Below are 54883 nucleotides of genomic sequence, written 5' to 3'. Positions count from 1 at the left end.
TGCTCGGCGACCTCAACGACGCCGGGCTCGTCGACGTCACCCGACCCGTCCAGCTCGCCCAACTCCCGGACGAGCGCCTGCTGCGAGACGTGATCAATGGCCTCCGTGCACTCTGAGCCGACCGCCCCCGCCCGCCCCGGCCCGTGGGGGAGCACCGCCCTGAAGATCCTGGTGGCCGGCGGCTTCGGGGTGGGCAAGACCACCCTGGTCGGCGCGGTCAGCGAGATCCGGCCGCTGCGCACCGAGGAGCAGCTCAGCGAGCTGGGCCGCCCGGTCGACGACACCGAGGGGGTGGAGGCCAAGCGCACCACCACGGTCGCCATGGACTTCGGCCGGATCGACCTGCGGCCGGGGCTGGCCCTGTACCTGTTCGGCACCCCCGGCCAGGACCGGTTCTGGTTCGTCTGGGACGAGTTGGCGGCCGGCGCGCTCGGCGCCCTGGTGCTGGCCGACACCCGCCGGCTGGCCGACTGCTTCCCCTCGGTCGACTTCTTCGAGCGGCGCCGGATCCCGTTCGTGGTCGCGGTGAACTGCTTCGAGGGCACCGAGACGTACGCGCCCGAGGACGTGCGGGCCGCGCTCGACCTCGACCCGGAGGTGCCGGTCCTGCTCTGCGACGCCCGCAGCCGCGAGGACGGCAAGGAGCTGCTGATCCGTCTGGTCGAGCACGCCGCCGACCGGGCGGCGCTGGCCCGGGCGGCCGCCGGCTGAGCCGCGGGTTCGCCCCCGGCGGGGCGCGGGACGGGGTTCGTCTGCTTCAATAGGCGCATGAATCCTGTCGAGGGCAGCGCCGAAGGTCGTTTCGACCTCGAGCCGTTCTGGCCGTCCCGACAGCCGCACCTCTTCGACCAGACGTGTCCGGGTTCGCCCCGCGCGTCCCGGCACACCGCGGCCTGACCCCCGTCAGCCCGGCCCGGTCCGGTTCGACGCGCAGACGCTTCCACCCCAGTCGTCACGCGCGAAAGAGCGGCACCATGTCTTCTTCCACGGCCGTCCTGCCCGTCCCCTCCGCGACCCCGCACCTGCGCGCGGTCCGCTCCGTCCCCTCGGGCGTCGAACGCCGCCCGGCCCACCCGCCCCGCCCCGCCGCGCCGCAGCCCGGCCCGGCACCACTGGGCCTGACCGGCCTGCCGGAGGGGGCGCTGGTCGCGGCCCTGCCGCAGTCCGCGCTCCCGCAGGGCCTGCTCGACCGGTACGGGGCCCAGCTGGGCGCCCTGCCCGGTCACCCGCTGATCGGCTACCTGGTGCTGGTCCCGGCCGGGCCGGAGCAGCCCGCACCGGCCCCGCCGGCGCCGGCGCCGCGACCGGCGGTCCCTGCCGACCACGGCATCAGCGTCGATCCCGACCGCCGGAACGCCTACGTGGACGGCGAGTTGCTCGACCTCACCTACCTGGAGTTCGAGCTGCTGGCACACCTCACCCAGCACCCGCACCGGGTGCACACCCGCGACCACCTGGTCTCCGCCGTCTGGGGCTACGGCCACGTCGGTGACGGCCGGACGGTCGACGTGCACGTGGCGCGGCTGCGGCGCAAGCTCGGGGCGCCCTACCGGGACGCCATCGTCACCGTCCGCCGGGTCGGCTACAAGTACTCCCCGGTGGTCTGAGCGGCGCCCGGGGGCGGGCCCGCCCGGGCCCGCCCCCGGAACAGCTCGGGTCCGGATCAGGCCCGGCTCAGCCGGTCGATCTCCGCCAGCTCCTCCTCGGTCAGCGGCGCGCCGTTCAGCGCGTCGATGTTCTGGTCGAGCTGGGCGACACTGCTGGCACCCACGATCACCGAGACCACCCGCGGGTCGCGCAGCACCCACGACAGCGCCAGCTGCGCCAGGCTCTGCCCGCGCTGCTCGGCCAGCTTGGCGAGCGAGCGCAGCTGCCGCAGCTTGGCGCCGGTCAGCGCCTGCTCCTTGAGGAAGTGGCCGACCGACATCCGGGAGCCGGCCGGCACCTCGCCGCTCAGGTAGCGGTCCGTCAGCAGGCCCTGGGCGAGCGGGGAGTAGGCGATCAGGCCGGTCCGGGTGTCGCCGACCGCGGTCAGCAGCCCCTCGTCCTCGGGCGCCCGGTTGAGGATCGAGTAACTCGCCTGGTTGAGCAGCACCGGTGTGCCCAGCTCGCGCAGGATCGCCACCGCCTCGCGGTGCTGCTCCGCCGGGTAGTTGGAGATCGCGGCGTAGAGCGCGCGGCCCGATCTCACCGCCGTGTCCAGCGCGCCCATGGTCTCTTCCAGCGGCGTGTCCGGGTCGTAGCGGTGCGAGTAGAACACGTCCACGTGGTCCAGGCCCATCCGGCCCAGCGACTGGTCCAGGCTGGCCAGCAGGTACTTGCGGGAACCGCCGTCGCCGTACGGCCCCGGCCACATGTCCCAGCCGGCCTTGGTGGCGATGAACAGCTCGTCCCGGTACGGGCGGAAGTCCTGCGCGTAGAGCGTGCCGAAGTTCGCCTCGGCGCTGCCGTACGGGGGGCCGTAGTTGTTGGCCAGGTCGAAGTGGGTGATGCCGCGGTCGAAGGCGCGGCGCAGCACCGCGCGCTGCACCTCCAGCGGCTGGGTGTCACCGAAGTTGTGCCAGAGTCCGAGCGAGACGGCGGGCAGCTGCACCCCGCTGCGTCCGGCGCGGCGGTAGGTCATCGAGCGGTAGCGCTCGTCGGCGGCGAGATAGCTCATGGGGTGCATCCTGCCAGGCAGCGGGGGGCGGACGGGACCAACGGCCCTCGTGCCGGTCGGCCGGCCGACGTACGCTGGCGGGGCGGGGCCGCCGGGCCGGTGGGGGTCCCGCTGCGCCGTCCGTCCGGCCTGCCCGATCTGTCCCCCGCCGGCCCGCCGGGCGCGGCCCGAGTCACCGAGGAGCAGCCGATGTGCGCCGTCGCCGTCGCCGACATCGCCGATCGGGAGGACCTGGACCGGCTGCTCCGCCGCTTCTACCGGGCGGCCTTCGCCGACCCGCTGATCGGCCCCTACTTCACCGAGATCGCCCGGCTCGACCTGGAGGCGCACCTCCCGCACATCACCGACTTCTGGGAGAGCGCGCTGCTGCGCACCACCGGGTACCGGCGCAACGCGTTCGCGCCGCACGCCGGACTGCACCGCGAACGGCCGCTGACCGCCGAGCACTTCGGCCGCTGGGTGCAGCTGTGGCGGGCGAGCGTGGACGGTCTGCACCGGGGGCCGGTGGCGGAGCGGGCCAAGGCGCAGGGCGAGCGGATCGCGGTCGGGATGCTCCGGCGCCTCACGGAGGGCGGCACCGGCGGTGGCGAGGGCGGGTTCGTCCCGCTGGCGGCCGTCCTGCTGCGGGGGCCGCAGCCCCGGTAGGCGCCCGGGGCCCGGGGTGGGCCCTGTCCGGCCCCGGGGTTGGCCTTGTCCGAGCCGTGGGTTGCCGCATAGGCTCACGGTGGATCGGTGGACCGGCCGGAGGGGGAGCAGTCGATGCGCAAGTGCCCTGCCCGCCACAGCTGTTGCCGCGCTCGCCGCACCGAGCGCTGACGCCGGCCCGGATCGCCGGCCGCTGACCTCTCCCCGGTGCCGCCCCCTGCGAGCGCGGCCGCACCAGGGCCGGGGAGCGCCGCACGGGCGCGGCCGACCGCCCCGCCCGAACAAGGAGACCGCCATGCGGTTCACCGTCTCGTCCCTCGTCTCCAACGGCCCCGACCCCGTCACCGGTCGGCAGCTCACCACCCGCGAGAAGCTGGCCAACGTGATCGAGCAGGCCGTACTGGCCGAGCGGCTCGGCTACGACGGCTTCGGGGTGGGGGAGCGTCACGGCGAGCCCTTCGTCTGCCCGGCGCCGCCGGTCCTGCTGACCGCCGTCGCGGCCCGCACCGAGCGGATCAGGCTGCTCACCACCGTCACCGTGCTGTCGATCCTGGACCCGGTCCGCGTCGCCGAGGACTACGCGATGCTCGACCAGCTCTCCGGCGGCCGGCTGGAGCTGATCATCGGCAAGGGCAACGACCCGCGCCACTTCGGCCTGTTCGGCCTGGACGAGGCCCACCAGTGGGAGCACCTGGCCGAGAACTACGGCCTGCTGCACCGGCTCTGGCGGGAGGAGAAGGTCAGCTGGCAGGGCACCACCCGCCCGCCGCTGGACGAGGTGACCACCTACCCGCGCCCGCTGCAGGACCCGATCCCGGTCTGGCACGGCAGCGCCACCAGCGAGCACTCCACCGACCTGGCCGCCCGCTTCGGCGACCCGCTGTTCTCCGCCAACAGCTTCCACCCGCTGGAGAAGTACGCGGCACTGGTCGACCACTACCGCGAGCGCTGGGAGCACTACGGCCGCGACCCGCGCGAGGCGCGGGTGGGGACCAGCTTCGGCGGGCTGTTCCTCGCCAGGCGCTCGCAGGACGCGGTGGCCGGCTTCCGGCCGTACTGGGACGCCATGTTCGGCTCGGCGGCCGGCCGGCACAACAACTCCCCGTTCACCTCCCTGGAGGACGCGCTGGAACGCGGCTCGGCGCTGGTCGGCAGCCCGCAGCAGGTGATCGAGAAGATCCACCGCTACCACGAGGCCTTCGGCAACGAGGTGGTCGGCATCGGCGTCGACTCGCTGACCGAGAGCGCCCAGCAGGAACAGCTCGAACTCTTCGCCACCGAGGTCGCCCCGGCGATCCGCCGCACCCTCCCGACCCCCGGCGCCTGACCGGCCGGACCGGATTCCGGGAGGGCACGCGGAGGGCGTACCCTTCCCATGATCCCGTGCTGGTCGACGAGTGGGCCCGCGTCCGTGGCGCGGGTCGGGAAGGTGGGCCCGTGCTCGGCGTACGGACCGAGGTGGCGGCATGACCGGACACCTCGCCCCCGGCGGCCACCCGGTCGAGGCGGAGCTGCAGATCGATAGCGTTACCGTGGTGCACCCGGCCGAGGCTGTCGCCACCGTGCGCTGCCTGCTCGGGCCGGTCCGTCTTGGCGCCCGGTTCGACCGCATCCGCGACTCGACGGAGACCATCGACCTGGAACTGACGCGGATCCTCTACTACCACCGACCCGTGGACGAGCTCTACCCGGTCCACACCGCCCTGGTGACCCTCCGAGGCGCGGGGGTCCGGCTCCTGGCGTCCGCCGACCTGAACTCCGGTTGGCAGGCGATCGCGGGGGCCAATCCGCCGCCATGACCGAGCTCGCCCGGCTCTCCGGTCTCCGCCGCACCCCGGGTCCGTGCGTCCCGCCGTCCGCCGGTCGGCCGGTCGGCCGGGCCGGGCGCCTCGGTGGGAGGCCCGGCGGCGGATCGCATAGGCTCGTGACGACCCGGAACGGCGGGCGCGAGGAGGGTTGGTGCGGTACGGCGGCGACGCCTCGGCGTCCGTGCACGGAGCGAGCGGCACCGGCACGGCCCCTGGCCCGGACCCGGTCCGGATCTCCCTGCTCGGACCGCTCGCGGCCTCGGTCGGCGGTCGCCCGGCCGCGCTCGGCGGCCCCCGCCAGCGCGCCGTGCTGGCCCGGCTGCTGGTGGCCCGCGGCCGGGTCGTCCCGGTGGACCGGCTGATCGAGGACCTGTGGAGCGGGCGCCCGCCCGCCAAGGCGGCCGCCTCGCTGCAGGCGTACGTGTCCAACCTGCGCCGCCTGCTGGAACCCGACCGGGGCCCGCGCGAGCCCGCCCGGCTGCTGGTCAGCCGGGCCCCCGGCTACGCACTGGAGGCCACCGCCACCGCCGTGGACGCCTGGGAGCTCGAGGGGCGACTGCGCGAGGCGCGCCGCCTGCTGCTGGCCGCCGAGCGGGCGGCGGCGCACCACGGCGAGCCGCTCTCGGCCACCGTCCAGGCGGCGCTGGCCCTGCGGCAGGGCCCGGTGCTGGCCGAGTTCGCGGACCAGCCCTGGGCCTCGGCCGAGATCACCAGGATCGACGAACTCCTCACCTCCGCAGCCGAGTTGGAGGTGGAGGCGCTGCTCGCCGAGGGCCGGCCCGGCGAAGCGGTGCCGCGCGCCCGGGAGCTGGTCGAGGAGCACCCGCTGCGCGAGCAGGGCCCGCGGCTGCTGGCCCTCGCGCTCTGGGGTGCGGGACGGCAGGCGGAGGCGCTGGAGTCGCTGCGCCGGGCCCGCACGCTGCTGACCACGGAACTCGGCCTCGACCCGCACCCCGCACTGGCCGAGCTGGAGACCGCGATCCTCCAGCAGCGCCCCGACCTGACGCCGGTCGCCCCGGCCGTGCCCGCCCCGGCCCGGCCCCGCTGCGAGGCCGCCGCGCCCGACCAGCTCTTCGTCGGCCGGGCCGAGGAGCTGCGCACGCTGCGCCGGGCCGCCACCGAGGTCCGCGCCGGCGGCGGTGCGGTGGTGCTGGTCACCGGCGAGGCGGGAGCGGGCAAGTCCACCCTGCTGGGCCGGCTGCGCTTCGAGCTGGAACGCGACGACTGGCTGGTGGCCGCCGGGCGCTGCCCGGAGACCGAGGGCGCACCGCCCGCCTGGGCGTGGACCGAGGCACTGCGCGAGCTGGCCGGCCGGGCCGGGCTGCCTGCGGGCCTGGCCGTCCGGCTGGCCCCGCTGCTCGGCGGCGAGCCGGACGGACCCACCCCCGCCGACCCGCTGGCCGGCCGCTTCCGGCTGCACCGGGCCGTCGAGGACTGGCTGCGGCAGGTCGCCGCCGGCCGGCCGGTCGCCCTGATCCTGGACGACCTGCACGAGGCCGACCGGGAGACCCGGGCCCTGCTCGCCGCGCTGGCCGGCGCCGGGCTGCCGGGCCTGCTCCTGGTCGTCACCCACCGGCCGGGCGAGGGCGAACTCACCGACACGCTGGCCGTGCTGGCCCGCCGCTCGCCGTACCGGCTGCCGCTGGCCGGGCTCGCCGAGGAGGAGGCCGGCCGGCTGATCGAATCGGTCTGCGAGCGGGCCGTCGACGCGCCCACCGTCCGGGCCCTGGCCGAACGCACCGGCGGCAACCCCTTCTACCTGCTGGAGAGCGCCCAACTGCTGGCCGGGGAAGGCGCGCTGGTCGCCGTCCAGGAAGTACCGCAGGGCGTCCGCGACGTGCTGCGCCGGCGCTTCTCCCGGCTCCCCAGGATGACCGTGGAGGCGCTGCGGCTGGCCGCCGTGGTCGGCCGCGAGGCCGAGGTCGACCTGCTCGTCGCCGCCTCCGGGCAGGGCGAGGAACGGCTGCTGGACGCCCTGGAGGCGGCCGTGCTCGGCGGACTGCTCACCGAACCCCGGCCCGGCGCCGTCCGGTTCATCCACGCACTGGTCCGCGACACCCTCTACGCCGACCTCAGCTCGCTGCGCCGCACCCGCCTGCACGGCCGGGTCGCCGACGCGCTGCGCGAGCGGCACCCCGACCGGCTGACCGCGCTGGCCCACCACTACTCGCGCGCCGCCTCCGGCGCCACCGCCGAACTCGCCGTCGACCACTGCGTGCGGGCCGCCGAGGCCGCCGAGCGCCGCTACGCCCACGAGAGCTGCGCCGCCCTGCTGCGGCAGGCCCTCGACGCGCTCGCTCTCGCCCCCGAGGGCGCCGACGACCGGCCGGCCCGCCGGATCGCCCTGCTCGGCGCCCTGCTCCGGGCACAGGTCCGGGCCGGCAGCCTCGCCGACGCCCTCGACACCCGGGCCGCGGCCCTCGCCCTGGCCCGGGAGAGCGGCCGGGAGGACCTGCTGATCGAGGCCTGGACCGCCTGGACCGAGCCCACGCCCTGGGTGGCGCACCCGTACGGCACGGTCGACCAGGGCGCGATCGACGCGCTCACCACGCTGCTGCGCCGCACCGACCTGCCCCCCGTCACCCGCTGCCGGCTGCTGGACGCGCTCAGCTACGAGCTGGACTGCACCGGCAGCCGGGAGGGCCGCGCGGTCGGCGCGGAGGCGGTCCGGATCGCCCGGGAGGTGGGGGACCCGCGGCTGCTCGCCCGGGCCCTGGCGGCCCAGGCCCGGGTCCACGACTACGAGGCCGGGCTCGAACTGCGGACCGGGATCGCGCTCGAACTCCGTTCGCTGGCGACCGAGTTCGACCTCCCGGCGTACCGCTGGCACGCCGAGCACCTGCAGGCCGCCACCGCCGCCGTCCGGGGTGACCTGCCGGCCCTGCGCGCCCACATCGCCGAGGGGCTGCGGATCGCCGAGACGTACGGCCTGCCCGAGCTGGTCGACGTCGGACTCTGCCAGCAGGGCATGATGGCGCTGGTCGCGGGCCGGCCCGCCGAGGCCGAGGCGCTGTACGCCCGCGCGGTCGCCGGGCTGCGGGCCCGGCGCTCGCTGCACAGCGACGGCTTCGAGGCGGTCTACCGGCTCACCCTGGCGATCCAGGCCGGCCGGCTGCACGAGGAACTGCCGCTGGTCCGCCAGGCCGCCGCGGTCTACGGGCCGCTGGTGGACGACGTGCTGGCGCTGGCCCTCGCCGCGGGCGGCCGCCCGGACGAGGCCCGGGCCGCCCGCACCCCGGGGCGGCCGATCGCGCCGGACTACTACCGCTCGTTCTTCCTGGTCCTGCGGGCCATGACGGTGATCGCGCTGGACGAGCGGGCCGAGGCCGCCGACCTGCTGGTGGAGCTCGGGGAGATCGACGACCTGGTGGCCGGCGCGGCCAGCACCTCGATCGCGCTGCGGCCGGTCGCCCTGGTCCGCGGCGAGCTGGCCCGCCACCTCGGGCGCACCGCCGACGCCGCCGCCCACTTCCGCCACGCCGCGGACGTCGCCCGCCGCTGGGAGTCCCCGCACTGGGAGGCCGAGGCCCACCACGCCCTCACCACCCTCGCCGACCGCCCCCCGGAGCCGGGCGCCTGACGGCGCCGCAATGCGGTCCGCATCTGCGGCCCGTGCGGAAGCACCCCGAGGGGCGCGAGGAACTGCGCGGACCCGGGAGCAACGGCGCCGTACCTGCCACACCCTTCGCTCCGGGCGGTATCGCAGCTCGGTGGCCCGCCGGCTTGGAGCCGCGGCAAGTGGGTGCCAAGTGGGTTCCAAGCCCGGCCGGGGATGCTGGTCCGGACCATCGCACCGGATCAGCCGAAAGGCCCGTCATGTCCTCCCTCCTCGGCCGCCTCGGCGGCGCCGCGGCCGCCAGACCGTGGCACACCGTCCTCGGCTGGGTGCTGTTGCTGGCCGCCCTGTTCGGGCTCGCCGCCGGCTTCGGCGGCACCCCGCGCGACGACTACCGGGTGCCCGGCACCCGCTCCACCGCCGGCCTCGACCTGCTCCACGAGCGGTTCCCGGAGATGTCCGGTGCCAGTGCCCGGGTGGTCGTGCACGACCGCCACGGCGGCAAGGTCCCGGCGCAGGTCCTGGAGGAGCTGCGGAGCCGGATCGGCGGGGTCCGCGGTGCCGCCTCGGTCGCACCGCCGGCGTTCTCCCCGCAGGGCGACACCGCCTTGCTGGCCGTCAACTACCTGATACCGGTGACCTCGTTCAAGGGCTCCGAGGGCCTGGACGCGCTGCGCGAGGCGGCCCGCCCGGCCCAGGACGCCGGCCTCCAGGTGGAGTTCGGCGGCCAGCTGCCGGAGAACTTCACCGCCCCGGACGGCACCGCCGAGATCATCGGCATCGTGGCCGCCCTGCTGATCCTGGTGCTCTCGCTCGGGTCGCTGGTCTCGGCCGGCCTGCCGCTGGTGGTCGCGCTGGCCGGCCTCGGCGCGGGCACCGCGCTGACCACGCTGCTCGCCGCGGTGACCGACATCAGCCCGACCGCCCCCACCGTGGCCAGCATGGTCGGCCTCGGGGTCGGCATCGACTACGCGCTGCTCCTGGTGAGCCGGCACGTCGAAGGCCTGCGCAAGGGCCTGGACCGGCAGCGGGCCGCGGCCGAGGCGACCGCCACGGCGGGCTCCTCGGTGGTGGTGGCCGGTTCGACGGTGCTGGTCTCGCTGTTCGGCCTGAAGCTGGCGGGGCTGCCCACCTACTCCTCGTTCGGCTACGCGACGTTCCTGGTGGTCGGGGCGGTGATGCTGGCCTCGCTGACGCTGGTGCCCGCGCTGTGCTCGCTCGCCGGTCCGCGGCTGCTGCGCCGCGCCGAGCGCCGCGGGGCGGGGGAGCCCGCCGCCCCCGCGGGCCCGACCCGGACCGAGCGCTGGGCCCGGCTGATCGGCCGCCGCCCGGCGGCGGCCGCGCTGGTCTCGCTGGTGGTGCTGCTGGCGCTGGCCGCCCCGATGCTGGCGATGCGCACCTGGCCGCAGGACGCCGGCAGCCAGGCGTCCGGGAACACCACCCGTAAGGCGTACGACCTGGTGGCCGAGGCCTACGGGCCGGGCGCCAACGGGCCGTTGCTGGTCGCGGTCGACCTGCGCAAGCTGCCGGCCGGTGAACTGCCCGGCCTCGCCGAGCGGTTGGCCGCCGATCCGGGGGTGGCCGCGGTCGCCCCCGCCCTGGTGAACCCGGCCGCCGACGCGGCCGTGCTCTCGGTGCAGCCGCGGACCGGCCCGCAGGACGAGCGCACCGAGCAGCTGCTCGACCGGATGCGCGAGCGGCTGCTGCCCGCCGGCGCCGAGGTGACGGGCGTGGTCGCGTCCTTCTCGGACATCTCCAAGCGGCTGTCGGACCGGCTCTGGGTGGTCGTCCCGTTCGTGGTGGCGCTCTCGCTGATCCTGCTCACCGTGCTGTTCCGGGCTCCGGTGATCGCGGTGAAGGCCGCGGCGATGAACCTGCTGTCGGTGGCCGCCGCGTACGGCGTGATGACGGCGGTCTTCCAGTCGGACTTCGGCGCCGGCCTGCTCGGCCTGCCGCATTCGGTGCCGGTCTCCAGCTGGGTGCCGATCCTGATGTTCACCGTGCTGTTCGGTCTCTCGATGGACTACGAGGTCTTCCTGCTGGCCCGGGTCCGGGAGGAGTGGCTGGCCACCGGTGACGCCCGGGGCAGCGTGCTGCGCGGCCTGTCGGCGACCGGACGGGTGATCAGCAGCGCGGCGGCGATCATGGTGGCGGTGTTCACCGGCTTCGCGATCGACCCCGACATCACGGTGAAGATGATGGGCGTGGGCATGGCGGTGGCGGTGCTGATCGACGCCACCCTGGTCCGGCTGGTGCTGGTGCCCGCCACGATGACGCTGCTCGGCCGCGCCAACTGGTGGCTGCCGGGCTGGCTGGACCGGCTGCTGCCGCAGCTGCGGATCGAGCACGGCGGCGAGCCGGTCGCCCCGGTCGCCGAACCGGAGCGGGTCCCCGCCTGACCGGCCCGCTCCGGCCCCGTCCGACCGCCCCGTCCGACCTCCCCGCCCGACCGCCCCGGTCCCGCCGCCCGTTCCGCACGGCCGGCGGCGCCGGGGCGGTCCGGCGTCCGAGGCCGGGCGCCGCAGTGCCTAGGCCGCCTCGCGCAGGGTGGCCTCGACGGCCTGCCGCACCGCGGCGAGGTCCAGCCCGTGGTCCGCGATCACCCGGGCGCCCAGCCCCTCGCCCTCCCGCAGCAGCCCCAGCACCAGGTGGCCGGTGGCGATCCGGCCGGACTCCAGCCGCACGGCCTCCCGCAGCGCCAGCTCCAGGGTCTTCTTCGCCCGGCCGGTGAACGGGCTGCGCCCGCCCTTGGCCTCCCCGGAGCGGAACCAGCCGCGCCGGCGGCCCGCCTCCTCCTGCGGCGGCGGGTCCAGCGCCCCTTCGCCGAACACCGCCTCGACGGCCTCGCGGACGGCGTCCAGGTCGACCCCGATGGTGGCCAGCGCCGGGCCGTCCATCCCGCGGCCGAGCAGCCGCTGCACGGCGGCGCGCGCGCTCGCGTGGTCGAGCCCGGCGCCGACCAGCACGGCGGCGGCCGGGTCGGTGGGCTCGGCGAGGACGGCGAGCAGCAGGTGCTCGGTGCCGATGTGCCCGTGCTCCAGCTCGGCGGCCTCCTCCCGGGCCCGCACCACCACTTGGCGCGCCGACGCGGTGAATCGTTCCAGCATCCTCAGCCTCCATCCTGATCCGTGGGGAACCCACGTCGGGCGTACTTCTTGTGGACGGCCTGCCGGCTGACGCCCAGGCACACCGCGATGTCCTGCCAGGACCAGCCCTGGCCGCGGGCGTTGGCCACCTGGAGGTCCTCCAGGCGGTCCGCCAGCTCGCGCAGCGCGCGGACGGCGCGCAGCCCGACGGCCGGGTCGCGACTGCTCGCGGCGGCCGCGAGCTCGTTGGTCTCGCTCATGCTGTCAACGTAGGTTGACGCCCTCGAAATGTCAACCTTGGTTGACGGCTGCGTCCGCAGGCCCCGGCGGACCGCGACCGGGAGGCGCATCCTGGTACCAGGGCCCTGCGTGGCGGCCCCTGATCGGGCCGGCCGGAGGGCGTGGAGCGTCATCTGGAGACGATCATGAACAGCAGAGCCCCCGCGGGCGTGGTGGCCGGGGTGGACGGTTCGGCGCCCGCCGAGGCGGCCGCCGAGTGGGCCGCCCAGGAGGCCGGGCGCCGGGGGTGCCCACTGCACCTGGTGCACGCGGTCGACACCGGGACCGTGACCCTGTCGCCGCGCACCGGTGCCGCCGTCACCGACCTGATCCTGCGGGACGCGCAGGACCTCCTCGCCGACTGCCTGGGCAAGCTCGCCGCCGCCCACCCGGACCTGCGCCTGACGGGGGACGTGGTGCCCAGGGACGCCGCCGAGGCGCTGCTGACGGCCGCCGAGCACGCGGAACTCGCGGTGGTCGGCACCCGGGGTCACGGTGGTTTCGCCGCGCTGCTGCTCGGTTCGGTCAGCCTGCGGGTGACGGCGCACTCGCGCTGCCCGGTCGTGGTGGTGCGGGGCGTGCCGGAGCCGGAGGCGGAGACCGGGAGTCGCGTGGTGGTGGCGGTCCGTGACGAGCACGACGCGGCGGCGCTGCGGTTCGCGCTGCGGTCGGCGGCCGACCGGCAGCTGCCGGTGGAGGCGCTGCACACCTGGTCACCGCTGGTCGCCGAGGCCGGTCGGGCCACCCCGATGCCGGACGAGGCGACCGAGGAGGCCAGGCTGCACGAGCAGTTGCTGCGGAGCACCGTCGATCCGGTGGCCGAGGACTATCCGGAGGTCCACCTGGACGCGCGCCGGCTCAGCGGTGCGACCGCCGCCACCCTGGTCGAGGCCTCCCGGCAGGCCGCGCTGCTGGTGGTCTCCCGGCGAGAGCCCGCCCCGCGGTTCGGCCTGCGGCTGGGCACCGAGGTGCACGCCGTGCTGCACCACGCGCACTGCCCGGTCGCCGTGGTGCCGGTCTGACCGGTCCGACGACCGGTCTGCGGACCGCCTCAAAACCGCTTCCGAACTGCTTCCGAACCGCTTCCGAACGGCCCGAGGGCCCGGTCCGGAGCGGGTTGCTCCGGGCCGGGCCCTCGGGGGCGCGCGTGGGTCAGACCGCGGCGGGCGTCGCGTCCGGGGCGGCGGTGGCCGGCGCCGGGCTGAGCAGCCGCTCGGCCAGGTGCCCGAACAGCAGGCCGAAGCCGCTCCACAGGGTCACCTGGATGGCCAGCGCGGCCAGCCGGAACTGCCACAGCAGCGAGGCCGGGAAGTCCTCCGGGACCTCGTCCACCGTGGGCAGCACCGCGTAGGCGATGCCGACGGCCGCCACGAAGGCGACCACCGCGACCGCGGTGGCGTTCCAGTTGCCGAGCGACGGCGCCAGCCGCCGGCCGAGGACGGTGGCGCCCAGCGCGAGCAGCACGCTGAGCAGGATCATCAGGAAGTACAGCGTGGTGCGCTTGCCGATGGTCTCCGGGTCGCCCACCGACGGCGGGTTGGCCGGGTACTTCAGGAACGGCACCAGGTAGACCGCCACCAGGCCGGCGGCGGAGAGCAGCGCCGCGGTGGCACGCGGGCCGAACCGGCCGATCCGGCCGAGCGCGAAGCAGAACGCGAGCCCGGCGATGCCGCCGAACGCGAGCCCGTACAGCAGGATGCCGGTGGCCAGGCCGAGCGTGGACTGCAGGCTGCGGCTGACCAGTTCGACCTCGCCGGCGTCGTGCGAGTGGGCGTGCGCCTCCTCGAAGCCGATCGCGGCGTCGACGTGCGGCTCACCGAGCAGGTAGGCCACGACCAGGGCGAGCACGCCGGCCGCGAGGCCGGCGAGCATGCCGCGGACGAGCAGGGATCTGACGGAGATGGAGTTCATGAGCGTCGGTTCCCCTCGGGATCAGTGGCAGGGGAAGCCGAGCAGGTGGCGGCCGTCGTGCACCCACTCGTGGACGTTCTCGCCGGAGATCAGGGCGGTGGCGCCCTGCTCGGCGCCGACGAAGTAGATGACGATCAGCATCAGGATGCCGAAGAAGACGGCCCACGGGGCGATCGCCTTCAGGGAGATGGGGGCTATCGCCGGAGCGGCGGTGGGGGCGATGGGGTGAGCCATGACCGGACCTCCTGGGGGAACTCGCGTCCCGTTCGTTGGAGCAGTGGACGACGGAGTCGGGTCTGACTTTCCGGATCCGACGGGGAGTCGGGGCCGGGTACACAGTGGCGCGACCGTGCCGGGTTCCCACCGGCTTCCGTCACACCGTCGTCGATTGTCGCAGTGACGGTACCGTGGTGCGGCTGCCGGGCCAAGGGTCGTCGCAGGTGCACGGGGTGCACGCGGTGGCGCGCGGGTCGCCCGGCGAACCGGTGCGTGTACGAGCGGTGCCTGCGGGGAGCTGAGGAGGAGTCACGGATGACGGTACGGGTGATGCTGATCTCACCGGCAACCTCGACCGACCTGCGGGCGGCCCGGTTCGGCTCGGACGCCCCGCTGTCGCCGGCCGGGCTGGCGGCGGCCGGTGCCGCGGCCGCCGGCTGCCCGGGGGCGGACCGGGCCTGGGCGGCGCCGACGCGGCGCTGCGGCGGGACCGCCGACGCGCTCGGGCTCGACGCGCCGGCCGACCCCGCCCTCGCCGACCTGGACACCGGCGCCTGGCGCGGCCGCACCCTCGACGAGGTCGCCGCCGAGGACCCGGCCGCCCTCGGGCTCTGGCTGGCCGACCCGGCGGCCGCCCCGCACGGCGGCGAGTCCGTCCTCGACCTGGTCGCCCGGGTGGGGGACTGGCTGACGGAGCGACAGGGCCGCGTCCTCGCGGTGGTCGAACCCGCGGTGGTCCGCGCCGCGGTCGTGCACGCCCTCGCCCTCCCGCCCCACCTGTTCTGGCGCCTGGACGTGGCCCCGCTCACCCTCACCCGCCTCACCGGCGCCGCCGGCCGCTGGAACCTCACCTGCGGAAGCCCCTTGACGCCGCAACGCCCCACGGGCTGACACCGGGTCGGAGCAGGCCCCGTGGTCCCGGCCGAGCTGCCCGCTCGGTGCGATCCAGGAGCGGCACCCGCCGCACCGGGCGCCGTACCACTCGTCCGGGTAGCCGCGCCGGGCGATCATTGCGCGCCGGGATCGCCGCTCCACAGGCGCAGGCCCCGGGTCAGTTCGCCGACGCAGCGGGCCGCGAGGTCGGGGACGAGGGTGGTCGGGTCGTCGGTGGCGGCCCAGGTCTCGACGGCGAGGCGCATGCCGGTGTTGGCGGCCGCCGCGGCGAGGCGGATCTCCAGCGGGTCGGCGTCCGGACCGGCCAGGTCGGCGAGGACCGGGGCGAGCGCGAGTTCGGACTCGTGGTGGACCCGGTGCCAGACCGCCTGGAGCCCCGGGTCGCCGGCCATCACCCGCAGCAGCCCGCGGGTCCACTCCAGCGCCTCCGCGGGCCGGTGCTCGGTCGGCGCGAAGGCCGCGCGGGCCGAGCGTTCCAGCGCCTCGGGCGTGGCCGGTCCGGCCGGTTCGGCGGACAGCACGTCGATCCACTGGCGGACGCCGTCCGCGAGCAGCGGGGCGACCGCGTCCTCCTTGGTGCGGAAGTACCGGTAGAAGGTCCGCAGCGAGACGCCGGCCTCCCGGGCGATGTCCTCGGCGGTGGTGGCCTCGGCCCCGTCGCGGGCGAACAGCCGGGCGGCGGCGAGCGCGATCTCCTGCTGGGTGGCCGCCTTGCGCCGCTCGGTGAGCGACGGGCGCGGATCGGTGCCGGACACGGGAGGCTCCCTGGTCGCCGGGGGGGCGCGGAACTGCGGACCGGGTCAGTTTACGGCAGCGGAGGCCGAGGTGGCTCGTCGTGCGTAGGTGGCACGACGTGCCATTCGGGCGTACCGTGCAGAGGAAAGCACTCGCACCACCCCGTAGGGAGACCACCATGAACCGCTTCGAAGGCCGCCGCGTCCTGATCACCGGCGCCGGCTCCGGCTCCGGCATCGGACAGGCCACCGCCCGCCGGATCCTGGCCGAGGGTGGCGCCGTCGTCGCCGCCGACGTGGTCGAGCAGGGCCTCGCCGCCACCCGCGCGCTGGCCGAGGCCGACGGCACCGCCGACCGGCTGGTCACCGCCGTGCTCGACATCGCGGACGAGGAGGCGGTACGCGCCGGGGTCGCCGACGCGGTCGCCACCCTCGGTGGCCTGGACGCGCTGGTCAACGCGGCCGGCATCCTGCGCTCCTCGCACACCGCGCAGACCACCCTGGAGTTCTGGAACCGCCTCCTGGCCGTCAACCTCACCGGCACCTTCCTGGTCACCCGCGAGGCGCTGCCCGCCCTGCTGGCCACCGGCCGGGGCGTGGTGGTCAACTTCAGCTCCACCTCCGCGACCTTCGCGCACCCGTACATGGCGGCGTACGCGGCCACCAAGGGCGGCATCCAGTCCTTCACCCACGCGATCGCGATCGAGTACGCGAAGCAGGGGCTGCGCGCGGTGTGCGTCGCCCCCGGGTCGATCGCCAGCGGGATGACCAGCAACCCCGGTCTGCCGGCCGACGCCGATCTGTCGCTGCTCGGCAAGCTCGCGCCCGCACTCGGCCAGGGCTTCGCCGGCCCGGAGACGGTGGCCGGCGTGATCGCGATGCTGGCCTCGGACGACGGCGCCTTCGTCACCGGCACCGAGCTCCGGATCGACGGCGGCACCCACGCCTGAGCGCCCGCAGCCCGGCCGGCCGGGAAGCCCGCCCCCGCCGGGAGCCCCCCGGGAAGCCCGCCCGGCCCCGGGGCGGGCGGCCCGAACGGGTGACCGCACCCGCACCGCCCGCTCGGCCTCCCGGGAGCCGCCCAGGGCCGGACCGATGATGGGACCGACTGATGATCGTTCAGCGGTACGGAGGTCGGGCCCATGCGGGTACGTGCAGTCCAGCTCGGGCGTATCGCCTTCGGCCTGCTGGCGGCGGTGGCGCTGGGCGTCCAGGGGTATCACGCGGTCGGTGAGGGGTCGCCGCTCACCGACTTCTTCAGCTACTTCACCGTCCTCAGCAACCTCCTCGCCCTGCTGGTGCTGATCACCGGCGGTGTGCTCGGCCTGCGCGGCCGCCCGGGCGTGCCGGACGAGATCCGCGGCGCCGTGGTGCTCTACCTGGCCATCACCGGACTGATCTACGGCCTGCTGCTGTCCGGCTACGGTCTCGGCCTGCTGCTGCCGTGGGTGAACGACATCGTCCACCGGGTGATGCCGGTGGTCCTGCTCGCCGACTGGCTGCTGGTGCCGCCGGCCGCCCGGCTCGGCCGCACCACGGTGCTGAAGTGGCTGGTGTTCCCGCTCGTGTACCTGGTGTACACGCTGATCCGCGGGTCGCTGGTGCGGTGGTACCCGTACCCGTTCGTCGACCCGGGGCTGCCGGGCGGCTACGGCCGGGTGGCCGGCGCCTGCACGCTGCTGCTGGCGCTGTTCGTGGCGGTGGCCGCCGCGCTGGTCTGGCTCGGCAACCGGTTCCGCGCCCGCCGCACCCCCCGGGGTCGGCACGCCAGGAGCACGCCCGAGCCGGCCGGCGACCCCGGCTGAGCCGGCCGACCGATCGCACCCCCCCGCACCCCCCCGTACCGGCGCGAACCGAGGGAGCACCACCGCATGGGGCTGACCAGCCACAAGGTGCTGGCGATCGCCGTCCTGGCGGCCCTGCTGGTGGCCGCCGCGACGGTGCGCGGCTGGCCCCGGCTGGCCGCCCCCGGCCCGCGCGCGGTGGCCGGGCGGATCGCGGCGCTGCTGGCCACCCAGCTGGCGCTGCTGCTCGCGCTCGGGCTGGCCGCGAACGACTGGTTCTCCTTCTACGGCAGCTGGGACGACCTGCTCGGCACCGCGCCGGGCGGACCGGTCACGGTGACCACCGGAGCCCCGGGCGACGGGCTGCGGGTGCTCGGCCGCGAGCCGGTGCGCGGCGGCGGCGCGGTCGGCCGGGAGCCCGCCGCCTCCGGCGAGATCCAGGCGGTACGGATCACCGGCCCGCGCTCGGGGCTGAGCACCGACGGGTACGTCTACCTGCCGCCGCAGTACTTCCGGCCCGAGTACGCCGGCCGCCGCTTCCCCGCCGTCCTGGTGATGACGGGCTTCCCCGGGGACGCCCGGAACCTGATCACCCGGCTGAACTACCCCGGCGCGGCGCTGCGGCTCAACCTGGCCGGGCGGATGCCGCCCACCGTGCTGGTGCTGCTGCGGCCGTCCCCCGCGATGCCCGCCGACACCGAGTGCGAGGACGCCCCGGGCGGGGCCCGGGCCGAGACCTACCTGGCCCGCGACGTGCCGGCCGCGGTCGCGGCCGGCTTCCGGATCTCGCCCGACCCGCGCTCCTGGGCGGTGATGGGCAACTCGACCGGCGGCTACTGCGCGCTGAAGCTCGCCATGCGCCACCCCGAGGTCTTCCCGAGCGCCGTCGCGCTCTCCGGCTACTACCGGGCCGCCGAGGACGCCACCACCGGCGACCTGTTCGGCGGCAGCCCGCGCCGCCGGGAGGAGGCCGACCTGCTGTGGCGGCTGGGGCACCTGCCGCCGCCCGGCATCGCGGTGCTGCTGGCCGGGGCCGAACGCGGTGACGGCGACTACCTCGCGGACACCCGGGCGTTCGCCGCCGCGGTGCGGGCCCCGATGTCGCTGGCCACCGCCACGGTGCCGGAGGGCGGCCACAACTTCCGGACCTGGGGACTGCTGCTGCCGGCCGCGCTGGAGTGGCTGGCCGGGCGCCTGCGGGTCAGCTGAGCGGCCGGAGCTTCCCGGTGTGCAGCTCGCCGAACCGGCCACCCTCGCCCTCGTACGTCCAGAAGACGCGGACGGTCAGCGCGTTCAGGTCCATCACGTGGCTCACGGTGATGCCGCTCTGCTCCGTCCAGCTGACGAAGTAGACCTGCGGGCCCACCTCGGCGACGTGCAGCCGCACGTCCTCCCACTGCCCGGCCGACTCGCCGAGGCCCTCCCAGCGCAGCCGCGTCCCGTCGGCGGAGTAGGAGTTGCGGAAGGAGGCGCCGTTGTCGACGTCGAACAGGTAGGTACGTCCGGCGAAGCCAGGCAGGGGCGCGGTCATCTCAGGGGTGATCCTCTGATCGGTCGGCGGCGGGTGCGGCCGGGCCCCGGCCGCACCCCAAACCTAGCGGACGCGCGGTCGCCGCAGACCGGTCCGCCGGTGAACCGCTGCCCTACGGAGAGTTCCCGGCGGGCGCCGGTGTGAGGGACGTCTCGTTGTCCGTGTGCGATCCGTCTGCCTAGCCTGCACGGGATGCCCGGCTGGGCAGACCCGCCGTCGGGACGCCTAGTCCTGTCCACCCGAGGGCGGTCACTCGAGCACCGTCATGGACAGGAGCGGGGGAACCAGGTACGTGCCGTGCCCCGCTCCGCCCAGGAGCGGTCCGCGCGGCTTGGGGTGAAGCCGCACCACAGGCGGCCGGGCAGCCTCGTGCCCGAACCCGACAGCTCACCTCGCAGGCGTCGCAGAGGAAATCCCCCATGCGACTTTCCCCCACCCCCGCCCGCCTCGGCCTGCTCGCGGGCGCCACCGTGCTGGCCGGCATCCCGCTGGTCGGCCAGGCCCAGGCGGCCGGCCCCACGGTCACCCAGGACCGCCTCGGCCCGACGGCGATGGCCGCCGGCACCGCCGCCAAGGCCGGCCTCACGCTGCACTCCTCCGGCTGCTTCACCGCCAAGACCGTCGGCGTCGGCGTCCGCGACGCGGCCGGCCACAACCTCGACTTCCCGGGCAACGCGGCCAACGTGCAGATCTGCCCGGGCGGCACCACCTTCACCAGCGCCGCCCGCACCCTGCCGGCCGGCACCTACACCGAGTTCGGCTTCTGGCAGGACTCCGCGAACGCCTGGCACAACCTGCCCGCGCAGACCCTGACGGTGGCCGCGGCCGGCACCGGCACGCCGACCCCGGCTCCCACCCCGACGCCCACGCCGACGCCCACGCCGACCCCGACGCCGACCCCCACCCCCGGCACCGGCGCGCCGGTCGCGGGCAAGGCGCTGACCTGGTCGGACGAGTTCGACAGCCTGTCCAAGACCCGCTGGACCACCGACCGCAGCAGCTCCTACCGCTACGGCACCCACAACCCGGACGACAACAAGCTGGACTGGCTGAGCCCGAGCGGCGTCAGCGTCTCCGGCGGGCAGGCCACCTTCACCGCCAAGCCGGGCGCCAACAAGCTGGAGAACGGCAAGCAGGCCTGGGACACCGGCCTGCTCACCACCGAGTACTCCGCCGAGGGCTTCCAGGTGAAGACCGGCGACTACGCCGAGACCCGGGTCAAGCTGCCCGCCGGCACCGGCGCCTGGCCGGCGCTGTGGACCTGGAAGAACGGCAACGGGGAGATCGACTCCTTCGAGTACCACCCCGACAACCCGAACCTGCTGGAGCTGACCAACCACGTCAAGTCCGGCTCCAAGTACGTCACCGACGCGAACGCGATCGGCAAGGACAAGTGGGTCACCATCGGCACCTACTACGGCGCCGACTCGGTCGACTGGTACGTCAACGGCACCAAGGTCTTCTCCGACAACACCGGGGTCGGCACCAACTGGTCCGCGTACCTGATCCTCAACCTGTCGCTGAGCGCCGGCCAGTACCACCCCGCGCCCACCGGCACCGCGCCGATCACCTTCGCCGCGGACTACGTCCGGGTCTACCGCTGACCCTCACGCCGGCACGCTCAGCGTGAACGGCGTGCCGTCGTCCGCCGGGTGGCGGTCGTCGGCGCCGGACACCAGCAGGTGCCCCTCGGCCCGTGTGCCGGGGGGCACCTCGCGTGCCACCCGGACCGGCGCCAGGACGGTCGCGCTGCGCCCGGCGCCCAGGCCTGCGGGGAAGGTGCACCGCAGCAGGTGCCCGGCGCCGGAGGTGGTGCAGGAGTCGGGGAAGAACGGCCCCTCGAAGGTGAACCCGGCCGGCAGCTCGGCCAGCACGGTGAAGCCCGCGGCGGTCCGGTCCGGCCCGCCGTTGGCGACGAAGCCGTGCAGGGTGGTGGTGCCGCCCGGCGCGGCCGGGTCCGGGTCCAGCCGGACCACCCGCAGGTCCGAGCCGCCGGGGGCGGCCCCGACCGCCGGGCCGGCCGCTCCGCCGACCGCCAGCAGCGCCGCCGCCACCGCACCCGCCGTCCGCGCCGCCGCGCGCGCCGTCACCCGCCTGGCCACCTCGGACCTCCCACCGCTCGCCGTACGGACCGATACTCACGGTAGCGAGCCGAGTGGGACGAGCCGAGGAGGCACGGGTGTCGGAGCGGGTGCTGAGCGAGGTCAGCGGACGGATCGCCGCGGACCGGGAGGGCGGGTTCGTGGCGTCGTACCGGGCCCTGGTCACCGGGGAGCTGCCGGAGGGGCTGCTGCGCACCGAACTGCTGCGCGGGCCGGACCGGCACTGGCGGGTGCAGAGCCTGTGGCGGGACATGGCCGCGCTGGAGGCGGTGCGGGCGGACCCGCGGATGGCCGCCGCCCCCCGGCTGTTCCGCGAGGCCGGCACCGAACCCGACCTGGCCGTCTTCCTGCTCACGGCGGACGCTTCCGGCACCGGCTGAGCCAGGCCCGCGGCAGGCCGAGCCCGGTCACGCACCGGGTGGGCTCAGGGGGCGAGCACCTGGCCCAGCCGGAGGGCGATCTGGCGCATCACCGGGACCAGCGCGGCACTGCCCGCCGCCGCCTCCAGCGCCCGGATCCGGGCCTCCGGGCCGGACACCGAGAGCGCGGTCGGGGTCGGTGCGCCGGGCACCGCGACCGCGATGCAGCGCACGCCGATCTCCTGCTCCTGGTCGTCCACCACGTAGCCGACCTCGCGGGCGTGCGCCAGCTGCGCGAGCAGCTCCTGAGGGTCCGTCACGGTGTACGGGGTGTGCGCCTGGAGCGGCTGCGGGCCGAGCAGCGCCCGGGTCTCCTCCTCGGGCAGCTGGGCCAGCAGCGCCTTGCCCACGCCGGTGCAGTGCGGCTGCACCCGGCGGCCGACCTCGGTGAACATCCGCATCGAGCGGCGGGACTGCACCTGGCCGACGTAGACCACCTCGCCGCCCTCCAGCACCGCCAGGTTGGCGGTCTCGCCGGTGGCCTCCATCAGCTCGGCCAGGTAGGGGCGGGCCCAGCTGCCGAGCAGCCGGCCGGAGGTCTCGCCGAGCCGGATCAGCCGCGGGCCGAGGGTGTAGCGGCGGGCGGTGTCCTGGCGGACATATCCCTGCTGGACGAGGGTACGGATCAGCCGGTGGATGGTGGGCATCGGCAGGCCGGAGGTGGTCGACAGCTCGCTCAGGGTCGCGATGCCGCCGGAGTCGGCAAGCGCTTCCAGCAGTTGGAAGGCGCGCTCGACCGACTGCACGCCACCGGCGGCGCGTTCGGTGCCTGTCGGTGCTGCGGCGGGGGTGCTGGCCACCGGCGTTCCCTTCACTGTGGGAGGAGGAGTAGAGTCCCAGCGATCTAGCTCAACAAACCGTTGAAATTCTGTATCGCGGAAACTACTCTCCACCCTACAGAACGAAACCCGCCGGTAGGCGGGTTCGGATCTGGGAAGTTCCCATTGGAGCTCCCCACGCTTTCACAACCGTCCAAGGAGTGTCCTGCCCATGGGTGCAGATCAGGGACCCGCCCCCAGTCTTCGACCGGAGGAGCCCGCAGGCGTCGTCGCCGCGGCCCCGGTCGTCACGGTCGCCGGTCCGCGGGTGTCCCGCGCCGAGGAGGTGCTCACCCCGGAGGCGGTCGCCTTCGTGGTCGGCCTCCACCGCGCCTTCGAAGGTCGCCGGCAGGAGCTCCTGGCCCGACGAAAGACCCGACGGGCGGAGATCGCCCGGGCCGGGACGCTGGATTTCCTGCCGGAGACCGCCGAGGTCCGGGCCGGGGACTGGCAGGTGGCTCCCGCCCCCCGCGCGCTCCAGGACCGCCGGGTGGAGATCACCGGGCCGACCGACCGCAAGATGGTCATCAACGCGCTCAACTCCGGCGCCCGGGTCTGGCTCGCCGACTTCGAGGACGCCACCGCTCCCACTTGGGAGAACGTCGTCTCCGGCCAGATCAACCTGATCGACGCCTTCGAGGGCCGGATCGACTTCACCTCCGAGGCCGGCAAGGCCTACACCCTCCGGCCCGCCGCCGAACTCGCCACCGTCGTGGTCCGCCCCCGCGGCTGGCACCTCGACGAGAACCACCTGCTGGTCGACGGCACCCCGGTGGCCGGCGCCTTCGTCGACTTCGGCCTGTACTTCTTCCACAACGCCGCCAGGCTCCTCGCCAAGGGCGAGCAGGACCCGAACTCGGGCCCGTACTTCTACCTGCCGAAGACCGAGAGCCACCTGGAGACCCGGCTCTGGAACGACGTCTTCACCCACGCGCAGGCCGCCCTCGGCATCCCGCACGGCACCATCCGGGCCACCGTCCTGATCGAGACCATCACCGCGGCCTTCGAGATGGACGAGATCCTGTACGAGCTGCGCGAGCACGCGGCCGGGCTGAACGCGGGCCGCTGGGACTACCTGTTCTCGATCGTCAAGAACTTCCGCGACGCCGGCGAGCACTACATCCTGCCGGACCGCAACAGCGTCACCATGGCGTCCCCGTTCATGGCCGCCTACACCCGCCTGCTGGTGCAGACCTGCCACCGGCGCGGCGCGCACGCCATCGGCGGCATGGCCGCCTTCATCCCCTCCCGCAAGGACCCCGAGGTCAACGCGGCGGCGCTGGAGAAGGTCAAGGCCGACAAGGACCGGGAGGCCGGCAACGGCTTCGACGGCTCCTGGGTCGCCCACCCGGACCTGGTCAAGGTCGCCCGGGCCTCCTTCGACGCCGTGCTCGGCGACCGGCCGAACCAGAAGGACGACCCGGGTCCGGCCGAACCGGTCACCCCCGCCCAGCTGCTGGACATCGCCGGGGCCGGCGGCCACTGCACCCACGCCGGCCTGCACAACGCGGTCCAGGTCGGGGTCCGCTACATCGAGGCCTGGCTGCGCGGCCTCGGCGCGGTGGGCATCTTCAACATGATGGAGGACGCCGCCACCGCCGAGATCTCCCGCTCGCAGATCTGGCAGTGGATCAACAACGGCGTGGTGCTGGCCGACACCGGCGAGAAGGCCACCGCCGAGCTGGTCCGCCGGCTCGTGGCCGAGGAACTCGCCGCCCTGCGCACCGAACTGGGCGACCAGGCCTACGCCGGTGGGCGCTGGACGGAGGCCGCCAGGCTCTTCGAACAGGTCGCGCTGGCCGAGGAGTTCGTCGACTTCCTCACCCTGCCCGCGCTGCGCCTGCTCGGCTGAGCTGCGCCCAATCTATCCACCCGCGCACCGGCTGCGGCCTGCCGAGCTGGAGCACTGCGCGTACCGTCTGCGCCGTTCCGTACAGCGCCTGCTGATCCGGCCCGGCCGAGGGCACCGGGGAAGTCCCGCCCTCGGCCGGGCCGCGCCGTTCCCACCCGGAGGTACCACCCGATGGCACGCATCTTCTTCAACGGCCAGGCCATGGTCGGCGGCCCGTTCCACCACTCGGTCGCCGACATGCTGCTCGGCCCGGTCCGCACCGCGCCCGGCTACCGCTTCTTCTCGCTCGACGACGTCTGCCCCGGCCTGCTGGCCGACCCGGCCGTGGACACCGCGATCGAGGGCGAGCTGTACGACGTCCCGCTGGAGCACCTGCGGGACGTCATCCTGCCCGGCGAGCCGCCGGCGCTGGAGCTCGGCGTGATCGAACTCGCCGACGGTTCCGCCTGCCTGTCCATGGTGCTGGCCCGCGGCGAGCTCGAGCGCGGCGTCCACCAGGAGATCACCTCGTTCGGCGGCTGGCGCGCCTACCTGGCCACCCTCGGCCGCACGGCCTGACGGCGGCGCTCACCGATCCGGCGCTCACCGATCCGGCGGTCACCGGTCGGCGGCGCCCTCGGCCAGCTCGGCCCGGACCAGCTCCAGCAGCCGGCCCATCCAGTTCCGGGCCGCGGGGCCCTCGGCGCCCCAGTACGGCGAGTCCTCCTCGTCGTACCGGATCACCGCGTCCCCGGTCGCCAGCAGGGTCGCGGCCGCCTCCGGGTGCTGGGCGAACTTCGCCCGCAGCACCCGGGTCATCACCGCGGGCCGGGCGGCGGCGGCCCCCTCCAGCGCCCGGAAGGCCTCGGCGGCGCACGGGTACCGGACGCCGTCCACGGTGACCGGCGCCGGGTGCTCGTTGTGCAGGTCCGGCAGCGAGAACCGGTCGACCAGCACCGCGGGCTCGTACGGCACCTCGTCCGGTTCGGCCCCGGCGGCCAGCCGCTCGACCTCCTCCCGCGCCTCGGCCAGCACCCGGGCCGGCGTCAGGAAGGTGTGCGCGCCGGCGAACCGCCAGCTGGCCAGCCCGGCCGCCGAACCGCGGGCGCCGTCCCCGATCGAGACACCGACCCAGCCGTAGGACACCCGCTCGGCGAACTCCTCCAGCGTCGACATGCCCCAGCAGTCCACCATGCCGTCGGCGTAGACCGTCAGCTCGGTGAGGTGGTGCACGCCGGCGTGGTGGACGAACACCGGGCGCCAGGTGCCCGGGATCCGCTGCCCGTCGGAGATCCGGAACGTCCTGCGGTCGGCGGCCACGGCGGTCAGCCGCTGCAGGTGCGGGCCGGGTGGTCGAGGCCGCGGACCACGTCCACCAGGGCCCAGACGTCGACCAGCAGCACCAGCGCGGCCAGCGCCGCCAGCACGGCCGCCACCGCCGCCCAGCCGCCGCCCGCGCGCAGCTGGCGGGCGGCCGCCAGCAGGCCGGCCAGGCCGAGCACCGGTCCGGCGACGACGCCGGCCCAGGCCGGGCCCGGCACCGCCTCGGCCTTCAGGCAGTGGTTCAGCCGGCGCGGGACGGCGTCCAGGAAGGCGGTGTGGCCGTAGCGGGCGAACAGCCAGCCGACGAGCGCGAGCGCGACGGCTGCGCCGAGCCAGGGGAGCGGGGCGGGCCGGCGCAGCGGCGCGGGCAGGGTGGTCGGACGGGCCATCTCAGTACCAGTTCGGTTCGACGCGGACGTACTTGATCTTCTGTCGGCCCTCGGAGTCCGCCTCGTGGTCGGAACGGCCGTCCATGCTCACGTTCTTGCGCGAGTCGTTGTGCTGGCTGTACCGGATGTCGCCGTCCGGGGTGACGGCGGTGACGATCGCGGTGTGGTGGATGTTGCCGGGCTTCAGGTCCGGGTTGAGGTCGTTGTCGTCCTCCAGGAAGACCAGGTCGCCCGGCTTCACCTCGCCGGGCGGCACCTCGTGCCCGCCGTTGGAGACCATGAAGTCGTGCAGGTTCTGCGCGCCGCCCCAGGCGTGGCTGTGCTGCTGGCCGACGATGCCGAGCCCGATCCAGCCCGGGTCGCGGCCCCGGTTCCAGGCGTCGTCCTCCACGGTCCAGTCGCCCTTCATCCGGACCCCGGACTGCAGCAGCGCCTCGGAGGCGAAGTTGGTGCAGTTGTTCTCGTCGTCGAAGTCGCCGGAGTCGTCGTTCCAGTGGGCGAGCACCCACTCGACCATTTTGACCCGGTCCCACTTGCGGTCCGGGCCGCCGCGCAGCTCCTCCGCGACCTCGGGCGGCAGGCCGTTCAGGTGGGCCAGCTTCACCGGGTCGGAGAGCTCCAGCTGACGGCGCTCCTCCGGGGTCAGCGACGCCCACCAACTCGCCACCAGCGCAGGGTCCTTGCCGTCCGGGATGTCGCCGGAGAGCATGCTCAGCTGGGTGTCGGAGGCCTCGCCCTGGAGCTGGTCGAGCGCCTTCTCCGGGTCGGTCTCGCAGGTCGCGCCGGCCAGCTTGCGCAGCTCCGTCGAGGCCAGCGCGTCGGCCTGGGTGGCCTCCCGGAGCGCCTCGGTGATCAGCGCGGCGACCTCGTTCATGTGGGTCAGCTTGTCGCCGGTCACCTCGCCGGTGGTGGAGACCCCGCCGTTGTCGTCCACCTCCAGCTCGTACGTCCCGGCCAGCTCGACCGCGTGGGTGAGCGCGCGCTGCGCGTACTCGGTGGAGGAGGCCCAGCCGTCCACCACCATCGCGACGCCGCGCATGATGTCGGCGCCGGACTCCAGGATCCGGGCCTGCTCGTCCAGCTTCTTGCCGGCGGCCTGGCCGACCCGGTCCTGCCAGTGCTCCTTGACCGGTCCGATGCCGTTGGCGTGCAGGTCGTGGACGGCCTGCCAGGCTTCCTTGGACAGCTCGACCCAGCCGTCCGCGGCGGCCCGCAGCTGTCCGGGGTCGGCGGTGCGCAGGGCGGCGAACTCGACCATGCTCAGACCCCCGCGTTCAGGTCGCGGGAGGCCTGGTCGAGCCGCCGGGCGGCCTCCTGTTCGGCGCCGTCGTAGGAGTGCGCGGACTCGCGGAGCTGGTCGGCGTAGGTGTGCAACTGCTGGACGACCGAGGTCATATGGGTCTGCCAGGCGTCGGCGCACTCGCGCAGGGCCGGGCCGGACCACCACTCGCCGTGCGTCCCGGCGGCCGTCAGGCTGCCGTCCAGCCAGTGGCCGGTGCGGGCGCCGAGCTGGGTCGAACTGGTGCGGACGCCCTCGGCGGCGGCGTGCACCCCTGCGGTGCGGACATGGATGTCGTGCATCGGTCGCTCTGATCCCCCGTGCTGCGCTGTCTCTGATCCGGGGAGGACGGCGGGCGGCGGCGGGCGGTTCCCACGGCACGGCGCCGGTCTTCCCCAGGGGGTGACGGTACAGCACCGCCCCGGACCCTCGCCGTGGGTCCGGGGCGGCGCCCCCCGGTGCGGCCCTGGGGCCGTCGGGAGGTCCGGTGCCGCGCCGTCCCGGGCGCGGCACCGGAGTCGGTGGCGGATCAGCCGACGCGGGAGGCGAGTTCCTTGGCGGCGCGGGCGCAGGCCAGCGCGATCTGGTCCTCGTTGACGGTGGTCAGGGTGCCCTTCTCGACGACGGCGTTGCCGTTGACGAACAGTACGGACAGCGGCGGCAGCGCGCCCAGGGTGAGCGCGGCGACCGGGTCGGCGATCGAGGAGTGCATGATGCCGTCGACCTTCCACAGCGCCAGGTCGGCGAGCTTGCCCACCTCGATGGAGCCGATCTCGGACTGCCGGCCGAGCACCCGGGCGCCGCCCATGGTGCCCAGTCGCAGGGCCTGACGGCCGGTCAGCGCGGTCGGGGAGCCGTGCAGCCGGTTGATCAGCAGCGCGTTGCGCAGCTCGGTGCCGAGCTCACCGGACTCGTTGGAGGCGGTGCCGTCCACCCCGAGGCCGACCGGCACGCCGGCCTTCAGCATGTCCGGGACGCGGGCGATGCCGGCGGCCAGCCGGGCGTTGGAGGACGGGCAGTGCGCGACGCCGGTGCCGGTCTCGGCGAACTTGGCGATGTCGGAGTCGTTCATGTGGACGCAGTGCGCCATCCAGACGTCCTCGCCGAGCCAGCCGGTCGACTCGAAGTAGTCGGTGGGGCCCATCCCGAAGAGCTGCTTGCAGAACTCCTCCTCCTCGGCGGTCTCGGAGCCGTGGGTGTGCAGCCGTACGCCCTTGCGGCGGGCCAACTCGGCGGACTGCTTGAGGAGTTCGGTGGAGACCGAGAACGGGGAACACGGGGCGACGGCCACGTGCAGCATGGAGCCGAACGAGGAGTCGTGCCAGGTGTCCACGGCCGCCTCGGAGGCGATCAGGATGTCCTCGGTCCGCTCGACCGCGTGGTCCGGCGGCAGGCCGCCGTCCTTCTGGCTGCGGTCCATCGAGCCGCGCAGCGCGGTGAAGCGCAGGCCGAGCTCCTGGACGCCCTCGATGGAGGCGCCGAGGATGTCGCCGCCGCCCTGCGGGAAGACGTAGTGGTGGTCGGAGGCGGTGGTGCAGCCGGACTTGAGCAGGGCGGCGGCCGAGCCCTGGGTGGCGGCGTGCACCAGCTTGTCGTCGATCCGGGCCCAGGTCGGGTAGAGCGCGACCAGCCAGTCGAACAGGATGTTGTCCTGGGCCAGGCCGCGGGTGATCCACTGGTAGAAGTGGTGGTGGGTGTTGACCAGGCCCGGGGTGATCAGGTGGCCCTCGCCGTTGATCCGGCGCACCACGTTGTCCAGCCACTGCGGGGCGGGGCCGTCGCCGACCGACTCGATCGTGTTGCCGAGGATGACGACGTGACCGCGGGCGTACTCGGTGTCGTTGGCGTCGACCGTGGCGATGGCGACGTTCTCGATCACGATCCGCTGGTCGGCGGGCGGGGGCTGGACTGCCATGGTGTGACTCCTAGGGGGGCGAGGGATGGGGGCGCGCCGTGAGCGGTGCGCGCCCCCGCCGGTCAGGACGGTGTTGCCGTCGACACCGCCGCGCCGGGTGGCTCGGTGGTCGGGGATCTACGGGCGGCACCGACGTGGTGGAACAGCAGGTTGAGCAGGACGGCCGCCAGGCAGCCGGCCGAGATGCCGGAGTGCATCAGGGTGCGGACGGCCTCCGGGAAGGCGTCGTAGAAGGTGGGGACGGCGATCGGGACGATGCCGACGCCGAGCGAGACGGACACCAGGATGGTGTTGCCGCCGGACTCCATCCCGGCCTCGGCGAGGGTGCGTATCCCGCTGGCCGCGACGGTGCCGAAGAGCACGATCCCGGCGCCGCCGAGCACCGGCTGCGGCACCAGCGAGACCAGCGACCCGAGCACCGGGAAGAGCCCGAGCAGGATCAGGATCCCGCCGCCGGCCGCGACCACGAAGCGGCTGCGGATGTTGGTCAGCGCCACCAGCCCGATGTTCTGGGCGAAGGCGCTGGCCGCGAAGCCGTTGAAGACCGGGCTGACCGCGGTGGCCAGCCCGTCGGCGCGCAGGCCCGCGGCCAGGGTCCGCTCGTCCGCCTCGCGGCCGACGATCCGGCCGAGCGCCAGCATGTCGGCGGTGGACTCGGTCATCGAGACCACCATGACGATGCACAGCGAGACGATCGCCGCGACGTCCAGGACCGGTGCCCCGAAGTGGAACGGTGAGGGCAGGGCGAAGATCCTGGCCTCCCCGACCGGGCCGAAGTCGGCCAGGCCGAGCGGGAAGGCGAGCGCGGTGCCCAGCGCCAGCCCGACCAGCAGCGCGAGCTGCTGCCAGAAGCCGCGCAGCAGCTTGTTGCAGAGCACCACCGCGGCGAGGGTGAAGGCGGCCAGGCCGATCGCCCGCACCGATCCGTAACCGGGTGCGCCGGGTGCGCCGCCGCGGGCCCAGTTGACGGCCACCGGGAGCAGCGAGATCCCGATGAGGGTGATCACGGTGCCCTGCACGACCGGTGGGAAGAACCTGATCAGCTTGCAGAAGTACGGCGCCGCGAGGAAGCACAGGACCCCCGCGACGATCACCGCCCCGAAGATCACCGGGAGGGCGTCCTTCGGGCCGTGCTCCTTGGCGATCGCGAGCATCGGGGCGACGCCGGCGAACGAGACGCCGTTCACGAACGGCAGCCGGGCGCCGATCCGCCAGATGCCCAGGGTCTGGAGCAGGGTGGCCAGCCCGGCGGTGAACAGGCTGGCCGAGATGAGCAGGGCGAGCTCGGCGGGGGACAGGCCCACGCCGGCGCCGACGATGAGCGGGGGTGCGACCACGCCCGCGTACATCGCGGCGACGTGCTGCAGCCCGGTGCTGAGGAGCTTCACCGGGGGGAGCAGCTCGTCCACGGGGTGGACGACCTCCGGGCCGGACGGTCGGTCAGGGAGGCCGGTCGTACCGTCCGGCCTCGAAGGTCTGTCAGGGGTGGAACCGCCGTCTGCGGTACGGGTGGTGCGCAGTGCCATGTCGAGCCCCTCTTGTGCCCGTGGCTCCCGACGCGCCCGCGGCGCTGGAAAGGGTCGGCAGTGGTTGCCGTGGCCGAGGGCGGGACGGCGGTGCAAGAGTCCCTCGGCCGGCCTCCCCAGCTCCCCGGGGCGGCCGCCGTGAGGCGGGCACGATCTCCGGATGATGGGGGTGGAGAAAGCGGACCTGCTGATGGTGCTGATGGTGCTGGTGAACGCGGTGCTGCGGGGGCGCACCGTCCGGTGCCGACCGGGCGCGGTGGCCCGGTGGGTGTGGCGGCGGCGGACGGCGCTCACGGCGGGGCCTCAGGCGACCGGGATGACCGGGACGACGCCCTCGCGGTGCACGGTGCCCTCGATCAGGCCGTACATCCGGTCGGCCGCGTAGTAGACCTCGTTCTCGTTCTTGAGACCGAAGGGCTCCAGGTCGACCAGGAAGTGGTGCTTGTTGGGCAGCTCCAGGCGGACCTCGTCCACCTCGGCGCGGTTGTTGAGCACCCGGGTGCCCATCGCGTGCAGGGTCTGCTGCAGCGAGTAGGAGTAGGTCTCGGCGAAGGCCTCCAGCATGTGCCGGCGCACGTGGCTGTAGGAGCGGTTCCAGTTCGGCTGGGCCTCGCCGTCGCGGCCGCTGTAGGAGTACTTCCAGCGGGCGGTGACCTGGGTGGCCAGGATGCGGTCGTACGCCTCCTGGAGGGTGGTGTACTTGTCCTTGATGTAGCCCCAGAACTCCGAGTTGGTGGAGTTCATGACGGTGAGTTCCTTGAGGCCGGAGATCACCTGGACGCGGTCGCCGTCGTACACCACCTCGCAGGTGCGGACCTCGCCGCCGTTGCGGACGAAGGAGTGGCCGACCTCCTCCGAGCCGATGAAGCGGGCCGAGCTGTCCGGGGTCCTGATCCGGTCCCAGGTGTACTCCTCGATCCGGATCCGGGCGCTGTGGACCACGCCCCGCTCCGTGTCGTCGACGAAGTGGCGGGCCAGCGTGATGCCGAAGGCCTCGGCCGACTCGATCCCGTACTCCTTGGCGAAGGCGTACACGGTGTTCTTGGTGGTGTCGGTGGGCAGGCAGTTGGCGTTCGAGCCGGTGAGGTGGACATCCTCGAACTCACCCTGGAGGGAGACCGAGACGTTCAGGTCCTTGATCTCGTGACGGGTGGAGTCACGGTAGACCCGGACGATGCGGTTCTCCGCCTTGCCGTACTGGTTCTGTCCGAGTACGTGGGCCATGGCTGGCTCCTAAGCTCTGAAGCGGTCTAGCTTCCGCGGTAGACCGAGTATCCGAACGGGTTGAGCAGCAGGGGCACGTGGTAGTGGTGCTGCGCGGGCGCGACCGTGAAGACGATCGAGACCTCGGGGAAGAACGGCGCCTGGTCCGCGTGGGCGGCGTAGTACGCCGCGGTGTCGAACAGGAGCCGGACGACCGAGCCCGCCTCCACGGCCGGCAGGTCCTTGGCCCGGCCGTCGGAGTCCGTGGCGGAGGTGCCGAGCACCTTCCAGCCACCCTCGGTGTGCAGTGCGAGCTCGACCGGGACACCCTCGGCCGGCCGGCCGAGGCTGGTGTCGAGCACGTGCGTGGAGATGCCAGTCATGGTGAAGTGACCTTACTGATGGCAGGATTGACGCACTGTCAGGCGGAGGTTCCGTCCAGCAGGCGGTTGATGCGAATGTCGTTGATCTTGCGCAGCTCGCCCCGGACGATCTCCGCCTCGGCGGCGGCGTCGTTCGGGAACCGCTCGCGGAGCGCGGCGAGCATGGTGGCCGCGGTCCGGCCGGTCGCGCAGATCAGGAACACGTGGCCGAACTTCGCCTCGTAGGCGGCGTTCGCCTCGTGCAGCTCGTCGAGGAGTGCTTGGTCCACTCCCCGGATGCCGGCCTGCTCGCGCTCGGAGGTGGCGTCGCCGGCCTTGGGCCGGCCGATCCGGGCGTGGCCGGCCATGGCGTCGGACAGGTCCTCGGCCGTGAGCGCCGCCATCGCCGCGGTGTTGGCGGCGAGCAGCGCTTCCCGGTCGGACCACGGCCGGGAGGCCGCCACCGAGGCGGCCCAGCCGGGGCTGGAGCAGATCTCCAGCAGGGTCTCACGCAGTTCGGCGGCCGGGGCCGCCGAGAGCTCGTCGAGCGCTGCGGGGGACGGATGGGGGTGGTTGGTCACGGGTGGACCTCCTGAAGAGTGGTGCCACCCGCAAAAGCTAGATCCACCACCCGTGCCCGTCAACACTTTGTTGAACGGTTGGTGGTTACGTTTCGAGCCGGGGCCCGTTACCGCCGAGTGTCGTGTGCGATCCGCCAAGTGTGCCCGCGCGGTGCCCGGGACAGACTGGGGCGAAACCGGCCGGGGTGGCCCGTTACCTGCCGTCCTGCCGGTTCAGGTAGTTGTACACCGTGAACCGGCTGACACCCAGCGCGGAGGCGACCGTCTCCACGCCGTGTCGGACGGTGAAGGCGCCGCGCTCCTCCAGCAGGGCGACCGCCCGCTGCTTCTCCGCGCGGTCCAGCTCGGCGAGCGGACGCCCGCCGAACTGCCGGGTGATCTCCGCCAGCAGCCGGTCCAGCGCGCTGGACAGGTGCGGCAGCCGTACGGCCAGCGCCGGGGCGCCGTCCCACTCCAGCAGGACGTCCTCCGGCCGGGCCTCGCGGACCTCGACCGCGGTCGCCCCGACCGCGTCCAGCAGCGGCTTTATCGCCGCGGTGAGCGGGTGTTCCAGGGAGTTGCTCACTGCGTACCCACTCCTTCCGGGGTCTGGTTGTCGTCGTCGAGCACGCTGACCTGGACCGAGATCCGGGTCGCCCCGGCCTCCAGGGTGTCGCGCAGCAGCCGGGTGACGGCTGCGAGGGCGGGCTCGGCGTCCCCCTCGGCGCTGGTGCCGAAGGGGCCCACCGAGACGGCCAGGCCGGCCTCGTCCACCGCGCGGCGGGCGGCCTTGGCGTGGTCCGGGAAGCTGTCCAGCTCGAACGGTTCTGTCGTGAACTCCACCATCAATCGCACCCGCTCACTGTAGCGAGCGGGTGGCCATGGGGGAGGGGCTGGTCGATCGGACCGTACGGCACCGGCGTGGCCGGGACCTTTCGACCACTTCAACAAATTGTTGTGACGGCCTTGACACTCCTCCGGCGGCGGGACAAGCTTCCACCAGACAGAATCGCTCTTCCGGATCGTGGAAGTTGCGGAAGACGGAAGAGAGAGTGAGAGGTGAACGACGTGACTGCCGCTGCGAAGCACAGCTACACGGTCAACCTGTCCATCCTGTTCAGCGAGCTCCCGCTGCTGGAGCGCCCGGCCGCCGCCGCGGCCGCCGGCTTCACCGCCGCCGAGCTCTGGTGGCCCTTCGGCGCGGAGCACACCCCCGCGCAGGCCGAGCTGGACGAGCTGCGCAAGGCCTTCACCGACGCCGGCGTGCAGCTCACCGGCCTCAACTTCCTCGACGACCTGACCAAGGGCGCCCGCGGCACCGTCTCGGTGCCCGCCGAGAAGGAGCGCTTCCGGGAGAACATCCCGGTGACCGTCGCGCTCGCCGAGTCGCTCGGCACCAAGGCGCTCAACGCGCTCTACGGCAACCGGGTCGAGGGCGCCACCGCCGCCGAGCAGGACGAGCTGGCGCTGGAGAACCTCGCGCTCGCCGCCCGGGCCGCGCACTCGATCGGCGCCGTCCTGCTGATCGAGGCGCTCAACCGGCCCGAGTCCCCGGACTACCCGCTGGTCTCCGCCGCCGCCGCGGTCGAGGTCGTGGACAAGGTGAACGCGGCCACCGGCCTCGGCAACGCCAAGTTCCTCTGCGACCTCTACCACCTGGCCCGCAACGGCGAGGACCTGGCGGCGGTGATCGACACCTACGCCGACCGCTTCGGCCACGTGCAGATCGCCGACACCCCGGCCCGCAACGAGCCCGGCACCGGCAAGCTCGACTTCGAGGACCTCTTCGCCCGGCTCACCGCCGCCGGCTACACCGGCCGGATCGGCCTGGAGTACCGCCCGGCGAACGGCGTCAGCGCCGACAGCTTCGAGTGGCTCCCGCGCGAGCTGCGCGCCGCCAACTGAGCCACACCCCCAGACCACCACGTACGAAGGAACCCCACGCGATGAGCGCCTCCCGCAGGATCGCCTTTATCGGCCTCGGCATCATGGGCAGCCCGATGGCCGCCAACCTGGTCAAGGCCGGCCACACCGTCACCGGTTTCAACCTGACCCAGCCCCCGATCGACGCCCTGGTGGCGGCCGGCGGCAAGGGTGCCGGCAGCATCGCGGAGGCCGTGGCCGACGCCGAGGTCGTCATCACCATGGTCCCCGCCGACCCGCAGGTCGAGCAGGTCGTCCTGGCGGAGGGCGGTGTGCTGGAGAGCGTCGCGCCCGGGACCCTGGTGATCGACATGTCCTCGATCACCCCGCAGACCTCGATCAAGGTCGAGGCCGCCGCCAAGGAGAAGGGCATCCGCACCCTGGACGCCCCGGTCTCCGGCGGCGAGGCCGGTGCGATCGAGGCCGTCCTGTCGATCATGGTCGGTGGCGACGCGGCCGACTTCGCCGAGGCGAAGCCGCTGTTCGACGTGCTCGGCACCACGGTCGTCCACGTCGGCCCGGCCGGCGCCGGCCAGACCGTGAAGGCCGCCAACCAGCTGATCGTGGCCGTCAACATCCAGGTGCTGGCCGAGGCCGTGGTGTTCCTGGAGAACGCGGGCGTCGACCTGCCGGCCGCGCTCGACGTGCTCGGCGGCGGCCTGGCCGGCTCCACGGTGCTGAACCGCAAGAAGGCCAACATGATCGACCGCCAGTTCGCCCCGGGCTTCCGGATCGACCTGCACCACAAGGACATGGGCATCGTCACCGACGCCGCCCGCGCCGTCGGTGCCGCGCTGCCGGTCGGCGCCGTGGTGGCCCAGCTGGTCGCCTCGGCCCGCGCCAACGGCGACGGCTCGCTGGACCACTCGGCGCTGCTGCGCGGCGTCGAGCGGCTGTCCGGGCGCACGGTCTCCTGACCCGCGCCCTCCCCGACCCCTCGCCCAGGGACGTGCCCTGACCCCGTCCCTGGGCGAGACCGTAGAGAAGCTCCTCCTGGTGGCGTGTACCTGTCCGGTCGTGCCCGCGCCACCAGGAGGCCAGACCGGCGGCGCGCCACCCACCCGGGGGCACTTCGGTCGTGCCAGCGCGCTGCCCGGCCCCCTCCCTCGCCGAGGGGAGCCCCGTTCGTACGTCGGAAGCGGGACGAACGGGGAACGGCGGGGAGGGGGTCGCACCCCACCGGCACCGGAAACCGGGTAAGCACATGGTCGGGAGCGCTCCACCTGCGGCCGCTCCCGACCGCATCGTTCACGGCTCGACAGCCCGACCCGGAAGTGAGGCCCACGCCATGCCCGCCACCCCCACCCAGGGCCATGTCGTCGTCGCCCCCGACAAGTTCAAGGGCACGCTGGAGGGCGCCGAGGTCGCGGCCCGGATCGCCGCCGGCATCCGCCGCACCGCGCCCGGCGTCGAGGTCCGCGAGCTCCCGGTCGCCGACGGCGGCGAAGGCACCCTGGCCGCCGCGCTGGCGGCAGGCTTCACCCGGGTCCCGGTCAAGGTCGCCGGCCCCACCGGCCTGCCGGTGGACGCGGCGATCGCGGTCCGCGGCGACACCGCCGTGGTCGAACTCGCCCAGTCCTCCGGCCTCGCCCGGCTCCCCGGCGGTCGCACCGCGCCGCTGGCCGCCGGCTCCTTCGGGGTCGGCCAGCTGATCGGCCGGGCGGTCGGGCTGGGCGCCAAGCGGGTGGTGCTCGGCCTCGGCGGCAGCGCCTGCACGGACGGCGGCGCCGGCATGGTCCAGGCGCTCGGCGTCGGGCTGCTGGACGCCGACGGCACCGAGCTGCCGCCCGGCGGCGCGGCGCTGCGCCGGCTGGACCGGATCGACCTCGGCTCGCTGGCCGACGGCCTGTCCGGGGTGGACGTGGTGGTCGCCTGCGACGTGGACAACCCGCTGCTCGGGGCCCGCGGCGCGACCGCCGTGTACGGGCCGCAGAAGGGCGCGGACGGGGACGACCTGGTCGTCCTGGAGGAGGGCCTGACCCGCTGGGCGGACGTGGTCCGCACGGCGACCGGCCGGGACTTCCGGGACGCCCCCGGCGCCGGAGCCGCGGGCGGGGTCGGCTTCGCCGCCCTGGCGCTGCTCGGCGCCACCATGCGACCCGGCATCGAGCTGCTGCTCGAACTGCTGGGTTTCGACGAGGCTGTGCGTGGGGCGCGCCTCGTCGTGACCGGCGAGGGCTGCCTGGACGCACAGACGCTCCACGGCAAGGCTCCCGCCGGCGTTGCCGCGGCGGCCACCCGGGCGGGGGTTCGGGTGGCTGCCGTGGCAGGGCGGCTCGAACTGTCGGAGGACCAGTGGCGGGCGGCCGGCTTCGCCGCCGCGGTCGCGCTCACCGACCTGGCCGAGCAGCCCGGCGACAGCATGACCCGCGCCGCCGAGCTCGCGGAGGTCGCCGGCGCGCAGCTGGCCGCCGACCTGCTCGGCGCCTGAGCGGCTGGGCTCCGAGCCCCGCCCCGGCCCCGCCCCGGGCCATGTTTCCGGCCGTCCGCGCGGCGCGTCCCAGGCCGTTCGGCCACTCGTAGCTTCCTACATTGACGATTTGTTGAAGGCGGGCCTAGGCTCCGAGCACTCGGGGTCGAAGGTCTGATCGTCAGACCTCAACTGCCCCTCGTGGCACGGCCTGCCCGCCATCAGCGGCTCCACCAGACACACCCGGCCCGGAGGTCCAGATGCCCCTCAGCGAGACGCCCAGCACAGCGGTGATCCGCTCCCGCCGCGTCGTCCTGCCGGAGGGCGAGCGTCCCGCCGACGTGCTGATCCGGGACGGCCGGATCGAGCAGATCGCCGCGCACGGCTCGCTGATCGCCGGCGACCGGCAGCTGACCGACCTCGGCGACACCGCGCTGCTGCCCGGCCTGGTCGACACCCACGTGCACGTGAACGAGCCCGGCCGCACCGAGTGGGAGGGCTTCGCCACCGCGACCCGGGCCGCCGCGGCCGGCGGGGTCACCACGATCATCGACATGCCGCTCAACTCGGTGCCGCCCACCACCACGGTGGCCGGCCTGGACGCCAAGCGGAAGACCGCCGAGGGCCAGGCCTGGGTCGACCTCGGGTTCTGGGGCGGGGCGATCCCCGGCAACGCGGCCGACCTGGCGCCGCTGCACGAGGCCGGGGTGTTCGGCTTCAAGAGCTTCCTCGCCCCCTCCGGGGTGGACGAGTTCCCGCACGTCGAGCAGGCCGACCTGGAGACCGCCCTGGCCGAGCAGGCCCGGATCGGCGCGCTCGCCATCATCCACGCCGAGGACCCGGCCGTGCTGGCCGCCGCCCCCCAGCAGCCCGGCGTGCACTACCGCGACTTCCTGGCCTCCCGCCCCGACGACGCCGAGGCGGCCGCCGTCGCCCGGCTGCTGGACACCGCGCGCCGCACCGGCGCCCGGGTGCACATCCTGCACGTCTCCTCCGCCGCCGTGCTGCCGCTGCTGCGGCAGGCCCGCGCGGACGGCGTCCGGGTCACGGCCGAGACCTGCCCGCACTACCTCACCCTGTCGGCCGAGGAGGTGCCGGACGGCGACACCGCCTTCAAGTGCTGCCCGCCGATCCGGGACGAGTCCAACCGCGACCTGCTCTGGGCGGCGCTGGCGGCCGGCGAGTTCATCGCCGTGGTCTCCGACCACTCGCCCTCGACGCCGGACCTCAAGCTGCTCCGCCGCGACGGCGGCAGCGGGGACTTCGCCGCCGCCTGGGGCGGCATCGCCTCGCTGCAGGTCGGCCTGCCGGCGATCTGGACCGAGGCCCGGCGCCGCGGCCACGGGCTCGGCGACGTGGTGCGCTGGATGGCGAGCGGCCCGGCCGAGCTGGTCGGGCTGACCGGGACCAAGGGCGCCGTCGCCGTCGGGAACGACGCCGACCTGGTCGCCTTCGACCCGGACGCCGAGTTCGCCGTGCACGCCGAGGAGCTGCACCACCGCAACCCCGTCACCCCGTACGCCGGCCGGACCCTGACCGGGGTGGTGCGCACCACCTGGCTGCGCGGCCGGGTCGTGGACACCGCCGCCGAGCCGTTCGGCCGCCAGATCACCCGTCGATAGAAGGAGACTCAGTTGAGCACCAGTCGGACCCCGAGCGCTCCGTTCACCGAGTTGGTCGACCTGGCCTCCCGGCTGCTCGGCGCCGGCGTCGTGGCCACCAACGAGGACACCTTCGCCGACGCGGAGAACCTGCTGGTCGCCAAGGCGGCCGAGTTCCGCCCGCACACCTTCGGCCACAAGGGCCAGATCATGGACGGCTGGGAGAGCAAGCGCCGCCGCGGCGTCTCCGCCGAGCAGCCGCACCCCACCGACGAGGACCACGACTGGGCGGTCGTGCGGCTCGGCGTGGCCGGGGTGATCCGCGGGGTGATCGTGGACACCGCGCACTTCACCGGCAACTACCCGGAGTCCGGCTCGGTGCAGGGCGCCTCGATCCCCGGGCAGCCCTCGCCCGAGGAGGTGCAGGCCGCCGAGTGGGTCGACCTGGTGCCGCGCACCGCGCTGCGGGGCGACACCGCGCACGAGTTCGAGGTGCGCGACGAGACCCGGTACACCCATGTCCGGCTGAACATCTGGCCGGACGGCGGGGTGGCCCGGCTGCGGGTGCACGGCGAGGTGCGGCCCGACCCGCGCGAGCTGGACGGCCTCACCTTCGACCTGGCCGCCCAGGAGTACGGCGGCGTGGCCGAGGCCGCCTCCGACCGCTACTTCTCCTCCCCGCACAACCTGAACGCTCCCGGCCGCGCCTCCGTCATGGGCGAGGGCTGGGAGACCCGGCGTCGGCGCGACAAGGCCAACGACTGGGTGCAGATCGCCCTGGCCGGGGGCGGCGAGGTCCTGGCCGCCGAGGTGGACACCACCCACTTCGTCGCCAACGCCCCCGGCTGGGCCGACCTGGTGGGCTACGACGCCTCCCGGGGCGGCGACCCGTCCACCGACCCGGACGGCTGGTTCGAGATCCTGCCCCGGACCCGGCTCCAGCCCGACACCCGGCACCGCTTCCGGCTCCCCGCGGGCCGGCCCGTGACCCACGTACGGATCAACGTCTACCCCGACGGCGGCCTCGCCCGGCTGCGCCTGACCGGCCGGCTCACCGAGGACGGCCGCGCCGCGCTGGCGCTGCGCTGGTTCGACGCGCTGCCGGCCGGCGAGGCCGAGGCCGCCCTCACCGAGGCCGGACTGAGCGGGGCCGAGGCCGCCGCGCTCACCGCCTCCCGCCCGCTCGCGGACGCCGCCGCGACCACGGCCGCGGTGGCTGCCCTGCAGCCGGCCGACGGCCCCGACGGCGAGCAGTCCTCCCGCCGCCGCTCGGCCGTTTGGCGCCTGCTCGGCGTCTGACGCGCTCCACCTCACCCGCACCGCCGTAACTGAAGGACCCCCATGTCGAAGATCCTGACCACCGAGTCCGGCGCACCGGTCGCCGACAACCAGAACTCCGCCTCGGCCGGCGAGTACGGCCCGCTGCTGATCCAGGACCAGCAGCTGCTGGAGAAGCTGGCCCGCTTCAACCGCGAGCGCATCCCGGAGCGCGTGGTGCACGCCCGCGGCTCCGGCGCCTACGGCTACTTCGAGGTCACCGACGAGGTCTCGCAGTACACCCGGGCCGACTTCCTGTCCGCGGTCGGGCAGCGCACCGAGGTGTTCCTGCGGTTCTCGACCGTGGCCGGCAACCTCGGCGCCAGCGACGCGGTGCGCGACCCGCGCGGCTTCGCGCTGAAGTTCTACACCGCCGAGGGCAACTACGACCTGGTCGGCAACAACACCCCGGTGTTCTTCATCAAGGACCCGATCAAGTTCCCCGACTTCATCCACTCCCAGAAGCGCGACCCGTACACCGGCGTGCAGGAGGCGGACAACGTCTGGGACTTCTGGGCGCACTCGCCGGCCTCCACCCACCAGATCACCTGGCTGTTCGGCGACCGCGGCATCCCGGCCTCCTACCGCCACATGAACGGCTACGGCTCGCACACCTACCAGTGGGTCAACGCCCAGGGCGAGGCCTTCTGGGTGAAGTACCACTTCAAGACCAACCAGGGCGTCCGATCGCTGGACGGCGCCCAGTCGGCCGAGGTGCTCGGCGCCGACGCCGACAGCCACCAGCGCGACCTGCACCAGGCCATCGAGCGGGGCGTCTTCCCGTCCTGGACCCTGTACGTGCAGCTGATGCCGGTCGCCGAGGCCGCGGACTACCGCTTCAACCCGTTCGACCTGACCAAGGTGTGGCCGCACGCGGACTACCCGCTGGTCAAGGTCGGCCGCCTGGTGCTGAACCGCAACCCCGACAACGTCTTCGCCGAGGTCGAGCAGTCCGCGTTCTCGCCGAACAACTTCGTGCCCGGCATCGGCCCGTCCCCGGACAAGATGCTCCAGGGCCGGCTGTTCGCCTACGCGGACGCCCAGCGCTACCGCCTCGGGGTCAACCACACCCTGCTGCCGGTCAACGCCCCGAAGGCGACCGAGGCCGCCAACTACGGCCGCGACGGCTACTCGGCGCTCAACACCGCCGGCCGCGCCAAGAACTACGAGCCGAACTCCTTCGACGGCCCGGCCCAGACCGACAGCGCGCTGGCCGCGCCGGTCCGCCTGGACGGCCACACCGGCACCTACACCACGCCGGCGCACACCAAGGACGACGACTTCTTCCAGGCCGGCGAGCTGTACCGGCTGATGTCGGCCGGCGAGAAGAGCCGCCTGATCGACAACATCGCGGGCTTCCTGGCGCAGGTCGGCCGGGACGACATCGTGGAGAAGAACCTGGCCCACTTCCACGCGGCCGACGAGGAGTACGGCGCCCGCCTGGAGGCGGCCGTGGCCAAGCTCCGGTCCGGCGACGACGCCTGACCACCGCTCCACCGGGCCGGTGCCCCGCTCCACCGAGCGGTGGCCCGGCCCACCTGACCAACCCTCACCGTCCGCCCGGCTCCCGAGCCCGGGCGGACGGCCGGCGGACCCCTCCCCCAGGGCAGTGGGGAGGGGTCCGTCGCGCGTCCGGCCGACCCGCCCGCCCGCCCGCCGGGACCCTTTGGCATATGCCGATCGAACGTGCCGGAACCACCTGCGCGGATATCCCGCGGACCCGCCCCTGAGCGGCCCCTGCGATGGCTAGTCTGGGAACGGCGGCCGGTCCCGCGCCGCCGTGACGGAGAGGGGACGCCATGTCCGCACCGACCCGGGGACACCGGCCCACGCTCGGCCAGGGCGGACCAGGTCCGTACGGGGTGCTCCGCCGGGCGCTGCGCCTGCTGGAGGCGGTCGACCGCCACCCGCACGGGGCCACCACCGCCGAGCTCGGCCGCGACCTCTCGCTGCCGGGCGCCGCCGTGGAGGCGCTGGCCGGCGAGCTGGAGACCGAGGGCTACCTGTGCCGGCTGGACGGCCGCTGGGTGCTCGGCGGCACCCTCGCGCTGCTGGGCCGGCAGAACCGGGAGGAGCTGATCAGGATCCGGCTGCACCACAGACTGGCCGAGCTGCGCGACCAGTTGGGCGCGGCCGTCTACTTCGGCCGCTACCAGGACGGCGAGCTGTGCGTCGAGGCGGTCTCCGCCGCCGACCACGCCCCGGCGGTCGAGGAGTGGGTGGACTTCCGGGCCACCGCGCACGCCAGCGCGATCGGCAAGTGCCTGCTCGGCCAGCTCGACCACGACGGCCGCCGCGACCACCTCTCCCGGCACCCGATCGCCCGGCTGACCGCCCGCACCATCACCGACCAGGAGCAGCTGATGCACCGGCTGGAGCGCCAGCCGGCCACCGTCCCGGTGCTCGACCTCCAGGAGTACGCGCTGGGCACGGTCTGCGCGGCCGTCCCGGTGACCGCCGGGGCGACGGTCGGCTGCCTGGCCACCTCGATGCCGGTGGAGCGGGTCCACCAGCTCAAGCAGGCCGCCGAGTTGCTGGCCGCGCAGGCCGCGCCGCTGATGCTGGCGATGGCGGTCTGACCGCGGCCCCGGCGGGCCGCCCGGTGACGGGGGCTCAGGGCCGCAGCAGGGCGGCGGTCCAGCCGGCGTCCGGTCCGGGGCGGTCGTAGCGCAGCCGGACGTGCCGGCGGGCGCGGTCGCCCTGCCAGAACTCCACCGCGGTGGCCCGCAGGGTGTAGACGGTGTGGCCGGGGGCGACCAGCGACGGATCCTCGGCGAGCCGGGCCAGTGCAGCGGCGAGTTCGGCGTCGTACCCGGCCAGGGAGTCGATCGGCGCGCTCTGCGGGCCGCTGAGGGCGGCCGCCCGGGCGGCGGGGGAGCGGGTCAGGAACTCGGCGGCGCAGACCTCGGGGGCGGCGGTCTCGACCCTGCCGCGGATCCGGACCTGGCGGCCGAGCTGCGGCCAGTAGAACGTCCAGGCGGCCGCCGGACGGGCGGCCAGCTGGCGGCCCTTGGGGCTGTCGGCGTCCGCGGCGAACAGCCAGCCCGCGCCCTCGGCGTCCACGTCCCGCAGCACCAGCATCCGGGCGTCCGGCAGCCCGTCGGCGTCCACCGTGGAGACCGTGCCGACCTGGGGGTCGGGCACCCGGGCGGCGAGTGCGCCGAGCAGCCAGTCGACGAACAGCGGGCCGGGGGCGGCCGGGGCGCCGGCCGGGTCGAAGGCGGGCAGCTCGCGGTCCATCGGGGGACGCTCCCTGAGCACCCCGGCGACCGTCCCCGTACCGAGCCCGTCCGGGTGCTGCACCATGTCGCCGCTCCTCCTGCCCCACCGATTGCCCCATCGATCCGAGGCCCCAGCGTACCGGCCTGCGGCAGGGCCCTTCCCGGCGTCCCGCGAGCTTATTAGACTGGATGTCGATAAGACCGGCAGAAACCCTTGTCCGCCGACCTACCCGCGAGTAGGTTGCTGCTGGTCGCCGCTCCCCAGCAGGTCAGGAGGCACCCCATGCCCCGCCCCACCGCCGTGCACGACAGCCTGGTCCTGGAGCCCCGGGACGTCCGCTTCGACTGGTCGCGGCTCCCGCTGCACTGGATCCCGGACGAGCCGATGGCCACCCACACCATCAACGTGCTGCACCTGCTGCTGCCCGAGGGCGAGCGCTGGTTCGTCAAGGTCTTCAAGGACGCCCTCCCCTACATCACCGACGAGCAGCTGCGCGAGGAGGTGCTCGGCTTCATCGGCCAGGAGGCCATCCACGCCGAGGCCCACCAGGAGGTGCTCGACCACCTGGTCGGCCAGGGCCTGGACCCCCGGCCGTACGTCCGGCAGATCGGCTGGCTGTTCCAGCGGGTGCTCGGCGAGCGGCCGAACCTGACCGCCGCGCGGCGCCGCGAGAGCATCACCGAGCGGGTCGCCTACGTCGCCGCGATCGAGCACTTCACCGCCTTCCTCGGCGACTGGGCGCTCAACTCCCCGGGCCTGGACCGGGCCGAGGCCGACCCCACCATGCTCGACCTGCTGCGCTGGCACGGCGCCGAGGAGGTCGAGCACCGCAGCGTCGCCTACGACCTGATGGTCCACCTCGACCCCGGCTACTGGCGGCGGATCCGCGGCATGGCGCTCTCCGGACCGCTGCTCACCCACCTGTGGGTGCGGGGCGTCCGCTTCCTGCTCGCCGCCGACCCCACCCTGGACGGCAGCCTGCGGCCCACCTGGCGCCAGGCCCAGCAGATCGCCCGCCGCGGCATGCTCCCCGAGCCGGCCCGGATGGTCCGCTCCGCGCTGCGCTACCTGCGGCCCGGCTACCACCCCACTCAGGAGGGCTCCTCCAGCCAGGCCCTCGGCTACCTCGCCACCTCCCCGGCGGCCCGCGCGGCGGCGCTCCAGTAGGGCGTGTTTGCAGAGTCCCGCCGGGTCCGCGACGCCGGGCATCCCGCCTGGACGCACGCCCGAATCACCCAAGTACGACCCAGTACGAGGGCGATCCGGGCGCACGCCCAGCCGGGCGCCCACCGCCGCGGCCTGGTCCGACGCGACTCTGCAAACACGCCCTAGTTCCGGCCGGTCCTTCCGCGCCCGCCGTCCCGTCCCGCCGAACCCCGCCCGGAGCCGCCCCGATGGACCTCGACACCCCGCCGCCCGACCTCTACGGCCGCTCCCGGCCGGACCGGTTCCTCCGCCGGCTCACCGCCTTCAGCGACTGGTACACCCCCAAGCTCGGCGCCCCCGGCCTGCGCCGCAGCACCCGCCGCCGCCCGCCCCGCCCGGCCGCCCCGCTCACCCTCACCGTCACCGCGCACACCCTGATCGCCGCCGACGTGGTCGAACTGCGCCTCGCCGACCCGGCCGGCGGCCAGCTGCCGCCCTGGCAGCCCGGCGCCCGACTGCTGCTCACCCTCCCCTCCGGCCGCGAGCGGCACTACTCGCTCTGCGGCGACCCGGCCGACCGGTACGGCTACCGGATCGCGGTCCGCCGGATCCCCGGCGGTGGCGGCGGCTCGGTCGAGATCCACGACCACCTGCACCCCGGCGCCCGGCTGACCGCCCGCCGCCCCCGCAACGGCTTCGCCTTCTGTGCCGAGCCCGCCGTGCTGTTCCTGGCCGGCGGCATCGGGGTCACCCCGCTGCTCCCGATGGTCCGGGAGGCCGAACGCCTCGGCCTGGACTGGCGGTTGGTGCACACCGGCCGCACCGCCGACACCCTCCCGTACACCGCGGAGCTGCGCTCGCTCGCCGCCGACCGGGTCGAGGTGCGCTGCGACGACCGGGACGGGCCGCCGGACGCCGCCGACCTGCTCGCCCGCGCCCCCGGGGGCGCCGCCGTGTACTGCTGCGGGCCGGCCCCGATGCTCGCCGCCGTCCAGCGCGCCCTGGACGCCTCGCCGGCCCGGGCCCTGCACTTCGAGCGGTTCGGCGCGGCACCGGTCCTGGACGGGCGCCCGTTCACCCTGCGGCTCGGCGTCGACGGCCCCGAACTGCCCGTCCCCGCCGACCGTTCCGCCCTGGACGCCGCCCGCGCGCTGCGGCCCGACCTGCCGTACTCCTGCCACCAGGGCTTCTGCGGCACCTGCGAGGTCAGGGTGCTCTCCGGCACCCCCGAGCACCGGGACCGCCGCCTCACCACCGAGCGGCGGGCCGCCGGCGCGATGCTGCCGTGCGTCTCCCGGGCCGCCGAGGGCGAGACCCTGGTCCTCGACCTGTAGCAGCCGCAGCGCCGGCCCCCGCAGCGCCCACCCCCGCCCGCAGCGGCGCCCGCACCGAGACCGTGCCGAGAGGAGAACCGGATGCCCATGCCCGCCTTCCCGTACAGCGAGCGCGACCTCGCCCGATTCCGGGAGACCCAGCAACTCGCCTACCACTGCGCCGAGCAGGTCGCCGCCTGGATCGAACCCGGCGTCACCGAACGCCAGGCCACCGGCAAGCTGCGCCGCTGCCTGGTCGCGGCCGGGGTGGAGGACTTCTTCCACGTGCCGTTCGCCTGGTTCGGCGACCGCACCGCCTTCCGGCACTTCCGCACCCCGCTGCAGTTCTTCGCCGGTGGCCGCCGCCTGGAGGAGGGCATGCCGTACGTGCTCGACTGCGCCCCGGTGGTGGACGGCTACACCGCCGACATCGGCTACGGCGGCAAGGTCGGCGACAACCCGGTCTGGGACCAACTCGCCCGCGACCTGCAGGTCTACCGCGAGCTGATCCTGCGCGAGGTCCGGGCCCGCAAGCCGCTCGACGAGGTGTACGCCGCGGTCGACGCCCAGATCACCGCGCACGGCTACGACAACCGGCACCGGGTCTACCCCGGCCGGGTGATCGGCCACCAGGTCACCCGGACCACCTCGCGCGGCCCGGCCGGGGTCAACCTGTTCGGCTTCGGCGTGCGCACCCTGCAGACCCTCGGCCGGGAGCTGATCAGCGAACGGCTGCACGGCCGCTCCCCGCTCTGGGCGGACGGCCGGGCCTCCCGGCACGCCCCGACCCCGGGACTCTGGGCGGTCGAACCGCACATCGGATTCCGCGACGTGGGCATCAAGTTCGAGGAACTGCTGGTGGTCACCGAGGACGATGCCTACTGGCTGGACGACGACCTGCCGCACGTGCGGCGCTGGACCACCCTGGAGGACGCAGCATGACCACCCGCCGCCGCACCGTGCACTCCGGCGGCCTGCCGCTGGCCGTCTTCGAACAGGGCGACCCGGCCCGCCCCACCGTCCTGCTGGTGCACGGCTACCCCGACACCCACGCCGTCTGGGACGACGTCGCCGCCGACCTCGCGGCCGACCACCACGTGGTCCGCTACGACGTGCGCGGGGCCGGCGGCTCCGGCGCCCCGGCCACCCGGGACGGCTACCGGCTGGAGCTGCTGGGCGCCGACCTGATCGCCGTCGCCGACGCCGTCAGCCCCGACGCACCCGTGCACGTGGTGGCCCACGACTGGGGCTCGGTGCAGTCCTGGGAGGCCGTCACCGAGCCCGGCGCCGAGCAGCGGATCGCCTCGTACACCACCATGTCCGGCCCCTCGCTGGACCACACCGGCCACTGGATCCGGCACCGGCTGCGCCGCCCCACCCCGCGCCACCTGCGCCAACTCCTGGTCCAGGGCGCGCACTCCTGGTACATCACCGCCTTCCACCTGCCGGTGCTCGCCCCCGCCGCCTGGCGGCTGTGGCTGGCCCGCGCCTGGCCCCGGGTGCTGCGCGACCTGGAGGCCGTCACCCCGCGGGCCGGCCACCCGCAGCCGACCCTGCGGCAGGACGCGGTGCGCGGCATCGAGCTGTACCGGGCCAACATGCGCCCCACCCTGCGGCGCCCGCGCGAACGGTCGACCGAGGTGCCCGTCCAGCTGATCACCCTGAAGCAGGACCACTACGTCTCCGACTTCCTCTCCGAGGGCCTGGAGCGCTGGGCCCCGAAGCTGACCCGGCGGACCCTGGACGCCACCCACTGGTCGGCGCTGCTGGAGAAGGGGCCGGTCCTGGCCGGCCTGATCCGGACCTTCGTCGCCCGGATCGCCGCCGGTCACACCGACGGGCCGCCGGACGCCGGCCGGCTGGCGGTGGTCACCGGTGGCGGCAGCGGCATCGGCCGGGCCACCGCGCTGGCCTTCGCCGAGGAGGGCACCCGCGTGGTGGTCGCCGACCTCGACCAGGACGCCGCCCGCCGCACCGCCGACCTGTGCACCCTGCTCGGCACCCCGGGCCACGCCTACCGGCTCGACGTCTCCGACGGCGCGGCCGTGGACGCCTTCGCGCTGCGGGTGGCCGCCGAGCACGGCGTGCCCGACGTGGTGGTCAACAACGCCGGGATCGGCCACGCCGGCAGCTTCCTGCAGACCACCGAGAAGGAGTGGCAGCGGGTCCTGGACGTCAACCTCTGGGGCGTCATCCACGGCTGCCGGGCGTTCGGCGCGCTGATGGTCGAGCGCGGCGAGGGCGGCCACATCGTCAACCTGGCCTCCGCCGCGGCCTACCTGCCCGCCAAGCAACTGGCCGCGTACGCCACCAGCAAGGCCGCGGTGCTGATGCTCTCCGACTGCCTGCGGGCCGAGCTCGCCGCGCACCGGATCGGCGTCTCGGCGATCTGCCCCGGCATCGTCAACACCAACATCACCCGGACCTCCACCTTCTCCGGCGTCGGCGCGGCCGAGCAGAGCGCCAAGCAGGAGCGGGCCGCCCGGCTCTACGCCCGCCGCGGCTTCCCGCCGGAGAAGGTGGCCGCCGAGATCCTGCGCGCCGTGCGCACCGGCAAGCCGGTCGTCCCGGTCACCGTCGAGGCCAAGGCCACCCGCCTGCTCGGCCGGATCTCCCCGGGCCTGCTGCGCCTGGCCGCCCGCCTCGACATCGGCTGACCGCCGCCCCGGGCGGGCGGCACCGCGGGAACGGCGGGCCGTCGGCCCTGGGCCATGAAGCCGTCGGCCCTGGGCCATGAAGCCGTCGGCCCTGGGCCACGAAGCCGTCAGCCCCGGGCCGCGAAGCCGTCAGCCCTGGACCACGAACAGGAAGGCGTCCATCGCGACCAGCACCAGGCCGGCGGCCAGCAGCAGCGTCCCGTAGACCCGGTGGTTGAGGAACAGTTGGGACATCAGCGTCGGGGGCTGCCCGTACAGCTTCCGGTGCTCCACCTGCCGGTGGTGGGTGGCCGCCAGCCGGCTGCCGACGCCCCGCAGGTCGAACCGGACCGCCGCGCCGTAGCCCAGCGTGGCCAGGGCAAGCAGCAGCACGAACACGTACCCCTCGACCGGGACGCCGGTGGCGGCCGCGGCGGGTTCACTGAGGATCATGGGCGGGACCATAGCGGCGACGCGACCGGTCCGTCCACCCGGACGACCGTTCCGACCTGCGGGGACGTCGGTGGCGGCCGCGTCACGGGCCCGGTTCGGTGCGGGCGCGCTCGCGCAGCCGGCGGACGGTGCCGGAACAGGTGAACGCGGTGGCGACCCGGCACAGCCAGGCGGCCTCCACGTCCGGGTCGGCGGGCATCTGCGGCGGTACGTACCCGGCGGGGGCGGCGGACCTCGGGCGGCCGGCGGTCGCGGCCTCGATCGCCAGGGCGAGGACGGCCGCCTCCACGGTCGCCGCCAGCCGCCGCGGGTCGGCCCGCTCCCGCCGGGCGGCCTCGGCGGCGGCCCATCCGGCGGCCTCGGGGTGCAGGTAGGGCCGCAGCGCGAGCTGCCCGTCCCGGATCTCGATCACCCGCCGGTAGAGCGCGAACTCCGCGTCCCTGGGCAGCCGTCCGCCCTGCGCCGGCCCGGCCGCGTCGAACGCGATGCCGGGCACCGCCGAGCGCAGTGCCGCCCAGAGCGGGGCCAGCTTGCGGTAGCGGTACCAGGCCCGCAGCCAGCGCAGTGGCCGGCCGGTCGGCCCGGCCCAGGAGGTCAGGGTGGCGCCGCCGAGGCCGAGGCCGAGCGCGAGCACGCTGGCGGTGGCCGAGACGTGGTCCTCGCGGGTGAGCTGGTGGCCGGTGGTCAGCGCGTCCAGCAGCGGCCCGATGCTGAGCACCGACCAGATCAGGCCGACCACCGCACCGGCCAGCACCAGCCGCAGCCCCGCCAGCAGCAACCGGTCCTCCACCTGGCGCGAGGCCCGGCCGACCAGCACCAGGAAGACCGTCAGGCACCAGGTCGAGTGCGCGGTGAACAGCCCGTTGTACGCGGTGATCGGCGCCCGCCCGGACCCGGGCACGTACAGCTCGCCGGTGTCCGGGACGGCGCCCGAGGCGAGGAAGCACCCGCTGCTGACCGCGATCACCGCCAGCGTGCCCGCGCTCTGCCGGGCGATCAGCCGGCGGCTGCGTCCGGGCGGTTCGACGGACAGTGCCAGCAGTGCGAGGAAACCGCCGCCGGCGAGCTTGAGTTCGCCGCCCGCGAGGGCGAGCGCCAGCGCCCAGGACCGGCTGGAGCGGGCCACCCCGGCCACCGCCGGGGCGAGCGCCGCGGTGGCCAGTGCCATGCACAGCGCGAAGGCGAGCAGGTACCAGGTCCCGGAGCGGAGCCGGCTGCCGCGGACCTGGTGGAGCCGGAAGCCGATGCCGCCCAGCGCGGCCAGGCAGGCTGCCACCGCCGCGAGGTCGATCACGGGCAGGATCCCCAGCGGGCCGGCCGGTCGAAGATCGAGCCGAGCCGGCCGGCGGGGCCCTGCTCGCCGGGCGGTCCCGGTGGCGCGCTCGGGCGCGAGCGGCTGGTGCGGTGCAGGGCGAGCGAGGCGAACAGCTCGGCCTCCTGCTCCTGCCGCTCGGTGTAGACCGTCCGGCCGAGCACCCGGCGGATCAACTCGCCGGACAGGTGCGGGAAGAGCGGGCCCGCCGTGCCGTCCTCGGTGGCGCCGAGCCCGCCGCCCAGGCCGCCGCGGTGCCCGCAGAGCAGGTGGCCGGCCTCGTGCAGCACGATGTGCTGCTGGTGCAGCGGCGTGGTGTCGGTCGGGAAGCCGATGTAGTCGGCCCGGTCGGTGCTGACCAGCAGGCCGCACGGCGCCCGGACCCCGGTCGGCAGCGGGATCAGCTCGATCGGCCGGCCCAGCCGCACGGAGAGCGCGGCGAGGAAGCCGCCGATCTCGAACGGCACCGGCAGCGGGGTGTCCGCGACCAGCTGCTGACACCGTCGCCAGAGGCGTCTGCCGTCGCGGTCCGCCGCTGCCATCGCCACACTCCCACCCCTGCCGTTCGGTCGACCGGGCACGATCCTAGGCGCGGGCGCCGGACGGGAGATATCACCAGGACCGCTGTGATCTGGCCTCTCTGCGCGCGATCGCCTCGATCATGTCGCTGATCGTGCCGAGCCCTTCCGGGGACAGGGTGACGGCCCGCAGGGCGACCTCCCGGACGCCGGCGTTGCGCATCGCACCGAGCAGCGCCAGCTCCTCGGTGATCCGGTCGCTCTGCTCGTCGTCGAAGAAGTACGAGGGCGGGACCTGGAAGAACTGGGCCAGCGCCTCCAGGTGACGCTTGGTCGGGTTGTCCCGCCGGCCGGTGCGCAGCTGCCACAGGTAGGTGGCCGAAAACGTCTCCCCACTGGCCTCGCGACAGGCGCGGGCGACCTCTTCGTGGCTGTAGGGCTCGCCACTGGGCCTGCGGACGACCTGGAACAGCCGGTCGATCCGGTCACTGAGTGTGGGCGGATCAAGCTCCGGACCAGTCAAAGCGCCTCCCTCACGGGTCCCACGCCGGCCGGGTGAGCACAGCTGGAGTCGGGATTGTTCCCGGGACATCGTAGTTGGCGCCGGCCGGGCGAGGATACCGCGGGGTGGTGCGGGCTCGGTGCGGAGTTGGTGGCGATCGGGGGGCAGCGCCCGGTGCCCGGCGGGTACGCCCCGCCGGGCTGTCCGGCCGTCAACCGGCCGTCGGGCAATGGCCGGCAGGAGTTCAGCCGGCGCTCAGGCAGCGCTCCCGCTCGGCCCGCACCTCAGGATCCTCCTCCTCGACCAGCAGGGCGTCCAGCACGCCGACCGCGTCCCCGGTGCGCCCGCTCTCGCGCAGCACCACGGCCAGGTTGAAGCGGATCTCCGGGTCGGGGGAGAGCGCGGCCGCCCGCTCCAGGTCGGCCAGCGCGGCGGGCAGTTCGCCGCGCTCGTACGCCAGGGTGCCGCGCAGCGCCCAGCCGGGCGCGTACCCGGGCTCCGCCTCCAGGGCCCGTCCGAGCGCGGCCAGGGCCTGCTCCTGGTCCTCCGCCTCGATGTGCAACTGGGCCTTGAGGCTCCACAGTTCGGGGCTGTCGGGGGTCAGCGCGAGCCCGGCGTCGACGTCCTGCCAGGCGGCCGCGAGCTCGCCGAGCGCGAGCAGCAGCCCGGCCCGGTTCAGGTGCGCGTCGGGGAACGCCGGGTCGAGCTCCAGGACGTACCCGAAGTCGGCCACCGCCCCGTCCAGGTCGCCGAGTTCGGCCCGGACGTCGGCCCGGTTGTAGTAAGCCTCGGGGAACGGCGGGGAGAGCCGGACGGCCTGCTCGAAGTCGTCGAGCGCCTGCTCGGGGTGGCCGAGGCCGCGGTGGGCCAGGCCGCGGTCGAAGTGGTACTCGGCGTAGTTGGGGTCGAGTGCGATCACCCGGTCGAAGTCGGCGATCGACTCGGCGTGCATCCCCAACTGGGCGGTGACCTGGGCCCGGTTGTGCCGCAGGACGGAGCGGTGCAGCGCGTGCTCGTCCGGGGCGAGGGTCTGCTCCAGGGTGGCCAGGCACTGGTCCAGCAGGGTGAGCGCGGCGGGCAGGTCGCCCTGGTGCATCTCGATCAGCGCCAGCCCGTTGCGGTTGAAGACCGCGCGGGCGGTCGCCTCCTTGCGGTCGGGCAACTGCTCGGCGATCGCGATCGCCTGGTTGATCCACCCCCGGGCGAGCAGGTGGTCGCGCTGCCCGGCGTCGAAGTGGCGGGTGTAGAGCATCGAGGTCGCGTAGGCGGCCTGCATGTGGACCACCGGGTGGGTGGTGACCGCGCGGGCCTCGGTGTAGAAGGGGAGCGAGCGCTCGGGCAGGCCCAGGGCGGCCAGCGACGTGGTCATCTTGGTGGTGAAGGCCCACCAGGCGTCGAGGTCCTGCGCGGGCCCGACCAGGGTGCGCCCGCGCTCCCCGAGTTCGACGGTGGCGTGGTAGAAGCCGAGGTCGATGCAGGTGTCCAGGGCCCGGCGCAGTGCGGGGACGCCGGTGCCGAGCGGGTCGCCGCCGTGCTGCGCGTGCCAGGTGAGGGCGCCGAGCGCGAGCGACTCCTCGCCGATCTCGCCGAGCCGGCGGTAGCGCTCGTCGTGCAGGGCGGCGCGCCGCTCGGCGGGGAGCGCCAGGTACGCCTGCTCCAGCCGGGGGTCGTCCGCGGTGCCGTCGCCCTCCACCCAGGCGCGGGCCGGGTCGGCGGGCAGCGGCTGCGGGGCGGTGTCCACGTCCAGCACGGTGCAGTGGGCGGCGAGGGCGGCAGGCAGCGGGGTCTCCACCGGGCCGTCGGGCGGGGTCGGCGCGGTGGGGCCGGTGGTCAGCACGACGGTGAGCAGCGCCGGGTCGGCCCGGCGCAGCAGGACGGCGAGGAACTCCTGGTCGGTCGGGTCGGCGTGCTGGACGTCGGTGACCACCAGGGTGCGCGGGCCGTCGCCGAGCGCCTTCGCGTAGGCGGTGAGGAACTCCACCAGGCCGTGGGTGATCCGCAGGGTGCGCAGCCGGGAGTAGAAGCGGGTCCGCTCCTTGGGGATGGCCAGCGAGGTGAGCGTCTCCCGGGTGGCCTGGACGGCGCGGCGCAGTTCGGGGGCGACCGAGAGGATCTCCACGTCGTGCTGCCGGACCGCCTCCGGGCAGCGGGTCAGCGCGTCCGGCACCACGGCCCGCAGCACCGATCCGGCGGCCGTGTACGGGCCGCGCAGCCGCCGGTGGGCGCTCACGGTGGCCAGCGCCGGCGGCAGGTCCGGTCCGGTGCGGGCCTCGACGGCGGCGCCGCGGTGGGTCGCCCGGATCCAGTGGTGCCGGTGCTCGGCCATGACGGGTGCCGCCTTTCGGGATGGGGCTGGGGATGCTGGCTGGGGTGGGTGGCGCTCGGTCAGGCGGCCCGTGCGGCGCGCCGGTCGCGTACGGCGATCGCGCCCGCGACGGCCAGCTGGGCGGCGCTCAGGCCGAGCACGGTGGCCGAGTCGATCAGCTCGACGGCCGAGGTCTCGCCGGTGAAGCGGCCGAGCACCCCGACCACGACGTGGTAGGCCATCGGCACGGCGGCGGTCACGCCGAGCAGCAGGGTGAAGGCGTAGCCGAGCACCATCAGCCAGCTGTACCAGCGGGCCACCCGCAGGTCGGTGGGGTGCAGGTGGGCGTCGTCCCCGGCGGGCCGGCCGATCAGGCGGCGCAGCCGGGCGCGCAGCACGTACGTGGCGGCGGTGTGCAGGTCCACGCAGCCGAGCAGGGTGGTCATCAGCAGGTAGAGGTCGGTGCGCAGGTAGAACAGCAGCTGCCAGGCGAGGCGGAGCACGGTGGCGTAGGCGAGGGCGAGGCAGAGGCCGGCCGCGAGCGGGAAGCCGCCGTCGGGCCCGCGCAGCAGGTCGGCGGCCAGGGTCAGGGTGGCCAGCGCCAGCACGTCCAGCAGGATGCCGGCCAGGATCGGCAGGTAGCGCTGTCGGCGCGGGACGGCGACCAGCCCGTCCATCGAGGTCTCGGCGACCACGTAGTACAGCCGGCGGCCGAGGCTGAACCGCGAGTGCAGGCCGATCCGGCGCCCGGCCAGGGCGTGGAAGATCTCGTGCAGCGCGATCAGCGGGGTCTGTCCGACCAGCAGGAACAGCACGATCAGGCTGTAGTACCGGGTGAAGAAGATGTGGTGGTAGTCGGGCAGCAGGTCCGGGGAGCGCACGCTCTCGACCAGCCAGAGGCCGATCAGCAGGGCGTAGCAGACCCAGGCCGCGGGGCCGAACAGGGCGCGGCCCAGCCGCTGGTGGCGCACCGGGCGGGTCTCGGCGGGGCGCTCGCCGTCGGCGAGCAGGAAGCCGAGTTCGGCCAGCGAGTCGAGCAGGTCCTGGATGTCGACCTCTTCGCCCCAGCGCTCCCGGTAGCGGGTCGCGGCCAGGGCGGGCGGGGTGCCGTCGGCCAGCCACCGGACCAGCTGGGCACCGTCCTCGGGCAGCACCACGTAGGTGTCGGTGTCGGCGCGGCCGACCACCACGTCCTCCCCCTCGGGGTGGAACACCAGCGGGTGCATCGGCTGCGGCCGGTCCAGCGGGCTCCGGGCGGTGTCGCTGTCCGGACGGGGTGGCAAGGGGAACCTCCTGCGCGCGGGGGCGGGCCGCTCCGGGCCGTCCGCGCATCCGCGGACGGCCCGGAGCGGTACCGGATCAGACCTGGGCGACGATGATGCAGGACCACGGCGC

At 74.6% G+C, this 54883-nt stretch carries 55 protein-coding genes and 1 riboswitch (1 of these 56 cut by a window edge); of the genes, 28 read left to right on the top strand and 27 right to left on the bottom strand.

All coding sequences use genetic code 11. The features are described 5' to 3' along the window. From ABT014_RS00875 to ABT014_RS00865, 3 genes are all read left to right on the top strand, one after another. A protein-coding gene (locus ABT014_RS00875) for a DUF742 domain-containing protein (protein WP_350635378.1) crosses the window boundary here: on the top strand, positions 1-116 show its 3' end. 325 nt of this gene lie to the left of the window's left edge; only the last 116 of its 441 coding nucleotides appear in the window; its start codon lies off the left edge, out of view; it ends in the stop codon at positions 114-116. Further along, positions 97-711, top strand: a complete 615-nt coding sequence (locus ABT014_RS00870) for a GTP-binding protein (RefSeq protein ID WP_350635376.1) — start codon at positions 97-99, stop codon at positions 709-711. The genes ABT014_RS00875 and ABT014_RS00870 overlap by 20 nt, the downstream gene beginning before the upstream one ends. 263 nt (positions 712-974) lie before the next feature. After that, complete coding sequence (locus ABT014_RS00865) at positions 975-1607, top strand: winged helix-turn-helix domain-containing protein (protein ID WP_350635374.1); 633 nt, start codon at positions 975-977, stop codon at positions 1605-1607. A gap of 56 nt (positions 1608-1663) precedes the next feature. Here the strand turns inward: ABT014_RS00865 and ABT014_RS00860 are convergent, their stop codons facing one another. Then, entirely contained in the window at positions 1664-2659 is a 996-nt protein-coding gene (locus ABT014_RS00860) for an aldo/keto reductase (protein ID WP_350635372.1), read from the bottom strand. Between the two features lie 189 nt (positions 2660-2848). On the opposite strand from ABT014_RS00860, the gene ABT014_RS00855 reads away from it, so the two are divergent. The 5 genes from ABT014_RS00855 (at position 2849) to ABT014_RS00835 (ending at position 11067) form a co-directional block, all read left to right on the top strand. Next, positions 2849-3304: a group III truncated hemoglobin gene (locus ABT014_RS00855; RefSeq protein WP_350635370.1), complete on the top strand. Its 456-nt coding sequence runs from the start codon at positions 2849-2851 to the stop codon at positions 3302-3304. Positions 3305-3599: 295 nt separating this feature from the next. Then, entirely contained in the window at positions 3600-4631 is a 1032-nt protein-coding gene (locus ABT014_RS00850) for an LLM class flavin-dependent oxidoreductase (protein WP_350635368.1), read from the top strand. A gap of 139 nt (positions 4632-4770) precedes the next feature. Further along, entirely contained in the window at positions 4771-5103 is a 333-nt protein-coding gene (locus tag ABT014_RS00845) for a hypothetical protein (protein ID WP_350635366.1), read from the top strand. A 160-nt stretch (positions 5104-5263) separates the two neighbouring features. Then, positions 5264-8692, top strand: a complete 3429-nt coding sequence (locus tag ABT014_RS00840) for an ATP-binding protein (RefSeq protein WP_350635364.1) — start codon at positions 5264-5266, stop codon at positions 8690-8692. A 236-nt stretch (positions 8693-8928) separates the two neighbouring features. Further along, positions 8929-11067, top strand: coding sequence for an MMPL family transporter (locus tag ABT014_RS00835; protein WP_350635362.1), 2139 nt, complete (start codon positions 8929-8931; stop codon positions 11065-11067). A gap of 129 nt (positions 11068-11196) precedes the next feature. On the opposite strand, the gene ABT014_RS00830 is transcribed toward ABT014_RS00835, so the two are convergent. Both ABT014_RS00830 and ABT014_RS00825 read right to left on the bottom strand, forming a co-directional pair. Further along, complete coding sequence (locus tag ABT014_RS00830; RefSeq protein ID WP_350635360.1) at positions 11197-11775, bottom strand: Clp protease N-terminal domain-containing protein; 579 nt, start codon at positions 11773-11775, stop codon at positions 11197-11199. Positions 11776-11777: 2 nt separating this feature from the next. Then, positions 11778-12014, bottom strand: coding sequence for an RNA polymerase subunit sigma-70 (locus ABT014_RS00825; RefSeq protein WP_350635358.1), 237 nt, complete (start codon positions 12012-12014; stop codon positions 11778-11780). A 165-nt stretch (positions 12015-12179) separates the two neighbouring features. Here ABT014_RS00825 and ABT014_RS00820 point away from each other — a divergent pair, with 165 nt between their 5' ends. Next, a complete protein-coding gene (locus tag ABT014_RS00820) occupies positions 12180-13055 on the top strand; it encodes a universal stress protein (RefSeq protein ID WP_350635356.1) in 876 nt (291 codons plus the stop codon). 130 nt (positions 13056-13185) lie between these two features. Here ABT014_RS00820 and ABT014_RS00815 read toward each other — a convergent pair whose 3' ends face one another. Together ABT014_RS00815 and ABT014_RS00810 are read right to left on the bottom strand one after the other, a co-directional pair. Beyond that, positions 13186-13944, bottom strand: a complete 759-nt coding sequence (locus ABT014_RS00815) for a CbtA family protein (protein ID WP_350635354.1) — start codon at positions 13942-13944, stop codon at positions 13186-13188. Positions 13945-13965: 21 nt separating this feature from the next. Beyond that, entirely contained in the window at positions 13966-14178 is a 213-nt protein-coding gene (locus ABT014_RS00810; protein ID WP_350635352.1) for a CbtB domain-containing protein, read from the bottom strand. Positions 14179-14475: 297 nt separating this feature from the next. On the opposite strand from ABT014_RS00810, the gene ABT014_RS00805 reads away from it, so the two are divergent. Beyond that, positions 14476-15051, top strand: coding sequence for a histidine phosphatase family protein (locus tag ABT014_RS00805; protein WP_350635350.1), 576 nt, complete (start codon positions 14476-14478; stop codon positions 15049-15051). 116 nt (positions 15052-15167) lie between these two features. On the opposite strand, the gene ABT014_RS00800 is transcribed toward ABT014_RS00805, so the two are convergent. Then, on the bottom strand, positions 15168-15809 hold the full coding sequence (locus ABT014_RS00800) for a TetR/AcrR family transcriptional regulator (protein ID WP_350635349.1): 642 nt from the start codon (positions 15807-15809) through the stop codon (positions 15168-15170). Positions 15810-15967: 158 nt separating this feature from the next. Between ABT014_RS00800 and ABT014_RS00795 the strand changes: the two genes are divergently transcribed. The 3 genes from ABT014_RS00795 to ABT014_RS00785 all read left to right on the top strand — a co-directional run bounded on the left by ABT014_RS00795 (position 15968) and on the right by ABT014_RS00785 (position 18781). After that, positions 15968-16738, top strand: coding sequence for an SDR family NAD(P)-dependent oxidoreductase (locus tag ABT014_RS00795; protein ID WP_350635347.1), 771 nt, complete (start codon positions 15968-15970; stop codon positions 16736-16738). A 192-nt stretch (positions 16739-16930) separates the two neighbouring features. Further along, positions 16931-17593 carry a Pr6Pr family membrane protein gene (locus tag ABT014_RS00790; RefSeq protein ID WP_350635345.1) on the top strand — a complete coding sequence of 221 codons (663 nt, stop codon included), beginning with the start codon at positions 16931-16933 and terminating at the stop codon, positions 17591-17593. Positions 17594-17659: 66 nt separating this feature from the next. Then, positions 17660-18781, top strand: coding sequence for an alpha/beta hydrolase (locus tag ABT014_RS00785; protein WP_350635343.1), 1122 nt, complete (start codon positions 17660-17662; stop codon positions 18779-18781). Here ABT014_RS00785 and ABT014_RS00780 read toward each other — a convergent pair. Then, positions 18774-19103, bottom strand: coding sequence for a phenolic acid decarboxylase (locus ABT014_RS00780; RefSeq protein ID WP_350635341.1), 330 nt, complete (start codon positions 19101-19103; stop codon positions 18774-18776). The two genes, ABT014_RS00785 and ABT014_RS00780, sit on opposite strands and share 8 nt — an antisense overlap. A gap of 248 nt (positions 19104-19351) precedes the next feature. Beyond that, positions 19352-19519: riboswitch (cyclic di-AMP (ydaO/yuaA leader) on the top strand. 3 nt (positions 19520-19522) lie between these two features. Here ABT014_RS00780 and ABT014_RS00775 point away from each other — a divergent pair. Further along, positions 19523-20707 (top strand): glycoside hydrolase family 16 protein, encoded by a 1185-nt coding sequence (locus ABT014_RS00775; RefSeq protein WP_350635339.1) that lies wholly within the window; start codon positions 19523-19525, stop codon positions 20705-20707. 3 nt (positions 20708-20710) lie between these two features. On the opposite strand, the gene ABT014_RS00770 is transcribed toward ABT014_RS00775, so the two are convergent. Beyond that, a complete protein-coding gene (locus ABT014_RS00770; RefSeq protein WP_350635337.1) occupies positions 20711-21193 on the bottom strand; it encodes a hypothetical protein in 483 nt (160 codons plus the stop codon). 89 nt (positions 21194-21282) lie between these two features. On the opposite strand from ABT014_RS00770, the gene ABT014_RS00765 reads away from it, so the two are divergent. Further along, on the top strand, positions 21283-21585 hold the full coding sequence (locus ABT014_RS00765) for an antibiotic biosynthesis monooxygenase (RefSeq protein ID WP_350635335.1): 303 nt from the start codon (positions 21283-21285) through the stop codon (positions 21583-21585). A 44-nt stretch (positions 21586-21629) separates the two neighbouring features. Here the strand turns inward: ABT014_RS00765 and ABT014_RS00760 are convergent, their stop codons facing one another. After that, entirely contained in the window at positions 21630-22424 is a 795-nt protein-coding gene (locus ABT014_RS00760) for an IclR family transcriptional regulator (protein ID WP_350635334.1), read from the bottom strand. Positions 22425-22614: 190 nt separating this feature from the next. Here ABT014_RS00760 and aceB point away from each other — a divergent pair, with 190 nt between their 5' ends. Together aceB and ABT014_RS00750 are read left to right on the top strand one after the other, a co-directional pair. Continuing rightward, on the top strand, positions 22615-24294 hold the full coding sequence (gene aceB, locus ABT014_RS00755; RefSeq protein WP_350635332.1) for a malate synthase A: 1680 nt from the start codon (positions 22615-22617) through the stop codon (positions 24292-24294). A 171-nt stretch (positions 24295-24465) separates the two neighbouring features. Then, entirely contained in the window at positions 24466-24852 is a 387-nt protein-coding gene (locus ABT014_RS00750) for an allophanate hydrolase-related protein (RefSeq protein WP_350635330.1), read from the top strand. Positions 24853-24891: 39 nt separating this feature from the next. Here the strand turns inward: ABT014_RS00750 and ABT014_RS00745 are convergent, their stop codons facing one another. From ABT014_RS00745 to ABT014_RS00695, 11 genes are all read right to left on the bottom strand, one after another. Further along, positions 24892-25593: a DUF7638 domain-containing protein gene (locus ABT014_RS00745; protein WP_350635328.1), complete on the bottom strand. Its 702-nt coding sequence runs from the start codon at positions 25591-25593 to the stop codon at positions 24892-24894. Positions 25594-25598: 5 nt separating this feature from the next. Continuing rightward, positions 25599-25985, bottom strand: coding sequence for a hypothetical protein (locus ABT014_RS00740; protein ID WP_350635326.1), 387 nt, complete (start codon positions 25983-25985; stop codon positions 25599-25601). A gap of 1 nt (position 25986) precedes the next feature. Continuing rightward, on the bottom strand, positions 25987-27243 hold the full coding sequence (locus ABT014_RS00735) for an amidase domain-containing protein (protein WP_350635325.1): 1257 nt from the start codon (positions 27241-27243) through the stop codon (positions 25987-25989). 2 nt (positions 27244-27245) lie between these two features. Beyond that, positions 27246-27566 (bottom strand): type VII secretion target, encoded by a 321-nt coding sequence (locus ABT014_RS00730; protein ID WP_350635323.1) that lies wholly within the window; start codon positions 27564-27566, stop codon positions 27246-27248. A gap of 227 nt (positions 27567-27793) precedes the next feature. Beyond that, complete coding sequence (locus tag ABT014_RS00725) at positions 27794-29179, bottom strand: 8-oxoguanine deaminase (protein WP_350635321.1); 1386 nt, start codon at positions 29177-29179, stop codon at positions 27794-27796. 62 nt (positions 29180-29241) lie between these two features. Continuing rightward, positions 29242-30705, bottom strand: a complete 1464-nt coding sequence (locus ABT014_RS00720; protein ID WP_350635320.1) for a nucleobase:cation symporter-2 family protein — start codon at positions 30703-30705, stop codon at positions 29242-29244. A 303-nt stretch (positions 30706-31008) separates the two neighbouring features. Beyond that, positions 31009-31929, bottom strand: a complete 921-nt coding sequence (gene pucL / locus ABT014_RS00715) for a factor-independent urate hydroxylase (protein WP_350635318.1) — start codon at positions 31927-31929, stop codon at positions 31009-31011. Positions 31930-31955: 26 nt separating this feature from the next. After that, a complete protein-coding gene (gene uraH / locus ABT014_RS00710; protein ID WP_350635316.1) occupies positions 31956-32291 on the bottom strand; it encodes a hydroxyisourate hydrolase in 336 nt (111 codons plus the stop codon). Positions 32292-32329: 38 nt separating this feature from the next. Continuing rightward, complete coding sequence (uraD, locus tag ABT014_RS00705; protein ID WP_350635314.1) at positions 32330-32851, bottom strand: 2-oxo-4-hydroxy-4-carboxy-5-ureidoimidazoline decarboxylase; 522 nt, start codon at positions 32849-32851, stop codon at positions 32330-32332. A gap of 193 nt (positions 32852-33044) precedes the next feature. Next, positions 33045-33416, bottom strand: coding sequence for a helix-turn-helix domain-containing protein (locus ABT014_RS00700; RefSeq protein ID WP_350635312.1), 372 nt, complete (start codon positions 33414-33416; stop codon positions 33045-33047). Continuing rightward, on the bottom strand, positions 33413-33685 hold the full coding sequence (locus tag ABT014_RS00695) for a thiamine-binding protein (protein ID WP_350635310.1): 273 nt from the start codon (positions 33683-33685) through the stop codon (positions 33413-33415). The genes ABT014_RS00700 and ABT014_RS00695 overlap by 4 nt, the downstream gene beginning before the upstream one ends. A 204-nt stretch (positions 33686-33889) precedes the next feature. Here ABT014_RS00695 and ABT014_RS00690 point away from each other — a divergent pair, with 204 nt between their 5' ends. From ABT014_RS00690 to ABT014_RS00660, 7 genes are all read left to right on the top strand, one after another. After that, positions 33890-34735 carry a TIM barrel protein gene (locus ABT014_RS00690; protein ID WP_350635308.1) on the top strand — a complete coding sequence of 282 codons (846 nt, stop codon included), beginning with the start codon at positions 33890-33892 and terminating at the stop codon, positions 34733-34735. A gap of 41 nt (positions 34736-34776) precedes the next feature. Further along, on the top strand, positions 34777-35670 hold the full coding sequence (locus ABT014_RS00685; RefSeq protein WP_350635306.1) for a 2-hydroxy-3-oxopropionate reductase: 894 nt from the start codon (positions 34777-34779) through the stop codon (positions 35668-35670). A gap of 371 nt (positions 35671-36041) precedes the next feature. Further along, the gene (locus ABT014_RS00680) at positions 36042-37184 is read left to right on the top strand and encodes a glycerate kinase (RefSeq protein WP_350635304.1); all 1143 of its coding nucleotides are present in this window, start codon (positions 36042-36044) and stop codon (positions 37182-37184) included. A 239-nt stretch (positions 37185-37423) separates the two neighbouring features. After that, positions 37424-38785, top strand: coding sequence for an allantoinase AllB (allB, locus tag ABT014_RS00675; protein WP_350635302.1), 1362 nt, complete (start codon positions 37424-37426; stop codon positions 38783-38785). Between the two features lie 12 nt (positions 38786-38797). Beyond that, entirely contained in the window at positions 38798-40063 is a 1266-nt protein-coding gene (gene alc, locus ABT014_RS00670) for an allantoicase (protein ID WP_350635300.1), read from the top strand. Between the two features lie 42 nt (positions 40064-40105). After that, a complete protein-coding gene (locus ABT014_RS00665; protein ID WP_350635299.1) occupies positions 40106-41566 on the top strand; it encodes a catalase in 1461 nt (486 codons plus the stop codon). A 314-nt stretch (positions 41567-41880) separates the two neighbouring features. Beyond that, the gene (locus ABT014_RS00660) at positions 41881-42660 is read left to right on the top strand and encodes an IclR family transcriptional regulator (protein WP_350635297.1); all 780 of its coding nucleotides are present in this window, start codon (positions 41881-41883) and stop codon (positions 42658-42660) included. Between the two features lie 34 nt (positions 42661-42694). Here the strand turns inward: ABT014_RS00660 and ABT014_RS00655 are convergent, their stop codons facing one another. After that, entirely contained in the window at positions 42695-43387 is a 693-nt protein-coding gene (locus ABT014_RS00655) for a pyridoxine/pyridoxamine 5'-phosphate oxidase (protein ID WP_350635295.1), read from the bottom strand. A 198-nt stretch (positions 43388-43585) separates the two neighbouring features. Between ABT014_RS00655 and ABT014_RS00650 the strand changes: the two genes are divergently transcribed. From ABT014_RS00650 to ABT014_RS00635, 4 genes are all read left to right on the top strand, one after another. Beyond that, positions 43586-44470 (top strand): metal-dependent hydrolase, encoded by an 885-nt coding sequence (locus ABT014_RS00650; protein ID WP_350635293.1) that lies wholly within the window; start codon positions 43586-43588, stop codon positions 44468-44470. 227 nt (positions 44471-44697) lie between these two features. Continuing rightward, positions 44698-45783 (top strand): PDR/VanB family oxidoreductase, encoded by a 1086-nt coding sequence (locus tag ABT014_RS00645; RefSeq protein WP_350635291.1) that lies wholly within the window; start codon positions 44698-44700, stop codon positions 45781-45783. A gap of 81 nt (positions 45784-45864) precedes the next feature. Further along, entirely contained in the window at positions 45865-46704 is an 840-nt protein-coding gene (locus tag ABT014_RS00640) for a M24 family metallopeptidase (RefSeq protein WP_350635289.1), read from the top strand. Continuing rightward, the gene (locus ABT014_RS00635; RefSeq protein ID WP_350635287.1) at positions 46701-48419 is read left to right on the top strand and encodes an SDR family oxidoreductase; all 1719 of its coding nucleotides are present in this window, start codon (positions 46701-46703) and stop codon (positions 48417-48419) included. The genes ABT014_RS00640 and ABT014_RS00635 overlap by 4 nt, the downstream gene beginning before the upstream one ends. 129 nt (positions 48420-48548) lie before the next feature. Here ABT014_RS00635 and ABT014_RS00630 read toward each other — a convergent pair whose 3' ends face one another. The 6 genes from ABT014_RS00630 to ABT014_RS00605 form a co-directional block, all read right to left on the bottom strand. After that, positions 48549-48851 (bottom strand): hypothetical protein, encoded by a 303-nt coding sequence (locus ABT014_RS00630; protein ID WP_350635286.1) that lies wholly within the window; start codon positions 48849-48851, stop codon positions 48549-48551. A gap of 82 nt (positions 48852-48933) precedes the next feature. Then, positions 48934-50145, bottom strand: a complete 1212-nt coding sequence (locus ABT014_RS00625) for an MAB_1171c family putative transporter (RefSeq protein ID WP_350635284.1) — start codon at positions 50143-50145, stop codon at positions 48934-48936. Beyond that, positions 50142-50705 carry a ParH-like protein gene (locus tag ABT014_RS00620; protein WP_350635282.1) on the bottom strand — a complete coding sequence of 188 codons (564 nt, stop codon included), beginning with the start codon at positions 50703-50705 and terminating at the stop codon, positions 50142-50144. Before ABT014_RS00620 ends, ABT014_RS00625 begins: the two co-directional genes overlap by 4 nt. Positions 50706-50775: 70 nt before the next feature. Continuing rightward, complete coding sequence (locus ABT014_RS00615) at positions 50776-51204, bottom strand: helix-turn-helix domain-containing protein (RefSeq protein WP_350635280.1); 429 nt, start codon at positions 51202-51204, stop codon at positions 50776-50778. A 223-nt stretch (positions 51205-51427) separates the two neighbouring features. Then, positions 51428-53509: a tetratricopeptide repeat protein gene (locus ABT014_RS00610; RefSeq protein WP_350635279.1), complete on the bottom strand. Its 2082-nt coding sequence runs from the start codon at positions 53507-53509 to the stop codon at positions 51428-51430. Positions 53510-53568: 59 nt separating this feature from the next. Next, positions 53569-54771, bottom strand: coding sequence for a hypothetical protein (locus ABT014_RS00605; RefSeq protein ID WP_350635277.1), 1203 nt, complete (start codon positions 54769-54771; stop codon positions 53569-53571). Positions 54772-54883 lie beyond the last annotated feature (112 nt).

The organism is Kitasatospora sp. NPDC094015 (genome assembly GCF_040304075.1).
Lineage (GTDB): Bacteria > Actinomycetota > Actinomycetes > Streptomycetales > Streptomycetaceae > Kitasatospora.
The sequence above is the reverse complement of the archived record's forward strand: the minus strand, read 5'-3'. Positions and strand labels throughout refer to the sequence as shown.

Bases quoted from the DNA above. Each gene is read 5' to 3' on its own strand.
- ABT014_RS00685 (WP_350635306.1), top strand. From the start codon at position 34,777: ATGAGCGCCTCCCGCAGGATCGCCTTTATCGGCCTCGGCATCATGGGC.
- aceB (WP_350635332.1), top strand. From the start codon at position 22,615: ATGGGTGCAGATCAGGGACCCGCCCCCAGTCTTCGACCGGAGGAGCCC.
- ABT014_RS00830 (WP_350635360.1), bottom strand. From the start codon at position 11,775: ATGCTGGAACGATTCACCGCGTCGGCGCGCCAAGTGGTGGTGCGGGCC.
- ABT014_RS00835 (WP_350635362.1), top strand. From the start codon at position 8,929: ATGTCCTCCCTCCTCGGCCGCCTCGGCGGCGCCGCGGCCGCCAGACCG.
- ABT014_RS00870 (WP_350635376.1), top strand. From the start codon at position 97: ATGGCCTCCGTGCACTCTGAGCCGACCGCCCCCGCCCGCCCCGGCCCG.
- ABT014_RS00635 (WP_350635287.1), top strand. From the start codon at position 46,701: ATGACCACCCGCCGCCGCACCGTGCACTCCGGCGGCCTGCCGCTGGCC.
- ABT014_RS00850 (WP_350635368.1), top strand. From the start codon at position 3,600: ATGCGGTTCACCGTCTCGTCCCTCGTCTCCAACGGCCCCGACCCCGTC.
- ABT014_RS00640 (WP_350635289.1), top strand. From the start codon at position 45,865: ATGCCCATGCCCGCCTTCCCGTACAGCGAGCGCGACCTCGCCCGATTC.
- ABT014_RS00735 (WP_350635325.1), bottom strand. From the start codon at position 27,243: ATGGTCGAGTTCGCCGCCCTGCGCACCGCCGACCCCGGACAGCTGCGG.
- ABT014_RS00680 (WP_350635304.1), top strand. From the start codon at position 36,042: ATGCCCGCCACCCCCACCCAGGGCCATGTCGTCGTCGCCCCCGACAAG.
- ABT014_RS00720 (WP_350635320.1), bottom strand. From the start codon at position 30,705: ATGGCACTGCGCACCACCCGTACCGCAGACGGCGGTTCCACCCCTGAC.
- ABT014_RS00650 (WP_350635293.1), top strand. From the start codon at position 43,586: ATGCCCCGCCCCACCGCCGTGCACGACAGCCTGGTCCTGGAGCCCCGG.
- ABT014_RS00775 (WP_350635339.1), top strand. From the start codon at position 19,523: ATGCGACTTTCCCCCACCCCCGCCCGCCTCGGCCTGCTCGCGGGCGCC.
- ABT014_RS00855 (WP_350635370.1), top strand. From the start codon at position 2,849: ATGTGCGCCGTCGCCGTCGCCGACATCGCCGATCGGGAGGACCTGGAC.
- ABT014_RS00860 (WP_350635372.1), bottom strand. From the start codon at position 2,659: ATGAGCTATCTCGCCGCCGACGAGCGCTACCGCTCGATGACCTACCGC.
- ABT014_RS00620 (WP_350635282.1), bottom strand. From the start codon at position 50,705: ATGGCAGCGGCGGACCGCGACGGCAGACGCCTCTGGCGACGGTGTCAG.
- ABT014_RS00805 (WP_350635350.1), top strand. From the start codon at position 14,476: ATGACGGTACGGGTGATGCTGATCTCACCGGCAACCTCGACCGACCTG.
- ABT014_RS00655 (WP_350635295.1), bottom strand. From the start codon at position 43,387: ATGGTGCAGCACCCGGACGGGCTCGGTACGGGGACGGTCGCCGGGGTG.
- ABT014_RS00725 (WP_350635321.1), bottom strand. From the start codon at position 29,179: ATGGCAGTCCAGCCCCCGCCCGCCGACCAGCGGATCGTGATCGAGAAC.
- allB (WP_350635302.1), top strand. From the start codon at position 37,424: ATGCCCCTCAGCGAGACGCCCAGCACAGCGGTGATCCGCTCCCGCCGC.
- ABT014_RS00660 (WP_350635297.1), top strand. From the start codon at position 41,881: ATGTCCGCACCGACCCGGGGACACCGGCCCACGCTCGGCCAGGGCGGA.
- ABT014_RS00815 (WP_350635354.1), bottom strand. From the start codon at position 13,944: ATGAACTCCATCTCCGTCAGATCCCTGCTCGTCCGCGGCATGCTCGCC.
- ABT014_RS00665 (WP_350635299.1), top strand. From the start codon at position 40,106: ATGTCGAAGATCCTGACCACCGAGTCCGGCGCACCGGTCGCCGACAAC.
- pucL (WP_350635318.1), bottom strand. From the start codon at position 31,929: ATGGCCCACGTACTCGGACAGAACCAGTACGGCAAGGCGGAGAACCGC.
- ABT014_RS00750 (WP_350635330.1), top strand. From the start codon at position 24,466: ATGGCACGCATCTTCTTCAACGGCCAGGCCATGGTCGGCGGCCCGTTC.
- ABT014_RS00730 (WP_350635323.1), bottom strand. From the start codon at position 27,566: ATGCACGACATCCATGTCCGCACCGCAGGGGTGCACGCCGCCGCCGAG.
- ABT014_RS00630 (WP_350635286.1), bottom strand. From the start codon at position 48,851: ATGATCCTCAGTGAACCCGCCGCGGCCGCCACCGGCGTCCCGGTCGAG.
- ABT014_RS00845 (WP_350635366.1), top strand. From the start codon at position 4,771: ATGACCGGACACCTCGCCCCCGGCGGCCACCCGGTCGAGGCGGAGCTG.
- ABT014_RS00795 (WP_350635347.1), top strand. From the start codon at position 15,968: ATGAACCGCTTCGAAGGCCGCCGCGTCCTGATCACCGGCGCCGGCTCC.
- ABT014_RS00785 (WP_350635343.1), top strand. From the start codon at position 17,660: ATGGGGCTGACCAGCCACAAGGTGCTGGCGATCGCCGTCCTGGCGGCC.
- ABT014_RS00810 (WP_350635352.1), bottom strand. From the start codon at position 14,178: ATGGCTCACCCCATCGCCCCCACCGCCGCTCCGGCGATAGCCCCCATC.
- ABT014_RS00780 (WP_350635341.1), bottom strand. From the start codon at position 19,103: ATGACCGCGCCCCTGCCTGGCTTCGCCGGACGTACCTACCTGTTCGAC.
- ABT014_RS00740 (WP_350635326.1), bottom strand. From the start codon at position 25,985: ATGGCCCGTCCGACCACCCTGCCCGCGCCGCTGCGCCGGCCCGCCCCG.
- uraH (WP_350635316.1), bottom strand. From the start codon at position 32,291: ATGACTGGCATCTCCACGCACGTGCTCGACACCAGCCTCGGCCGGCCG.
- ABT014_RS00610 (WP_350635279.1), bottom strand. From the start codon at position 53,509: ATGGCCGAGCACCGGCACCACTGGATCCGGGCGACCCACCGCGGCGCC.
- ABT014_RS00790 (WP_350635345.1), top strand. From the start codon at position 16,931: ATGCGGGTACGTGCAGTCCAGCTCGGGCGTATCGCCTTCGGCCTGCTG.
- ABT014_RS00820 (WP_350635356.1), top strand. From the start codon at position 12,180: ATGAACAGCAGAGCCCCCGCGGGCGTGGTGGCCGGGGTGGACGGTTCG.
- ABT014_RS00645 (WP_350635291.1), top strand. From the start codon at position 44,698: ATGGACCTCGACACCCCGCCGCCCGACCTCTACGGCCGCTCCCGGCCG.
- ABT014_RS00825 (WP_350635358.1), bottom strand. From the start codon at position 12,014: ATGAGCGAGACCAACGAGCTCGCGGCCGCCGCGAGCAGTCGCGACCCG.
- ABT014_RS00865 (WP_350635374.1), top strand. From the start codon at position 975: ATGTCTTCTTCCACGGCCGTCCTGCCCGTCCCCTCCGCGACCCCGCAC.